This window comes from Haloarcula onubensis, from assembly GCF_031624605.1.
GTDB lineage: Archaea > Halobacteriota > Halobacteria > Halobacteriales > Haloarculaceae > Haloarcula > Haloarcula onubensis.
Window position 1 is genome coordinate 1 of sequence record NZ_JAMQOS010000010.1, and the last position, 45,637, is coordinate 45,637.

At 62.8% G+C, this 45,637-nt stretch carries 65 protein-coding genes and 1 pseudogene; 55 read left to right on the plus strand and 11 right to left on the minus strand.

The features are described 5' to 3' along the window. From NDI86_RS21520 to NDI86_RS21615, 20 genes and pseudogenes are all read left to right on the plus strand, one after another. Positions 1-195 (plus strand): annotated as a pseudogene (locus NDI86_RS21520) (hypothetical protein); the annotation flags it as partial. A 2-nt stretch (positions 196-197) separates the two neighbouring features. Next, positions 198-701: a hypothetical protein gene (locus NDI86_RS21525; protein WP_310902334.1), complete on the plus strand. Its 504-nt coding sequence runs from the start codon at positions 198-200 to the stop codon at positions 699-701. Positions 702-703: 2 nt separating this feature from the next. Further along, positions 704-1,750: a hypothetical protein gene (locus tag NDI86_RS21530; RefSeq protein WP_310902335.1), complete on the plus strand. Its 1,047-nt coding sequence runs from the start codon at positions 704-706 to the stop codon at positions 1,748-1,750. A gap of 13 nt (positions 1,751-1,763) precedes the next feature. Continuing rightward, positions 1,764-2,162 carry a hypothetical protein gene (locus tag NDI86_RS21535; protein ID WP_310902336.1) on the plus strand — a complete coding sequence of 133 codons (399 nt, stop codon included), beginning with the start codon at positions 1,764-1,766 and terminating at the stop codon, positions 2,160-2,162. A gap of 11 nt (positions 2,163-2,173) precedes the next feature. Next, positions 2,174-2,575 (plus strand): hypothetical protein, encoded by a 402-nt coding sequence (locus NDI86_RS21540; RefSeq protein WP_310902337.1) that lies wholly within the window; start codon positions 2,174-2,176, stop codon positions 2,573-2,575. A 1-nt stretch (position 2,576) separates the two neighbouring features. Continuing rightward, on the plus strand, positions 2,577-3,026 hold the full coding sequence (locus NDI86_RS21545) for an HK97-gp10 family putative phage morphogenesis protein (protein ID WP_310902338.1): 450 nt from the start codon (positions 2,577-2,579) through the stop codon (positions 3,024-3,026). A 28-nt stretch (positions 3,027-3,054) separates the two neighbouring features. Beyond that, positions 3,055-3,657, plus strand: coding sequence for a hypothetical protein (locus NDI86_RS21550; protein ID WP_310902339.1), 603 nt, complete (start codon positions 3,055-3,057; stop codon positions 3,655-3,657). A gap of 39 nt (positions 3,658-3,696) precedes the next feature. Then, the gene (locus NDI86_RS21555) at positions 3,697-5,058 is read left to right on the plus strand and encodes a hypothetical protein (protein WP_310902340.1); all 1,362 of its coding nucleotides are present in this window, start codon (positions 3,697-3,699) and stop codon (positions 5,056-5,058) included. Positions 5,059-5,066: 8 nt separating this feature from the next. Continuing rightward, complete coding sequence (locus tag NDI86_RS21560) at positions 5,067-5,444, plus strand: hypothetical protein (protein WP_310902341.1); 378 nt, start codon at positions 5,067-5,069, stop codon at positions 5,442-5,444. A gap of 28 nt (positions 5,445-5,472) precedes the next feature. Continuing rightward, positions 5,473-5,940, plus strand: a complete 468-nt coding sequence (locus NDI86_RS21565; protein ID WP_310902342.1) for a hypothetical protein — start codon at positions 5,473-5,475, stop codon at positions 5,938-5,940. A 151-nt stretch (positions 5,941-6,091) separates the two neighbouring features. Continuing rightward, positions 6,092-7,879 carry a phage tail tape measure protein gene (locus NDI86_RS21570; RefSeq protein WP_310902343.1) on the plus strand — a complete coding sequence of 596 codons (1,788 nt, stop codon included), beginning with the start codon at positions 6,092-6,094 and terminating at the stop codon, positions 7,877-7,879. Positions 7,880-7,882: 3 nt separating this feature from the next. Further along, a complete protein-coding gene (locus NDI86_RS21575; protein WP_310902344.1) occupies positions 7,883-8,257 on the plus strand; it encodes a hypothetical protein in 375 nt (124 codons plus the stop codon). Further along, on the plus strand, positions 8,258-9,241 hold the full coding sequence (locus NDI86_RS21580; RefSeq protein WP_310902345.1) for a hypothetical protein: 984 nt from the start codon (positions 8,258-8,260) through the stop codon (positions 9,239-9,241). Beyond that, complete coding sequence (locus NDI86_RS21585; protein WP_310902346.1) at positions 9,238-9,837, plus strand: hypothetical protein; 600 nt, start codon at positions 9,238-9,240, stop codon at positions 9,835-9,837. The genes NDI86_RS21580 and NDI86_RS21585 overlap by 4 nt, the downstream gene beginning before the upstream one ends. A gap of 12 nt (positions 9,838-9,849) precedes the next feature. After that, positions 9,850-10,209, plus strand: coding sequence for a hypothetical protein (locus NDI86_RS21590; protein ID WP_310902347.1), 360 nt, complete (start codon positions 9,850-9,852; stop codon positions 10,207-10,209). 38 nt (positions 10,210-10,247) lie between these two features. Next, entirely contained in the window at positions 10,248-11,639 is a 1,392-nt protein-coding gene (locus NDI86_RS21595) for a baseplate J/gp47 family protein (protein ID WP_310902348.1), read from the plus strand. A 1-nt stretch (position 11,640) separates the two neighbouring features. Beyond that, positions 11,641-12,417, plus strand: coding sequence for a hypothetical protein (locus NDI86_RS21600; RefSeq protein WP_310902349.1), 777 nt, complete (start codon positions 11,641-11,643; stop codon positions 12,415-12,417). Next, the gene (locus NDI86_RS21605; RefSeq protein ID WP_310902350.1) at positions 12,414-12,803 is read left to right on the plus strand and encodes a hypothetical protein; all 390 of its coding nucleotides are present in this window, start codon (positions 12,414-12,416) and stop codon (positions 12,801-12,803) included. Before NDI86_RS21600 ends, NDI86_RS21605 begins: the two co-directional genes overlap by 4 nt. Before the next feature lie 3 nt (positions 12,804-12,806). Beyond that, positions 12,807-13,775 (plus strand): hypothetical protein, encoded by a 969-nt coding sequence (locus tag NDI86_RS21610; RefSeq protein ID WP_310902351.1) that lies wholly within the window; start codon positions 12,807-12,809, stop codon positions 13,773-13,775. A 49-nt stretch (positions 13,776-13,824) separates the two neighbouring features. After that, positions 13,825-14,307 (plus strand): hypothetical protein, encoded by a 483-nt coding sequence (locus NDI86_RS21615; RefSeq protein ID WP_310902352.1) that lies wholly within the window; start codon positions 13,825-13,827, stop codon positions 14,305-14,307. 76 nt (positions 14,308-14,383) lie between these two features. On the opposite strand, the gene NDI86_RS21620 is transcribed toward NDI86_RS21615, so the two are convergent. Continuing rightward, positions 14,384-15,298 carry a tyrosine-type recombinase/integrase gene (locus NDI86_RS21620; protein ID WP_310902353.1) on the minus strand — a complete coding sequence of 305 codons (915 nt, stop codon included), beginning with the start codon at positions 15,296-15,298 and terminating at the stop codon, positions 14,384-14,386. After that, positions 15,288-15,992 carry a DUF7344 domain-containing protein gene (locus NDI86_RS21625; RefSeq protein WP_310902354.1) on the minus strand — a complete coding sequence of 235 codons (705 nt, stop codon included), beginning with the start codon at positions 15,990-15,992 and terminating at the stop codon, positions 15,288-15,290. The genes NDI86_RS21620 and NDI86_RS21625 overlap by 11 nt, the downstream gene beginning before the upstream one ends. Positions 15,993-16,214: 222 nt before the next feature. Here NDI86_RS21625 and NDI86_RS21630 point away from each other — a divergent pair, with 222 nt between their 5' ends. Next, positions 16,215-17,918, plus strand: coding sequence for a tyrosine-type recombinase/integrase (locus NDI86_RS21630; RefSeq protein ID WP_310902355.1), 1,704 nt, complete (start codon positions 16,215-16,217; stop codon positions 17,916-17,918). Between the two features lie 193 nt (positions 17,919-18,111). Here the strand turns inward: NDI86_RS21630 and NDI86_RS21635 are convergent, their stop codons facing one another. Both NDI86_RS21635 and NDI86_RS21640 read right to left on the minus strand, forming a co-directional pair. Beyond that, positions 18,112-18,483, minus strand: coding sequence for a DUF7970 domain-containing protein (locus NDI86_RS21635; protein WP_310902356.1), 372 nt, complete (start codon positions 18,481-18,483; stop codon positions 18,112-18,114). Further along, positions 18,480-19,298 (minus strand): ParA family protein, encoded by an 819-nt coding sequence (locus NDI86_RS21640; RefSeq protein WP_310902357.1) that lies wholly within the window; start codon positions 19,296-19,298, stop codon positions 18,480-18,482. The genes NDI86_RS21635 and NDI86_RS21640 overlap by 4 nt, the downstream gene beginning before the upstream one ends. Before the next feature lie 304 nt (positions 19,299-19,602). Between NDI86_RS21640 and NDI86_RS21645 the strand changes: the two genes are divergently transcribed. After that, positions 19,603-20,343 carry a restriction endonuclease gene (locus NDI86_RS21645; protein WP_310902358.1) on the plus strand — a complete coding sequence of 247 codons (741 nt, stop codon included), beginning with the start codon at positions 19,603-19,605 and terminating at the stop codon, positions 20,341-20,343. Between the two features lie 7 nt (positions 20,344-20,350). Here NDI86_RS21645 and NDI86_RS21650 read toward each other — a convergent pair whose 3' ends face one another. Genes NDI86_RS21650 through NDI86_RS21675 form a run of 6 tightly spaced genes read right to left on the minus strand, consistent with a single transcriptional unit; the run spans position 20,351 to position 24,764 of the window. Continuing rightward, positions 20,351-21,187, minus strand: coding sequence for a DUF6884 domain-containing protein (locus NDI86_RS21650; RefSeq protein ID WP_310902359.1), 837 nt, complete (start codon positions 21,185-21,187; stop codon positions 20,351-20,353). Next, on the minus strand, positions 21,184-21,981 hold the full coding sequence (locus NDI86_RS21655) for a DUF5131 family protein (protein ID WP_310902360.1): 798 nt from the start codon (positions 21,979-21,981) through the stop codon (positions 21,184-21,186). The genes NDI86_RS21650 and NDI86_RS21655 overlap by 4 nt, the downstream gene beginning before the upstream one ends. Then, positions 21,971-22,507: a hypothetical protein gene (locus tag NDI86_RS21660; protein ID WP_310902361.1), complete on the minus strand. Its 537-nt coding sequence runs from the start codon at positions 22,505-22,507 to the stop codon at positions 21,971-21,973. Before NDI86_RS21660 ends, NDI86_RS21655 begins: the two co-directional genes overlap by 11 nt. Beyond that, positions 22,497-22,766 carry a hypothetical protein gene (locus NDI86_RS21665; protein ID WP_310902362.1) on the minus strand — a complete coding sequence of 90 codons (270 nt, stop codon included), beginning with the start codon at positions 22,764-22,766 and terminating at the stop codon, positions 22,497-22,499. Before NDI86_RS21665 ends, NDI86_RS21660 begins: the two co-directional genes overlap by 11 nt. After that, positions 22,763-24,532, minus strand: a complete 1,770-nt coding sequence (locus tag NDI86_RS21670) for an ATP-binding protein (RefSeq protein WP_310902363.1) — start codon at positions 24,530-24,532, stop codon at positions 22,763-22,765. The genes NDI86_RS21665 and NDI86_RS21670 overlap by 4 nt, the downstream gene beginning before the upstream one ends. Then, complete coding sequence (locus tag NDI86_RS21675) at positions 24,510-24,764, minus strand: hypothetical protein (protein WP_310902364.1); 255 nt, start codon at positions 24,762-24,764, stop codon at positions 24,510-24,512. Before NDI86_RS21675 ends, NDI86_RS21670 begins: the two co-directional genes overlap by 23 nt. A gap of 125 nt (positions 24,765-24,889) precedes the next feature. Here NDI86_RS21675 and NDI86_RS21680 point away from each other — a divergent pair, with 125 nt between their 5' ends. The 5 genes from NDI86_RS21680 (at position 24,890) to NDI86_RS21700 (ending at position 27,173) form a co-directional block, all read left to right on the plus strand. After that, on the plus strand, positions 24,890-25,411 hold the full coding sequence (locus tag NDI86_RS21680; RefSeq protein ID WP_310902365.1) for a hypothetical protein: 522 nt from the start codon (positions 24,890-24,892) through the stop codon (positions 25,409-25,411). Further along, positions 25,411-25,830, plus strand: a complete 420-nt coding sequence (locus NDI86_RS21685; protein ID WP_310902366.1) for a hypothetical protein — start codon at positions 25,411-25,413, stop codon at positions 25,828-25,830. Before NDI86_RS21680 ends, NDI86_RS21685 begins: the two co-directional genes overlap by 1 nt. Next, a complete protein-coding gene (locus NDI86_RS21690) occupies positions 25,830-26,300 on the plus strand; it encodes a hypothetical protein (RefSeq protein ID WP_310902367.1) in 471 nt (156 codons plus the stop codon). The genes NDI86_RS21685 and NDI86_RS21690 overlap by 1 nt, the downstream gene beginning before the upstream one ends. Beyond that, the gene (locus tag NDI86_RS21695; protein WP_310902368.1) at positions 26,297-26,722 is read left to right on the plus strand and encodes a hypothetical protein; all 426 of its coding nucleotides are present in this window, start codon (positions 26,297-26,299) and stop codon (positions 26,720-26,722) included. Before NDI86_RS21690 ends, NDI86_RS21695 begins: the two co-directional genes overlap by 4 nt. Before the next feature lie 214 nt (positions 26,723-26,936). Beyond that, on the plus strand, positions 26,937-27,173 hold the full coding sequence (locus tag NDI86_RS21700; protein WP_310902369.1) for a hypothetical protein: 237 nt from the start codon (positions 26,937-26,939) through the stop codon (positions 27,171-27,173). A gap of 11 nt (positions 27,174-27,184) precedes the next feature. Here NDI86_RS21700 and NDI86_RS21705 read toward each other — a convergent pair whose 3' ends face one another. Continuing rightward, a complete protein-coding gene (locus NDI86_RS21705; protein WP_310902370.1) occupies positions 27,185-27,463 on the minus strand; it encodes a hypothetical protein in 279 nt (92 codons plus the stop codon). 492 nt (positions 27,464-27,955) lie between these two features. Here NDI86_RS21705 and NDI86_RS21710 point away from each other — a divergent pair, with 492 nt between their 5' ends. The 28 genes from NDI86_RS21710 to NDI86_RS21845 form a co-directional block, all read left to right on the plus strand. Further along, positions 27,956-28,744, plus strand: coding sequence for a hypothetical protein (locus NDI86_RS21710; protein ID WP_310902371.1), 789 nt, complete (start codon positions 27,956-27,958; stop codon positions 28,742-28,744). Next, positions 28,737-28,949, plus strand: coding sequence for a hypothetical protein (locus NDI86_RS21715; protein ID WP_310902372.1), 213 nt, complete (start codon positions 28,737-28,739; stop codon positions 28,947-28,949). Before NDI86_RS21710 ends, NDI86_RS21715 begins: the two co-directional genes overlap by 8 nt. A gap of 1 nt (position 28,950) precedes the next feature. Next, positions 28,951-29,184, plus strand: a complete 234-nt coding sequence (locus NDI86_RS21720) for a hypothetical protein (protein ID WP_310902373.1) — start codon at positions 28,951-28,953, stop codon at positions 29,182-29,184. Further along, positions 29,181-29,600 carry a hypothetical protein gene (locus tag NDI86_RS21725; RefSeq protein ID WP_310902374.1) on the plus strand — a complete coding sequence of 140 codons (420 nt, stop codon included), beginning with the start codon at positions 29,181-29,183 and terminating at the stop codon, positions 29,598-29,600. Before NDI86_RS21720 ends, NDI86_RS21725 begins: the two co-directional genes overlap by 4 nt. Continuing rightward, positions 29,597-30,865 (plus strand): hypothetical protein, encoded by a 1,269-nt coding sequence (locus tag NDI86_RS21730; protein WP_310902375.1) that lies wholly within the window; start codon positions 29,597-29,599, stop codon positions 30,863-30,865. Before NDI86_RS21725 ends, NDI86_RS21730 begins: the two co-directional genes overlap by 4 nt. Before the next feature lie 118 nt (positions 30,866-30,983). Continuing rightward, entirely contained in the window at positions 30,984-31,733 is a 750-nt protein-coding gene (locus tag NDI86_RS21735; protein ID WP_310902376.1) for a DNA polymerase sliding clamp, read from the plus strand. A 2-nt stretch (positions 31,734-31,735) separates the two neighbouring features. Continuing rightward, positions 31,736-32,254, plus strand: a complete 519-nt coding sequence (locus tag NDI86_RS21740; protein ID WP_310902377.1) for a hypothetical protein — start codon at positions 31,736-31,738, stop codon at positions 32,252-32,254. After that, entirely contained in the window at positions 32,247-32,555 is a 309-nt protein-coding gene (locus NDI86_RS21745) for a hypothetical protein (protein ID WP_310902378.1), read from the plus strand. The genes NDI86_RS21740 and NDI86_RS21745 overlap by 8 nt, the downstream gene beginning before the upstream one ends. A 170-nt stretch (positions 32,556-32,725) precedes the next feature. Further along, on the plus strand, positions 32,726-33,406 hold the full coding sequence (locus NDI86_RS21750) for a hypothetical protein (RefSeq protein ID WP_310902379.1): 681 nt from the start codon (positions 32,726-32,728) through the stop codon (positions 33,404-33,406). Continuing rightward, entirely contained in the window at positions 33,399-33,923 is a 525-nt protein-coding gene (locus NDI86_RS21755; protein WP_310902380.1) for a hypothetical protein, read from the plus strand. The genes NDI86_RS21750 and NDI86_RS21755 overlap by 8 nt, the downstream gene beginning before the upstream one ends. Positions 33,924-34,500: 577 nt before the next feature. Beyond that, a complete protein-coding gene (locus tag NDI86_RS21760) occupies positions 34,501-35,862 on the plus strand; it encodes a hypothetical protein (protein WP_310902381.1) in 1,362 nt (453 codons plus the stop codon). Between the two features lie 30 nt (positions 35,863-35,892). After that, on the plus strand, positions 35,893-36,186 hold the full coding sequence (locus tag NDI86_RS21765; protein ID WP_310902382.1) for a hypothetical protein: 294 nt from the start codon (positions 35,893-35,895) through the stop codon (positions 36,184-36,186). Between the two features lie 107 nt (positions 36,187-36,293). Continuing rightward, complete coding sequence (locus NDI86_RS21770) at positions 36,294-36,548, plus strand: helix-turn-helix domain-containing protein (protein ID WP_310902383.1); 255 nt, start codon at positions 36,294-36,296, stop codon at positions 36,546-36,548. A 163-nt stretch (positions 36,549-36,711) separates the two neighbouring features. Then, the gene (locus NDI86_RS21775; protein WP_310902384.1) at positions 36,712-37,368 is read left to right on the plus strand and encodes a hypothetical protein; all 657 of its coding nucleotides are present in this window, start codon (positions 36,712-36,714) and stop codon (positions 37,366-37,368) included. A 10-nt stretch (positions 37,369-37,378) separates the two neighbouring features. Further along, positions 37,379-37,738 (plus strand): hypothetical protein, encoded by a 360-nt coding sequence (locus tag NDI86_RS21780; RefSeq protein ID WP_310902385.1) that lies wholly within the window; start codon positions 37,379-37,381, stop codon positions 37,736-37,738. Positions 37,739-37,740: 2 nt separating this feature from the next. After that, entirely contained in the window at positions 37,741-37,944 is a 204-nt protein-coding gene (locus NDI86_RS21785) for a hypothetical protein (RefSeq protein ID WP_310902386.1), read from the plus strand. A gap of 266 nt (positions 37,945-38,210) precedes the next feature. After that, a complete protein-coding gene (locus NDI86_RS21790; RefSeq protein WP_310902387.1) occupies positions 38,211-38,438 on the plus strand; it encodes a hypothetical protein in 228 nt (75 codons plus the stop codon). Then, positions 38,425-38,721 carry a hypothetical protein gene (locus NDI86_RS21795; protein ID WP_310902388.1) on the plus strand — a complete coding sequence of 99 codons (297 nt, stop codon included), beginning with the start codon at positions 38,425-38,427 and terminating at the stop codon, positions 38,719-38,721. The genes NDI86_RS21790 and NDI86_RS21795 overlap by 14 nt, the downstream gene beginning before the upstream one ends. 131 nt (positions 38,722-38,852) lie before the next feature. Next, positions 38,853-39,122: a hypothetical protein gene (locus tag NDI86_RS21800; RefSeq protein ID WP_310902389.1), complete on the plus strand. Its 270-nt coding sequence runs from the start codon at positions 38,853-38,855 to the stop codon at positions 39,120-39,122. Next, positions 39,119-39,256, plus strand: coding sequence for a hypothetical protein (locus tag NDI86_RS21805; protein ID WP_310902390.1), 138 nt, complete (start codon positions 39,119-39,121; stop codon positions 39,254-39,256). The genes NDI86_RS21800 and NDI86_RS21805 overlap by 4 nt, the downstream gene beginning before the upstream one ends. After that, complete coding sequence (locus tag NDI86_RS21810; RefSeq protein WP_310902391.1) at positions 39,253-39,477, plus strand: DUF7557 family protein; 225 nt, start codon at positions 39,253-39,255, stop codon at positions 39,475-39,477. Before NDI86_RS21805 ends, NDI86_RS21810 begins: the two co-directional genes overlap by 4 nt. Before the next feature lie 17 nt (positions 39,478-39,494). Next, positions 39,495-39,683, plus strand: coding sequence for a hypothetical protein (locus tag NDI86_RS21815; protein ID WP_310902392.1), 189 nt, complete (start codon positions 39,495-39,497; stop codon positions 39,681-39,683). A gap of 1 nt (position 39,684) precedes the next feature. Beyond that, positions 39,685-39,990, plus strand: coding sequence for an HNH endonuclease (locus tag NDI86_RS21820; RefSeq protein ID WP_310902393.1), 306 nt, complete (start codon positions 39,685-39,687; stop codon positions 39,988-39,990). A gap of 37 nt (positions 39,991-40,027) precedes the next feature. Next, positions 40,028-40,570, plus strand: coding sequence for an ATP synthase subunit B family protein (locus NDI86_RS21825; RefSeq protein ID WP_310902394.1), 543 nt, complete (start codon positions 40,028-40,030; stop codon positions 40,568-40,570). Further along, complete coding sequence (locus tag NDI86_RS21830) at positions 40,563-42,128, plus strand: hypothetical protein (protein ID WP_310902395.1); 1,566 nt, start codon at positions 40,563-40,565, stop codon at positions 42,126-42,128. The genes NDI86_RS21825 and NDI86_RS21830 overlap by 8 nt, the downstream gene beginning before the upstream one ends. Positions 42,129-42,131: 3 nt before the next feature. Next, positions 42,132-43,556 carry an anti-CBASS protein Acb1 family protein gene (locus tag NDI86_RS21835; protein WP_310902396.1) on the plus strand — a complete coding sequence of 475 codons (1,425 nt, stop codon included), beginning with the start codon at positions 42,132-42,134 and terminating at the stop codon, positions 43,554-43,556. Then, positions 43,556-44,392, plus strand: a complete 837-nt coding sequence (locus NDI86_RS21840) for a minor capsid protein (protein ID WP_310902397.1) — start codon at positions 43,556-43,558, stop codon at positions 44,390-44,392. The genes NDI86_RS21835 and NDI86_RS21840 overlap by 1 nt, the downstream gene beginning before the upstream one ends. 74 nt (positions 44,393-44,466) lie before the next feature. Then, on the plus strand, positions 44,467-45,637 hold a 1,171-nt coding region (locus tag NDI86_RS21845; RefSeq protein WP_310902398.1), incomplete at its 3' end, for a hypothetical protein.

Sequence of the window (45,637 nt, forward strand, 5' to 3'; positions counted from 1 at the left end):
CGCGAGGACCTCATGGCCTCGTCCGAGTCCGTGCTCGAGCAGCTGCACGACCAGGCGACGACGACGTCGGCTGCACAGCTGCCCGGGTCGGTCGGTCGCCAGAGCGCGGTCGCCGGCGCCGGCGGGAACGAAGACGCCGACGAGTTCAAGGAGATCGTCGCGGAGCTCAGCGGCAACGACGAGGGAGGTGAGTGAGCATGACGAGTAACAAGATCGTGATGGGCGGTCCCGAAGCCGACGAGAAGGAAGGCGAGGCGACCGAGTCCATCACACCCGGCCACCTCATCGAGCCGGCCAACGGCGACTACGAACAGTTCAAGAAGCACGCGACAGCTGCGGGTCCAGCCGAGCCGCTGGTGGCGACGAAGGCCGCCTACTCCGGCGACCCGACGACGTCCGCCGAGGCAGTCGAAGACGCCTACGCGAACGGCGAGTACATGTTCGCCGCGGGGCTCAAGCGGTTCAACCGCTCTCTCGGCCTCGTCTTCGGTGGCTCGAACGCCGCCGGCGCCGGCGCGGACGTCGCAACGAACGCGAACATCAGCGAGGGCGACCTGCTCGTCTCCTACGGCAACGGCGCCCTCCGGAAGTACGACCCCGGCAACGGCGACTCGCCCGGCGCAGTCGTCGGCCGAGCTCGTGAAGACGTCGACAACTCCGGGTCTGCGACGCAGGCCCGCATCGTGTGGGAGGCCATCTAACAATGTCTGGAGCACAGCAGACCGGCAGCACGGAAGTCCAGAGCGCAAAGCAACTCTTCGCCGACGGGACTGGCGACCGCGGGTTCCAGTACCTCATGGCGTCGTCTGACGAGGAGCGAGCGGAGCTCATCGCCGACGGCGCACTCGAGTACGAGGAGTGGAAGCGGCTGAAGGACGTCGTCATCGAGAACCGCAACCAGCAGATCAACCTCGTCAACGACCTGCGTTCCGCAGGCCTCACGACCGAGGAGAGTCTCGCCACGTTCGTCTCCCGGTGGCAGACCATGGGCGACATCAGCGAGGACGCCGAGATCGGGATGAATCCCGAAGGCAGCAGCAACGAGGAAGACCCCGGCTACGGGCTGGACGGTGTCCCGCTGCCGTGTGTCTGGAAGGACTGGCGGATCGACCGCCGGCTTCTGATGGCCAGCCGTCAGGGCCCGGGCAACTCGCTCGACACGAAGGTCCCGAGCCAGGCGACGCGCTCGGTCAACTCCACGTTCGAGCAGTACTTCGTCAACGGCTGGAAGCGCCAGATCGACGGTCACGAGATGTTCGGCTTCACGAACCACCCCGACCGGAACCAGGTCACCGGCTCGAACTGGTACGACGGGACGACCGATGCCGAAGACATCCGCGGGGACTTCCTCACGGGAGTCGAGGCGCTCGAGGACGACGAGTTCGACGACGGCGGCTATTGGGCGTACGTCCACCGCAACGAGTACCAGCGCCTCCGCCGCATCATCGCAGACTTCGGCTCCGGCAACCCCGGAGACACGAACATGCGGGAGCGGATCCTCGAAGAGCTCGGCGAGGAGGTCGAGCAGATCCGTCCGACCAAGCACGTCCCGGAAGGCGAGGCGATCCTCTTCCAGCCGACGCGTGATGTCGTCGAGCTCGGTGTCGCCGAGGAAGTCATGCCGATCGAGTGGGAGAGCCCGTCGGGGTGGACCCTGCACATGAAGATCTTCGGTGGCATGAACCTCCAGCTCGCGTCGACGGAAGCCGGGCAGATGGGTGTCGCCCACATGACCGGGCTGGCGCCCTAACAGGTGATACTCGATGCCTGAACGCTACGAGTACACCGGCACCCTGCTGTATCGCTCGGACGGAAACGAGGTCGAGAAGGTCGAACGCGGTGATGTCATCGAACCGACCGAGTCCGAACTCGACTCTTTCGGGGACTCGCTGCGGCCGCTCGGGCAGGCCGAGACGGCAGACGAACCCGACACCGCCGATGAAACGGCCACTGAGGCGTCGACCGACGACGCAGAAGAGTCGGATGCGGAGACGTCGGAAGCGCCCATCGACCCCTCGGAGTACACCATCGACGAGCTCGACGAGGAGATCGCTGAAGGCGACTACTCGAAGGCTGCCATCAGCGCGATCCTCGAGGCAGAACAGGGTGGCGACGACCGTAACGGGGCCGTCGGCACGATCCAGGCTCACCTGGACGCCTGAGGTAGTGGCTGATGCCCTACCAAGATGAGTCGGACCTGAAGTACATCGATGAGCTCGCGGACATCCCGCTGACCGGCCCGGAGCCAGACTCCTGGACGACGGACGACAAGCTCGAAGCGGCCGAGTCGGCCGAAGAGAAGCTGGAAGCCGACGTCTACGACGGCAGAAAGATTCCCGGCGCCGGCGCACTCCACGCGACCGCTGCGAACGCGTGGGCGAGCTACTTGCTGGTCGTCGGTGCAGAACACCCGAAGGACGCCACGTCAGAGGTCTTCGCCGGCGGGTCTGGTGAGGATGTGATGGAGTTCGCACACGAACTCAAGAACATCTACCACGAGACGAAGGGTTCCATCCAGGTGTCCGACGCCGACGAAGGAACTGGTACGGCTCGCGTCAGCTCCGTGGACTTCTAACATGACCGAGTTCGATGGGTTCGAGCAGCTGGCCGCGAAGCTCCAGCTCCTTGCGACTCATCTGGACGAGGCGGCCAAGTTCATCGGCCCGGCTGTCGACGCCGGGGTGCAAACGACCGCGCTGCAAATCGAGCGGTCGGCTCGGGAGAAGGTCCCCGTTGATACGGGGAACCTCCGGAGAAAAATTGACACGCAGAAGGTCGGCGAGGGGGAGTACCTCGTCGGCACGAACGTTCCGTACGCGCCCGACGTCGAGTTCGGGCGGGGGCCCGTGGTAGCTGATGACGGGTACCTCCGGTTCAAGGTCGACGGAGAGGTGCTGTTCAGGAAATCGGTTGGGCCAGCAGAGGCCCAACCGTTCCTTCGGCCGGCACTCCAGGAGCACAAGAGCGACCTCGTCGAGAACATCGAAGAAGAGATTGACACCGTCCTCCGGGCGGCGTTCGAGTGATGCGTAGCAGCACGGAGAAGGTCCTCTCATGACTCCAACAGAAGCTCTCGAAGCTATCGGCCGGGCACTACAGAACTCCAACCAGTTCACCGGCGGGTCGTACATCAACCATCTCGGCGATTGGGAGCACGGCGATGCCGGGCTGAAACAGCCTGTGGTCGTCATCCAGCCAGTCGGCCGGATACGCTCCGACGCCCACGACTCCGACCTGGTCGGCTACACGACCGATGCAAACGGTGACCGGACTGGTCGGATCTTCCAGGCGGATTGGGAGATGGAGGTCCAGCTGGATATCTACGTCGCCGGCGGGAACCCCAACCTCGACGAGAAGCAACTCGGGCACGACCTCGAGACGGCGCTGCTCCCGTTCGACAGCAAGCGTCAACTGAGTAAGTTTCCGGATGGCGACGGCGGTGTCGTCGACGCCATCACTCACTTCCGCGTCGGGGAAGGTCGTCCGGAGCCCGACACTGGCGGCGAGATGACTGCTCGGCGCTGGCGACAGGACCTGATGGTGCACTTCCACGACCAGGCGACGACGACGGACGACCAGATCACGACGGTCGCCACGGCGAACTCCGACGAGATGGAGACTGGCGACTCGGACGATGAGCTCGTCTGGAACTACTGACCGAGGCGCACCGACTGACAACTATCACGACCACGACACATGACGGTAACATACGACGCGACGCCCGGGACGAAGGTCATCCTCGAAGCCGGTTCGATTCAAGGCATCGAGGTCGGCGCAGCTGAGAAGCTCGTCATCTTCGGACGGGGCGACACGAACAACGGCAACGCACAGACGAACGACCCGACGGCGGTGACGTCAACCGGCTCTGCTGAGAGCGAGTTCGGAGACGACTCCGAGCTCACTCGCGGGCTGCAAGACGCCATCGGAAACGGCGCGAACACCGGCTACCTCTACGGGGTCGGGGTCGCCCGGACGTCGGTCACCGACGAAGATATCACCGGCGGTGGTGACGCTGGTGACTCCTCGGCTGGCTCGGCTATCGGGAACGTCCCGCTCGTCGAGGACACCGCGGAGATCACGGTCGAAGACGACACGGCGACCGAGCTCGACGTCGAGTTCCACTACGTCACCGGGACCGACCTAACGAATCTGTCGCCGGCTGCGGACACGATCTACATCAACCCCTTCACGGGAGAGTGGGTCGCCGACGCAGCTGACAACTACAACATCGACTACAAGTACGAAGACTGGTCCAGCGCCTTCGACAGCGCCGACATGGTGCTGAACGAGGGCGAGTCTGGTGTCTACGTCGCCCTCACCGAAAGCGAAGACGTCGCGTCGACGCTGTTCTCGAAGGCAACTGCGCTGCGAGACCCGGACTACAAGATGGTGAAGGCCTTCGCTGGCGCTCAGCCGAACGCTGATTCCAGCGAGACGCCGCCGACGCCCATCTTCGACACGGCGAACTACAGCGACGCGCTCACATCGCTCGCCGGGTTCGCAATCGCACCGGCACGCCAGGATGACTCGACCGACACCGTCCTCGGCGCCGTCGGAGGTCTCGCTGCGGGCAACTCGCTTCAGAACCCGATCTACAACGAGCCGATTACTGGCGTCGACCTGGAGACGGGGAAGAACGACGAGGGTCGGCTCACGCACGGAGAGCGCTCGAACCTTCGGAACGCGTACGTGATGCCCCTCAAGTACGAGGGCGCCATCACCGTCGACGGTACACTGTCGACCGACGAGACGGAGCTGTGGGAGGTCGACTTCCAGACGCTGCGTGTCATCGACCGCTGCGCTCTCATCGTGCGTGCCATCGGGCAGGCCATCCGCGGCCAGCTGGACAACTCGGGCACCGGAGAGATCGCCGCCGAAGAGGCGCAGGCACAGCTCGAAGACCTCGCCAGCGACGGTCTCCTGAAGCAGAACACGTCCGACGAAACGAACCTGTTCGTCCGCGAAGCGGATTCCAACCAGGGCACCATCGCCCTGGAGATGGGTGTCACGCCCATCCAGGCGGTCGAAACGTTCGAGGCGACGATCACAATCGCGTGAGGTGAACCATGAGTGCAAACCGTAACCAGATGGGAGACGACGTCGACCTCGTCATCGATGGGGATACTGTCCCTGTCACCGACAAGGGGTGGACGTGGACCCAAGAGACGGCCGAATCGAACTTCGACGACAGCAAGCACCCCGACCGTGGGGTCTCCTCGAGGTACCCGGAGGGGGACCTGGAGTACGACGGCACGAAGAAGGACCTCGAACAGAAGCTCATCGAGGCAGGAGAGGACAAGCACCGCCTCATCTTCCGCGAGACCGACGTCGGCGGCGGCTACCGGATGATGGGCGTGCTCATCACGTCGATCGAGAAGTCCCACCCCGACGGGAAGTCGAACGTGAGCATCAGTTGGGAAGGCGAGCGGATGGTGCCGTTCTGAGCTGGAGTAGCTGGAGACTCATTCACACATGACAGATTCAGACGTCGAAGTCCTGAACAAGGTACTGGAGGAGGAATCGGGCGGCAAACCGTACATCGTCGAAACACGCCACGGCACCATCACCTACGAGATGCGCCGGGCGGCTCGCCAGCGCCGTCACGAGTTCATCGACTCGCTGCCGGACGAGCTCGTCGACTACATGCAGAGCCAGGCCGACGAGAAGCGTGATCAAATCGATGCGTCCGAGATATCGTCTCTCGACGACATCAGCGAGGTCGAGCCGGACGACGCACCCACGGATGCAGCGATGACAGCGGACGCCGTGGCGGCGATGGAGGAGTTCATCGTCGAGCATCTGAACCACTCGAAGATCACCGACGGAGAGACTCGGGACCTCCTGGAGTACTGGCCAGACAAGCAGTTCTTCGCAACCTCGTTCCTGATCCTCGCCATCTCCGGCGAGACTGAAGGGATCGAAGGGTTTCGCACGGAGTGACGAAGGGCTCGCACTCCTGGAAGACATCGAGATGTTCGGGATGAAAGGCGTCAGCGGCGCTGGCGACCTGACTCTCCCGCAGCACCTTTTCCTTCACACTGCCCGCGAAGAGCGCCGGCGCCGGCGTAAAAACAACTCAGGTTAGTTAGGTATGTTCGAAGCACTGAACGTGTCGCTCCTGGCGAGCGACACGATATCCAGTTCACTCAGAGGTATCGCTGGAGCTGCAGACTCCGCCGGCGCCGCAGCGGCAGCGTCCAGTGTGGAGTTCGGCGCGTTCGGCGAAGCGCTCGACGCCGTCGACGACGATGCGATGGAACTCGCCGTCGGTGCCCACACTGCAAAAGGAGCGGTCGACGAGCTCGGCGACGAGTCGCTGGAGTCGGCTGCTGAGCTCCAAACCCTCAGCGGATCGATGGGGGCGGCGTCGGCATCGTCTGCCGGACTCGCCGCTTCCCTCGGCCCGCTGCGCGGAAGCATCAGTTCCCTCGGCCCGATAGCTGCCGGGGTCGTGCCGCCACTCATCGGACTCGGGGGCGCACTCGGCGGCCTCGCCACTGCAGGTGGTGGAGCCGCGGCCGGGATCGCCGCGATCGCCGGCGCCGGCCTCCAACGGAAAGCCGAGAACATGGCCGCTGCATCCTCGGAGTTCGCGGACTCCGGGGAAGCGATGCAGGCCATCATGGACGAGTTGAAGGCGTCGATGAGCGAGGCCATCGCCCCGCTGAAGACGATGGCGTCGACGGAGTTCGCGATGGCCGGGCTGGAAGGCCTGGTCGAACTCACCGGGATTGCGGCTACGAGCATCGCCGAGCTCCAGGACACACTGATGCCGCTCGGCTCCGCTCTCGGTGCGGACGTCCTCGAGGCCGCCCCGGTCATCTTCGACGAAATCGGGATGACCGTTGAAGCACTCAGCGGACAGCTCGAAGGGCTCGGTGGCGTGATTCAGGATATCCCCGAGATGATAGCCTGGTTCAGGGAGCAGGCGGTCGCGCTAACTCCCGAGCTCGGGAACTTCGCTGGCAGCCTCATCGGAGCGACCGCAGCGATTGGGAGCTTCGGTACGTCGATACTCGAACTGATCCTTCCACCACTGTCGGTGGCTCTCGACCTCATCGGGTACTTCGCTGGTCTACTCGCAGCTATCCCGAAGCCACTGCTCGCAGCGGCCGGTGCCTTCGCCATCTACACCGCAGCAGTCGCGGTGTACGGTGGGGTTGCAGGCGTAGCAGCCGCCGCGAGTACTGTGCTTGCTGGCACGATAGGGGCGCTGACAGCTCCTATCTCAGGCACGGCACTCGCTATCGCGGCAGTGATCGGTGCAGTCGTCGGCATCATCACGTACTTCGGCTGGTGGGAGGACATCATCAACGTCGTCACCGCAGCCTGGAACGGCTTCGTCGAGATCGTGGAGTTCGGAATTGAGATCACGTACGCCATGATCAAGGCGATAGGCGATATCCTCGGCCCCATCGCCCTGGTCTTGGGCCCGCTCGGTGTGTTGATCTGGACCATCGACAACCTCGGCCGCATCATCGATTGGGCCGGGCAGATGTTCCGGTGGTTCTCCGGGCTGGTCAACGATGTCGTCTCCAACGTTCTCGGGTGGGTAGACACGGCAGTAAGTGCTATCAGAGACCTCATGGATTGGGCGATGAACGTCGTCAACGCCATCCCCGGGGTCAACATCGACTTCGGGAACATCCAGGAGAACATCGAACTCGACGCGCTCAAGTCGGGCGGCGGTGATGAGGGCGGCGAGCAGGAGGAGAAGACAGAGAGCGAGCAGACGAAGAACGAAGCGAAGAACCACTACGACTTCCGTGGTGCTGACTTCGGTGGCGCCAGCGCGACCGACGTCGAGCGCACGGTCTCGGAAGCAATCCGCAAAGCGAACCGCGACTCACGAGCGCGGGAGGACGCTCAGGGCTTCTAATCCATGAGTCTCAGCAACGATGACCGGGCCACCGCACGGCTCGGCGACATCACGTTCGCCTTCGAGCATCCGCAGCTCGAAAGCAGCGGCTCAGGACAAGCAGCCAAACACGAAATCCTGCCGGTCGATGAGAACGACGATGCGACGACAGTCATCCAGCCGATGGGCCGCAAAGCCCGGGACTGGACACTCCGAGGCGACTGCTACAAGGAGACTGCGGATGCACTCGACAACCTGAACGGAGAGGTCGTGGAGCTCCGCCACTCCCGGCACTCCGGGGACGTCTACGTCGACGACGTTCGGACGAACCCCGAAGGTGCTCTGGACGAGAACGGGTGGCGCTACAGCTACAATATCTCACTGACAGAGGTGGTGTGAGTGCCGGTCGCCACCGAGAAGGTCTACGGTCACGTCTCTGTACAGGGCCGAGACTACCCGATCGTCACTGGTGGCTCAGGCACTCGAAACCGCGGGACAGAGATAGAAACCGGCCTGACGTACAACACCGACCGATACAACACGGCAGCGAAGATGGCCGTGACTGTCCTCTCCGAGGAGGAGATCGGTGAGTCGATACCGGTTGATGTGTCGATCCGCGGCACCACGATGTTCTCCGGGACGATACGGAACTCGAAGGAGGGGATCAGCGACCGAGTCCGCATCGAGGCCTACGACGCCGTCGCTGACCTGAAGCGAAACACCATCACCGCGAGCTACGACCGAGCCGACATCGGCAGCATCGCCCAAGATGCGCTGGACGAAGCCGGCGTCGCCGGGGCTATCGACCTGCCGACCGTCCGAGTTTCTCCGGAGTTCGATGGGCTCCGCTGCGACAAGGTACTGAAGAAGGTCGCTCGGTGGGGTGATGCAGCGTGGTGGACGACCGCCGAGAACGTGGTCGTCGTGACAGAAACCATCGCCAGCGAAACTGAGTCGCACGACCTCCAGTTCATCCGTGATGCGTCACCAGGGAAGCGCACGCCGGCGTACCAGTCCGTGCGCGTCATCGGGTCCTCGGCGGTGTCCCGGCGCGGGTTGGGCTACCGGTACCTCCTGTCCAGCCAACCGATCATCGCGACGGCCGGGTCTGGACAGCCCGTCTTCGAGTTCCGAGACAACGACATCCAGAGCCAACAGCAGGCCGAGAATGTCGCCAAGGCGCTGAAGAAGCGCCTCGACGAACAGCAGAAGTCCGGGTGGGTCGAGGTTGTTGGCCGCGAAGACATACGTCCATTCGACGATGTCTCGGTTCCACCGGCCCTCGGCGGCGAGACCTACCTTGTCCGTGCGGTCGAGCAGACTATCGACGACCGGAGCGGCTTCGTGACGCGACTTACACTCGGCGGCCTCATCTCACCATGACCGAAGAACTCGAAGACACGGAACGTGCTCGTATCCTCTCCATCGTCCGGGAAGAGATCAACCTCCCACAGCGGGGAGAGGTCACCGACGTTTACACACACTCGTCGAGTGACGACTCGTCGAACCACGAGGTGGACGTCCAGATCCCACCGGGGAACAACGCCGTTCGGGAGCATCACCGTGTACCGGTCGGCGTCCCGGCAGACGGCTCCATCGTCGTTCCGCGCGAAGGCGACCACGTGCTCGTCCAGTATGAGGCCGGAGACGGCGAACGCCCACTCGTCACGAAAGTGTTCTACGGCGACGCTGACAGCGACCGGGCCCTTCTCGGTGACGAGGGTGACGTCCGCGTCCGTCGCGGCGACGTCGAGGTCGAGCTCGCCGGCGACGGCTCGTTCGGACGGTTGGCGTTGACGCCGAGTGATGGTGGTTCGCCCGACCTGGTCGTCGAGGTCGACAGCAGCGGAACCATCCGGCTCGGCGACCCGGACGGGACGCTGGAACCAATCGCTCGTAACGGCGACGCCGTCGAGGACGGCTCCGGCACGCAGGTCGGAACAGTCGTTGCGAGCAGCACCGACGTCGAATCGAGCTGACCACACTAACCCATGCCAGAACCCACAACTGCCGAAGCTCTCGGCACCGGCATCGCCTTCGAGGACCTTTGGGACTTCCACGTCCAGGCAGGCTCTATCGGGGTCATCGACGGCTTCGATGTACTCGGCCGCGACCTCGCGTTCGGTACCATCCAGGAGCTCGACGAAAAGCGCGGCCAGCCGTTGACACCGAACCTCGCCGAAGAGGTGAAGATAGCACTACGCCGCGTTGCGAACCGCGATGGCCGCGTAGGACGGATCGTCCCACCCATCGAGGTGACCGAGTCCGACGACCAGGAGGCGACCGCCGAGGTCTCCATGACGCTGGTCGCCAACACCGGCGAGCGCGGCGAGTACGTTCTGACCGTCTGACCGGTCTCGAGGACGACTGACCGAGACGAGAACCGACCATGACGCTCCAACCAGAAGACCAAACCTCAATCTACGACCGACTCAAGTCGGCAATCGCCTCGGCGAGTTCGATAACGAACTTCAGTCCGAACTCACCCGAGAAGGCGATCTCCGACGACGGCTTCGCTGCGGAGTTCCGGGAACGCCAGCACGAAGCCCTCAGTGTACAGCTGTCCGCACGGATCGACTACGCGGGCAAGACCATCACCGAGGAGGACCTCGAAGACCTTGACCTCGATCCGGACAAGGTCGACCTGGACCTCCTCAACTCGTTCCAGTCCGATAGCGACCTGGACGAGCTGGCGAAGCGAAACGGCGTCTTCCGAGATCCCGGTTCGTTCGCAACCGGGACCGTGACGTTCCAGACGACGTCGGACGCCGCGACCATCCCACAAGGGACGGTAGTCGGGACGCAGCCGGACGCTGACGGCGACTACATCCCCTTCGAGACTACCGAGGAGGTGTCGCCCGCAGCGGGTAACACACAAGTCGATGCCGAAATCCAGGCCATCAACCGTGGTCCTGAGTACAACGTCGGCTCGTCGACCATCACCTACATCCCATCCCCGCCCCCCGGTGTCGAGGGTGACCCTCCGGTCAACAACGCGACCGCGACGACCGGCGGCGAGGCCGAGGAGTCTAACAGCGAGCTCCGTGAGCGAGCGAAGGACTTCCTCATCACCACCAGCGGTGGCGGGACGAAAGGCGGACTCGAGGGCGCACTTGTCGCCGAGTACGCCGGCCTTGACGAGGGTGACGTCATCGTCGACGAGTTCCCCAACGCCGACCCGATCTACGCCGACGTCATCATCGACGGTGGACCGTCCGATGGCGACGCGCAGTCATCTATCGACGACTTCCGGCCAGTCGCGGTCTCGCACAACCTGGTCAGGCCGACACAGGTCACGATCAACCTGGACGTCACCGTCGACGGGACGGACGTTGACGCCGCCGAGGTCGAAAGTGACCTGAACGACTACCTGACCGGACTCGGAATCAGCGAGGATGTTGTCCGCGACCAGCTGGTCGCAACGACGATGACTGCCGATCGGGATATCGACGGTATCGATTCGCTGACCGTCACCGTTGTCGATGAGGTCCACACCTACCAGACCGGGACATCTGTCTATACGCTGGAGAAGACACCTATCGTGTCCGACTCGGTCGCCAACGTCGACGACGCGAGCGGCGATGCGTACGTGAACGGCACGGACTACGATGAGGTCGACGACTCGGGTGACGGAAAGCAGGATGCTATCGACTGGTCGGTCGGTGGGTCGACACCTGATGATGGCGAGGACTTCGAGGTCGACTACGAAGTCCCGGACGATATCGCGGTCGGCGACCGGGAGAAAGCCGAGCCCGGCGCGGTGACCGTCACGGTGAACTAAGATGCCAGACCGAACTCTTGAGGAACGGCTCCCGTCAGCGTTCCCCTCGTACGACGATGATACTGACTTCGGTGCCTGGCTGGACGCTCACCAGGACGAGGTCGATGGGCTGGATGCAGACCTCGACTCAGTCCAGCAATCGCATCAGGTCGCCCACGCGACCGGGAACGAGCTTGACCTCATCGGCGCAGACTTCGGGATTCTCGGCCGACGTCGTGGACGTGATGACGACTCCTATCGGCAGTTTCTCCAGTCGCTGATCCCGGCTTACTCCGGTCGCGGTACACCGCCCGGGCTGCGCACAGCGGTCGCTGCGGGTGTACTCACAACCAAAGACGATATCGGCCTCGTCGAGGACTTCGATGCGAACCGGTACGAAGTCGAGTTGTACGATTGGGAACCTCACAAGACGGGAACGGTGCACACGCTGGCGAACGTCGCTGACCCATCAGTGGTCCAGCGCCGTGACCCACTCCACTACTACAGCGAGGCAACCAGTCTCGCCGTCAGGACCGACTCGACAATCGCGCTCGGCATCCACAACCTTGCTCCATCTGCATCGGTTTCGATGACCGGTGAGAGCACACTGGTTCAGGATATCCGGAACACGCTGGCAGCAGCTGCGTTCGTCGCTGCTGGTGGCGACACGACGACGGACCTGATCAGTGCGCCGTTGGGGAACGCGACGCTCGGGGATATCACACTCGGGCTGCCGTCTGCGAACGGCACGTCCTGGACGAACCTCGGAAGCGGAACTCTCGGTAGTGAAACACTATGACGACAATCACCGACAACGGACTCGAATGGCTCAGTGACGCGGCGCTCGGCTTCAACTCCGAAGAGATCGACGCAATCGCCGTCGGGACAGGAGCTGGCAACGAGGGCACAGGGGCTACGAGTCTCACGGCAGAGGAGTATCGCGCAGACCAGACATCAGAAGACGTCGTGTTCATCGAGACGGACGCGACCGGTGCCTTCGAGGCGATCATCACGGTTACCGGCGATCAAGATGTTCCGGCCGGCACTGAAATCACGGAGATTGCAGTGTTCGCCGGCGAGACCGATGCGAATCCGACGATGATAGTCATCGACGAGTTCGCTGCTGTGACCATCGAGAACGGCCACACCGAGGAGTTCACCATCCCGATCGACATCACGAGGTAAACCATGGTTGACCACACTTTTCCACAGAACGACGATCCGAACGACGCAGAGAACTTCGGTGAATGGGGCGGCCGACAGAACATCAGCGACTACGTCGAGTACGGCCTGAACTTCCAGAACGTCGACTACGGAAACCTCGTTTTCGACGTGACGGAAGGGAAGTGCTACACGCTCGCTCCCGATGCAGCTGCGGCGACGACTGGCGAGCTGCGCCACCGAATCGACTACGGCATCCATCTCGATGCTCGAGGCGGGAAGACGCTGACGGACAACGCCGTCAACTACGTCTTCGTGAAACCAAACGTCGCGACGGACGATGCGCCGGAGATCGTGGTCAACACGACCGGGACTCCGCCGACCGACGCCTCGCTGAAGATCGGGGAACTGGACACGAACAACAACACTGCCACAGAGCTGAACCGGCGGCCGGACGTCACGCTCGGGGACGCAGATATCGAGCGGCTGGCGGCCGCCCTGGACGCGAATGGACAGGACATCTCGAACGTCGGTGCGTTCGACAGCGATTCGGTCAGTACAGTTGAAAACTCAATTACCGGGGAAACGGATGTCAAGCTATCGCGCTCATCAAGCCTAACCTCAGTCTCTGCCGGCAGCTATGTAAATGCCTTCGATACAGTTGACGAAGATAATAGAAATGAGGTCAACAGTAGCACAGAATTCGTACCGGACAAAAGTGGCAGGTACGAAATCTTGGCCATGGTGCGAATGGTTCCGGGGTCAAGTGGGGATAATTTGCGAGTGAGGCTGCAGAACGTAACGGACTCCACAACAATTGAGCCCAGATTCTTCGACCAAGCATCTGCTTCAGCTTTCCAAACTGTTTTTCTCTCGTTCTCTTTCGTTCTAACATCTGGGAAGGCATATGAGATCCAAGTGACTGACAACAACAGCAGTTTCGATGTCGACAATGCAGATACTGCTGTGTCTATTCGTTGGAGTCCTGTGCAGTAATGAGTCAGACCGCTCTCAGTCATCAGCCGTAATCTTCTGAAAGGAACCCATGTACTGGCCAGACCTCATCACACTGAGACGCATCGCTCTCCCTGTCCTCGAGCGCAACGAGCGCCGCCTGTTCGGACGGGATATCATGTTCAGCAAGCCACTCCAGACGCGGGGGTTCGCCGGCGTCGTCCTGGAGGCGACCGTCGACGACGTCCGCCGGCAGCTGCTTAACGTCGACAACGTCTACCCCGTCAACACGGCGACGCTCAAGTACCACGAGACCTCGGAGGGCCGGGCCTACGAAGCAGGCACGTACGCGCTACGTCCCGAGGGCTTCCTCGGCGAGATTCAGTACCACTTCAGGCTGTGGCCTCACGTCGACGGCGTCGGCATCTCAGCTCATCGTGAGTTGAATCCGTGGCGCCGGCCGCGTGATCACTACGCCGGCGTGGACTGGCATGTCGGTCCCGGCGTCGAGAAGGCGTACGAGCTGCTGGACATCGACCGGTCGAAGTCCGTCGACGGCATCCGACCCCGGTAGTTCCGCTGTTTCTTCGCGGTCAGAGCTACCGAGTGGTTCGCTCTTCAAAAAATTCAGCAGGTGACCAGCGGCAGCGCTACTGCGAGTAGATCTGGTGGAGCTGCCGTTGGGTATTCCGTGATGACGCTGCGACGTAGTTCCTGGCCGTACTGATATCGCTCCATCCGAACATCGCCTGTAGTGGGAGCGGTGAGAGGCCACGAGCCGACGCGTGCGTCGCTGCAGTGGCTCTCAGCCCATGGGGTGTCGTCTTGTCCACGGTCCAGCCATCGACCTGCTGTAGCACCGTGTCGACCCTGCGGTTGATGGTCGTTTGCGACTCGGGCCAGCGCTCGAACCTGTCGAAGAACCGCTCGACGACGAGTTCGGCTCTCGCGTCGAAATCGAACGGGACGTCCCGGGATGCGTTCGGGTTCTTCGGGCTCCATTCGAGCGCCTCGGCCTCGTCGAAGGTGATCACTTCGTCCTGCATGTACTCGTGGGCTGCGTTGTCGAGCGCATCGAGGACGGCGTCGCGGTTCCCGACAGCCTCAGCTGACTCCAGGAGGACGTCCAGCTGACGTTGGACGTCGTCTTCGGATAGGTCGCCCTCGACGGCAGCGAAGTGGACTCCCTGAATCTGGCTCCTCACGTGCCTCGGCAACTTGTCGCCGACGGCGTCGTCGAGGACTTCCATCCTCGCCTCAGCGAGATCCATCTTCGCGTAATCCACCTTCTGTCTCACGGCCTGCTTGCAGCTTCCACAGAGTCCGCCGTCTTTTCCCTTATCACACGGGTCGTGCGCCGGGATTTCGATCATTCGTCGCCGCCAGTTGATCCAGTCGGAGTGGATGTGGCAGAGCTCGCCTGGCCGCAACCCGAGGCGACCCAAGACAAACGCGACGAACACGGTCTCCTGGCTTCGGAGGTCACAGTCGAGGTTCTGCGCGGCCCTGACAAACAGTTCGAACTCGCGGTCGTCCAGGGCGAGTTCTTTGCTCTCAGTGACCATCGTCCTCCTCGGTGCCCCGTGCGTCAGCGTCGTACCACTCCTCGCCGTCACACAGTTCGGAGATCGTCGCCATGAGGTCCGCGACCTCGACGGCGTCCTCGGTCGACCGGAGCTTTTTGGGACGCTCGTAGTACTCGATGAGGCCGTAGTGATCGAGCAGCGGCAGGTGAACCTGCACGAGCGAGACGTAGTTGCGGTGGACGTCGTCGGTCACGAGGTCGCCGGCGTTCTCAGCTCCGGCGAGAGCTTCGGCGAGGGTCGACACCTCCACGAACGTCAGCTCGTCGCCGTCGTACAGCCCTGCGAGGAACCTGATAAGCCGCCGTCGACGCTGGTCGGCCAGGCACTCGTAGAGGTCCTGCTCGACCATGTCTATCGAGGGCTGGTCAGCTGACACGGCGCCGAGCAGCTTCCCGAACACGCCGCCGTCAGTGGCGACGCTGTCGTCGACGTCGTCGGTCGGCCGGACGTGGACTGCCCGCATACCCTGTTCGACCGTGATCAGGTCGCGCTGCTGGAGTTCGTCGAGCGTCCAGCGGAGTTCGTCTTTCGTGACGCCGGCCCGCTTGGCGAGGCCGTCGACGGTTACGTTCTGCTTCTGCCGGACGTAGTCCAGCACTGTCTGTGCGTCTAAGTCGCTTCGTGTGACACCAGAGTTATCACTCGCGGTGTCGTTTCTATCGTTTGCCGTCATCGTAGCGATGGCGCAGGGTTCGGTGCCTTCAACACCGGGCCCGTTTCTGATCTGGCCTACTGCGCCTACCAACTGGTATTGGATATTCCTACTTAAATGCTTGTGTTTCTAAGCAGTCCTTTATATAATCTATGTCCAAACCTCATGTCTAACGCTGTCTCAGGTTTAGATATTCTAAATCCCTCCCTAAACCTTTAACCGGAGTAGATATTACCACCTGGTATGGCACTCGATACCGACTACGCCAAAGCCCGGGTCCAAACGTTCCGGGAGTTGGTCGCCGGTCCCCCGGAGAAGCGGGACGACAGCCTCTCTCCCGAGGACCGAAACATTCTCATCCAGTACGATGAGCAGCTGACCCGAGACCGGAAGCACAACGACCGCTGCGGCTGGTACCATCACGCCAACACACTGTCCCGGCTGTTCGTGTACGCTCAAGAAACCGGACAACTGGCCGCCTGTCTGAAAGACGGGGACGAGGGCGAACAAGCGCTCGACCAGATCACCGACTGGATTCACTCACAGGACTACGGTGGCTACAGTCTCCAGGGTCACCTCTCGACGATTCGAGTGTTCGCCGAGACCATCCTCGGCGAGCTGCCGGAGCGCTTCGAGGAGATCGAGCCCGGCGCACACGTCGAAGAGGACCCGGCGCCACTCCCGAGCAACATCGTCGAGTACTCCGACGCCATCAAGATGGTCGTCGAGGTCGACTCATTCCGGGACAAAGCCCTGATTCTCACGCAGTGGTCGGCGGGTTTCCGCCCGATGAGCGAGCTGTACACGCTGCAGCGGAAGAACGTCGAGATATTCGACGACCACGCCGAGATCACGCTGGAGCCAGAAGGCAAAACGAACCGTCGGTCGGTCATCCTGGTCGTCGGGTCGGCGATGCTGCGGAAGTGGATTGAGGAAGAGCATCCAGTGCACGACGACCCCGAAGCGTCGATGGGGCCCGAGACGTTCATCTGGACGAAGCTGAACAAAAACAAGCACCTCTGCTACGGAGCGATGGCCGAGCGATTCACTGTCGCGGGCGACCGCGCCGAGCTCGAAAAGGACTACTCCGGTCAGCACCTTCGCCGGTCGGCGGCCTCGGTCTTAGCCGGTCAGCCGTACATCTCTGAGCGAGACCTCCGACAACGGTTCAACTGGTCGCCGAACTCCGATGCTCCGGAGCACTACATCGCTGCGAACAGCGCTGCGACCAAGGTGAACGTCGCCATGTGCCGCGGTCGTGACGTCGACGGCATCAAGGAGTCGCCCGACACGGCTCCGGTTCTCTGCCCGAGCTGTGGCGACTGGACGACTCGGGGACTCGACAGCTGCATTTGGTGTACGCACGACCTCGACGACGAGCAAGCGACCTTCCAGCAGACGATGCAGGACCCGCGGGACGCCGGCGAAAAAGACCTCGCACAGATGCTCCTGGACGGGGACGTCAGCGCATCGGAGCTGCGGACAATCAGGAAGCTGGAGGCGCAAATCAAGACCGAGCGTGACCTGTTCGAGCAGATTGACGATTACATCGTGAAGGCCGAGGCCCTCGAGGACGCTCACGAGACTGGCGGGGACAGCGTCTCCAGCCTGCTCGGTGTCACCGGGCTGGTCGGGTGGGCCTCGGCGACGGTAGGCGAGGCTGCGCAGCGTTGGACGTCGACGAAGCACGCTGCGATGACGATACACCCGGGGTTAGAGGACTATCCTCCGTCCCGCCCGCGGCTCGCTGGTGTCCTCCTCGGCTGGCTGGCCATCCTCAGTGTGGCGATACCGCTGCTGATCATGAACAGTATCTTCCAGGACGTGGTCGCCGGTGAGCCGACCGCAGTTCTGTCAGCGATTATCGCTGCGGGAATCGGCCTGTGGCTGGTTCATCGGGACATGCCGTCGCTCGACGAGGCCCTGGACGCTGCGGCGTCGGAGTAGGCCGTGGGCCCACGTGGCCAAATCACTGTTTTTATCTGGTAATCTGGCACTACTCTACCATCGAAAACCGTCGCTGTCCTGCGATTCCCGCAGTCGAAGCCAAGGGGTCGAAGTAACTCGGAACCCGGTGTCTCAGAGACTATAAACTATAGAGCGCTATATGGATTCCGCACTCAGCGATACCAGATGGTTATCACTCGTTGTCGTATCCCCACTCAGACATCTTCGCTTCGACCTCATCTAAGTGCTCCAGCGCCACGAGGTAGGCCGCCTCACGGAAGTCAGTGAGATACACGCGTTTGTTCTCCAGCCGGCCCTTGACGTCGTCGAACGCCTGCTCTTCAGCGTCGACGGTCGGCTGTCGCACGTGTAACTGTATGACCTCGGGCCGTTCGCCCTTCACTGACGACCGCTCGTAGATTCGTGGCAGGCCGTCGTCGTCGGCGTCCTTGGTGTCCGAGTCCAGGTCAACGTCCGTCGCCTTTTCCTCGTCGGTCGAAGCATCGTCCTCGTCGTCATCGTCGAAGTCCTCGAACGGGTCGTCTGCCCCACTTCCGGACTTCATGCCACAGCCTCCAGGCGGGCGGCGAGGTCGTCCAGCTTCTCGACCGTTTCCATCTCGTGGTCGCGCTGCGGCGAGCGGTGCTCCTCGACGAACTTGAACGCTGAGCACTCCTGGTCCCAACAGCCGCCGAACAGTGACTCCCGGTCGCGGATCACGACGGGGACGTCGTACCTCGACGCTTGTATCTCGTCCAAGTACCGCCGGTGCGCCGAGAGATTCGAAAGCCCGATCGGGACGACTGCCTCCGCGCCGACGTTGATGTCCAGCTGGTCCTCGAGGCCAGCGACGATATCGTCGAGACCCTCAATCGACCGGTCGCCCTTCCCCGAGAGTTCAAGCGGGACGACAAGCCGGCGGGTTGCGAACACAGCGTTGTAGACGTGCTGCCCGCTCGTCGCCGGCGGGTCGATGAGGATCACGTCGTAGTCCTGGTGGACGTCGTTCCGACCGAGTACATCGCGTAGCTGCTCGGCGGGCTCGAAGTCGCCGTCACGGATTTTCGCGCGTATCAACCACTCCGGAAGCTGTTCGAGCGTGTTGTGGCTCGGGATGATGTCGACGCCCTCCGCCGTTCGGATGAGGTCCCGGACAGGACCGTCGGCGTAGTCTTCGCTGACCATGTGCTTGGCGAGGGAGTCGATATCCTCGCCGCGCTCGTCGTCGACGCCGAAGAGCGCGCTGACCGATGCATCCTGCGGGTCGAGGTCGATGAGCAGGACGTCGAGACCGTGGCGACGGTGCGCGACCGCCAAGTTCCCCGCGAGCGTCGATTTTCCGACCCCGCCCGCCTCCGAGTACAGCGTGTACGTGAGCATGGGGGTACGTGGGGGTCTGTTTAGTCATAAAGCCTCGTCAGACAACACACTCAGGCTGTCTGAGTAACTGGCCTGAACAGTTTGTCTGGTCAGGTTGACTGGTCAGTCTGACTCAAGAGGTTAACTCACAAGAATACTGATATATTAGACACGCTTAACCAACATTGGGGCACCCCAAAGCCCGACTGTTGGTTAAACACTCGCAGGTGGGCGACAGTTTAAGTGATTAGTTTTCCAACCCATATACATGCCAGATATTAGCGCCACCTCCTCTCGTGATGACCTGAAACGGTGGCTCCAGGGGATGGGGAACGAAGACTTCGAGCACTTCGTCGCGGACCTGTGGGAGCGACAGGGCTGGTCGTGTGAGGTCAGCCAGAAATCCCGCGACAAGAGCCTGGACGTCCTCGCCGAGAAAGAGCAACCCTACCACCAGCGTCACGCCATCCAGGCGAAGCGATACAAGGCCGGGAACAACGTCGGTGGGCCGAAGATTTCCGAGTACGCCAGCCTTCGGGACCAGTTCGACGCCGACGCTGCCCTGGTCGTGGCTACCAGCGGGTACACACGCGACGCTCGTGAGCGAGCCGAGACACTGAACGTGAAGCTGATTGATGGTGACGACCTCGTCGACATGATCGAGGAGCACAACGCCCACGATCTCCTCCACAGGTACGTCGGTGATCAAGCGCCCGAGCTCGAGGCCGAAGTCAACGAGGCCGACCTCGCACTACAACGGATGAACGGCTACGTCCGGATGCCACCAGGAGACGCCGACAAAATCGGTGTGGGTGAGGGCATCACAGTCACCGGTGCTGAGACAGGTAGCGTAGAAGCTCTCCAAGAAGTAATTCAGCAAGCCGACGACGTCCACGTCGACTCTAAAGGACAGGTGTTCATCGCGGATATCACCGAGTACATCCCGGCCTCCGAGGTCGCCGGTGACGCCGAGCCGCCTATTGCCGGAATGCTCGACCCTGAAGCAGAATCGATGAACTGGCGGTCGAGAACACTACTCGGCACCGTGAAGAATCTACTCTCGTAAAACCGGGCTACGCTTCACCGGTGGAGAAGTCAGCGAGCGTCGGCTCACACTCCCATTCAGGGTCTTCGACTTCAGGGACTTCGGTGACGGGGACGGTCCAGCAGCGGTCGTCTTTCATCGCCGTCGCCGGTGAGTTCAGGTACCCTTCTTCCGGAGTCTCGTTCAGCACTTTGGCCTGTCGCTTCTCGCTGGTGGGCACCACCATGATGTTCCCCGAGTTGTGCCGAGTGTAGAAGACATCAGCGTCGCCAGTGTCGTCGATATCGAAGTCGATCGCGACAGCGGTTTCGTCTGTGATGTCGTCAAGGGACGGGTGTGCTTCGACCCACGTTTTTAGCCAGGAGTTCTGCACGCCGATTCCCATGCCTGAGAGTGGTGTGAAGACTGGCGCGGGGAACGTATGGTCAAAGAAGCCATCAAACGGATCGATGTACGCGGTGCCGGCGAGCAGCACGAGCTCGAAGTGTGGTGAGAAGTCGTCGTCGAGTTCGTCCCACGCCACATCGTTGCCTGCGGGCTTGCCTTCGTAGCTGTTCGAACGATACCAGAGCGTTTGCTCGACGTCGTCCGTCCACTCCTGGAGGGACTCGTCATCGAGGTCGCGCACAGAGGTGTCGTAGGGTTCCAGTCGTTTCTTCGGGTTGATGAGGCCGTGTTCGGCCGAGAGAATCAGCCAGTTGTCGCAGTAAAGTTCGGCCCATCGGCGTTTGTACTGGAAGTGCGTGGAAGTGTAAAGGTCGGCTGCAGGGACCTCTTCGTCGGCCTTCTTGCTCCCGCAGCTGACGATGGCGAACGTCTCGATACGCCGGTTCGTCTCCGGGTCTCGGTCGAGATTCATCTTCATGCTGGCAGTTCCTCCTGATACTGTTCCCGAGCTCGACGAACCGGGTCGGAGAGTTCCGGCATCTCTCGGAACCGGCGCCGGACACCGTTTGGACACCGTAGCGCTTGGCCCTGCTCTGGCCGGAACGCGGCCGACTGCTTGAAGAAGAACGCGACGTCCTGCTGCATGCAGGCTCGTCGGATCGGCCACACCCACTCGTGGGCCATGTCTCGCCAGTCCGGTCCCGACTCGCCGCCGACGATCGTCCAGTCGAAGCCCGTCAGGTCCAGCTGGTCAGCGTCGTCGACGACCGGCCCGATCAGTGGTTCGAAGGAAACGAACAGTGTCTCGGCGCCGCACCCACGAAGCAGGTCGATGCGTTCGACAACGCGGTCGTCCTCGACGCTGGTGCCCATCCAGACATTCGGCGGCCACTGGATATCCATGTGCGCAGCGCGGCCGGGTCGTTTCGTCAGCACCTGGAAGATATGTTCCGGGTAGTTGCGCATCTCCGCGAAGATGTCCTGGATGAACGCGTCCGGCACCTCGGTGTGGAAGACGTCGCTCATCGAGTTTACGAAGATGCGCTTCGGCTCGTCGTAGCCGGCCGGGTGACCATCGCCGCCGGGCTCGAGGCGGTCGGGCTTCAAGGAGATGTTCTCCTCGGCGTTCTCTGGCGTCCAGGGCTTCTCGGTCCAGCCGTGGCGCTCGTAGGACAGCTGCTCAGCGTAGCAGTTGTCACAGCCGGCCGAGACGCGGGAGCAACCGTGAATCGGGTTCCACGTCTCGTCGGTCCAGGCGATGTTAGTGGGCACCGTCGCCCTCCTGGTCAGTGGCCGGGTAACGACTTCCGGCCTTGCGTCGCTCTTGTTCGCGCTGCTCTTCGCGGCGCTGTCGGGCCTCCTGGATCTTCGGCGGGAGCGCTGACTCCCGCCCCTTGTCCTGACTGCTCTCGTCCACTGTCAACGCGTCGACCATGGCCGATTGTAATCCACCGGCGAAGGCCTCTGCCACCGCCTCGACGGCCTCCATCATCGGCTGCAGTGCCGAAGAGATACCGTCGATCATCACCTGGACCTGCGCGTCGGCGACCGTGACGATACTGACGACGTCACCAGGAGCCGAATCGAGATGGTCTTGCGCTGCCTCCGGAACGACAATCCGGTCGTGATAAGTCGTCGGCATGACTGCCCGGATCTCAGCCATCGCGTAGTGCTCGTCAGGCGTCAGCGGCATCTCGGGATACTCTCGACGGAGCATCCAGACGTCCCCGTGTTCTTCGATTCGGTACTGTAGGGCGTCCGATCTCGGATCGATATTGAGTTCTCTGTTAGTTCCCATCGTCCGCCTCCTGTTGGCCAGTAGCCGTGTCTACTGACCGATTGTAATCCGGCTCCTCCTCGCAGAACCGTTCAACGAGTCGCCGGTCGGTTTCCTTTGCGTCCTCCGAAAGCTCGCCGTAGGGAATCCAGAGGTCTTGCCACCGTTGAAGCCGCTCCTCACTGATGTCCTCCTCCTCGGCGATGTGCTGGCTCCAGTGAGTCCACAACCTGTGGGCCAGTGCATCGAGCGGGCGGTCGTACTGTTCAATAGCGCTCATAGATCACTCATAATCTCCTTGCGACGGTCGCGTCGCTGCGCTTCCTGCTTGATCGCCTCGATACCACCGGGGTTCAGGTCGACACGCTTCGGGCCATCATCTTCGTCGACGGAGACGACACGCCGCTCGGCGAGCGCGTTGACTGCGCGACCGACGTGGGTCTTGTTGCTTGCGTCCGGCATGTCCTGGACGTCGTCGTACGTGACGGGCCCGCCGGCGTCGAGGATGGCCGCGATCGTCGCACGGATGTACTTCTCCGAGGCCGAGCTGTTGGCCTTCGCATCGTTGATCTGCTCCTGGACGACGTCGTCCTCGAGGAAGTCCTCGTAGTTGGTTGGGACCGCGGGCTGGCCAGCGTCGGCCAGCTTGGCTTCGAGCTCCTGAATCCGCTCGTCTTTCCGGTCGAGTTGCTCACGGAGCTCATCATCACGGTCGCCGGCGTCCTCGAACATGGCCTCGGCAGCCTCAGCTGTGTCGCGGAGCGCCGGCGGCGCCGACGCGAACCAGGCTTCGACCTCCCGCAGGCGCTCTTCGATCTCTTCGGCCTGCTCCACGCGGTCGCGGTAACCACTCAGTCGGTCGACCTCGTCGGTCAGCTCGTCGACCTCCGCCGCCAGATCGTCTCGCTCAGTCTGTAGCGTCTCCACCTGCTCGCGCAGCTCGTGGATCTCGGCGTTCTTCTCTTCGAGTAGTTCCTGGTCGAGAGCCTCGCCGGCGCCGCTCCCGGACCCATCCTCTTTCGCGGCGCCGATAATCGCCTCACCGATACGTTGCAGGTCCTCGGCGGCTTCGAGGTCTTCCTCCAACTCGGCGATGCGTTCGTCCTTCTCCTCCAGGCGCTCTTCCAGCTCGGTGATGCGGTCCTGTCGGCGTTCGTGCTCGTCGGAGATCTCTTCCAACTCGCCGACGAGCTCCTCGCCGATTCCCTTCAGCTCCGGCCGCTCGACATCGTCGAGGCCAGGCGTCGCGCCGGCGTCGAAGGTGTGCTTTCGCCGGAACTGTACGGTCTCGACTTCTGTGTCGGACCAGTCGGCCTGGACGAAAGCCTGGCCGTCGTTGAGGTCCTCGATGGCGTCCGCGTGCTCGCGGTCGATGACACGGGTGACGACGTCGGTGTCGTTGTTCCAGGTCAGCCGATGCCAGACAAGCAGGTCACACTGCGTGATGAAGTCCTTCTTGACGTCGGCGGGTCGCTGGCTCATCCCGAGGATACCGAGGCCGTGCTTGCGGCCTCGCTTCCCGATTTTGATGAGCATCTGTCCGACCTCGCCCGGCGAGCCCTGCTGTGGGATGTACTCGTGGATCTCTTCCACGAGCATCACGAACGGCTGCCTGAGGTCCTGCTCTCGGACGAACAGTTCACGGGCGACCTCCTTGACGAGTTCGTCGGCGACGTCTTCGTCGAGGTAGCCCGAGACGTCGAGGATGATCGGGACGCCCTTCTCCAGGGCGAGCTCGGCAAGCTTCCCCGCGTGTTCGGGTCCGACCTGAAGGTCGCACTGCTCGGTCGCGCCGACCTGTAGCAGCTCGTACTCCTCTTTCAGGCCGTAGTACTCGCCGTCGATGTCGACGATGAGCAGCGGATGCCCGCGCTCGAGGAGCTCCTCGGCCACAACGCTACCGGTGTTGGACTTTCCGCTACCACTCTTCCCGGTCACGAACGTGCGACCAGTGAGGACGTCTTCGACAGGAAGCGTGTAGTCTTCGCCCGATTCGCTCTCTCCGACCGTGATAGTATGCTTTTCAGCTTGCGTTTGACTCGGCATCTCCATCCTCCCGCGGGTCACTGATAAGCCGATATTCGCCGGTCGGCTCGTACCGGCGCTCAGCGTAGTCACCCGCCATCAATGTCTTCAGGTTGTTTCTGACCGTCTCGCGCGAGCGGTCGATATCGTCCGAGATGTGGCCGATAGTTGCGCAGGAACACGGCTGTTCAGCGAACCAGTCGAGCATCTCCGTCATCGAGTCCGTATAGTCTATGGTCACAACTTCTGGCATCTTCGCCCATGCGCATGTACGTTGCGCATCGCCAAATAGGTTTGCGTTTCGCACGGCCGTATATACAAGCCGTACCCATTTGGCAGTACGCAAAATATAAGTGCATGGCCGTTGAACATGGTAGTATGAAGCGCGGGAACTCGGCTGAGAAATCGGCCGTCGGGCGTTGGAGCGCCCCCGACCGTGCTTCGGATCAACGAAGCATGTCAACTGACGCACGCACCGGACAAAAGACGTCCGGCACGAACCGAGAGTTTCAGTTTCGAGACCAGCACGACGAACCGGCCATCATTCCGGACACGTGGGCACAGCAGGCAGTCCACGAGAGCGGCGACGGCGAGCGATTCTACGCAGTCGAAGTTCGAGTCGGCCTCCGGCTTGAGTTCACCGTTGACCACACCGGCCAGCCCATCGAGGGGCCGCACACCGACGAGCCCGGGATTCAGACGCTGTACGTCTCAGCCGACGGTGGCCGCGCGGTCGTGATCGAGTCCACGGCCGTCCGGTCGGACGCCGATGGCGTCGTTCCGCGTGAGGATTGGGCAAGCGTCCTCGTCGAGCCGGCCGCCGAGGTCGGCACTGTCAAAGCAGAACGTCGCGATGCCTACCGAGCACTGGTCCGGGAGCTCTACGAGGTCGATAACTGATGTCGCGCCGCTCGCCGACGTCGACGAAGATGCAGTCCGGGTTCACCAGCATGGCCGAGGACTTCGACGAGCCGCCGCTTCACAACAAGGTCCACGACGACATCGCCGAGGACGAGGGACTGGCGCGGTTCTGCGACGCCGCCGCGGCGGCCGAGGCCGCTGGAGAGTACCGCGGCCAGGACGACAGGCTGACCGAGGCCGCCGACGAATCTTGGGGCCGGCTGCGTTGGGCAGCCCGACAGCGCGCACTCGGCGTCGTCGCCGAAGCGTGTGCGACGGTCATCACCGATGGCGACCAGTGGGTCAAGGAAGGCCATTGGGAGCAGCAAGCAATCGACGACGCGAAACACGAGGCGCGGGAGTGGCTGCAGGTCCACACGAACGAAGCCGAGCGGACCGGAGTTCTGGAGGCGCTGTGATGGTCGAGAATCGTCACGTCCAGACTGAGGCTCGAAGCATCGCCAGCGATGCCCGGTCGACCCGCGGACTCTCTGACACTGAATCGGAGATACTGCGCGATCTGCTGAAGCAGGACGAAGCGTTCGGGGCGCTCGTCACGGCGCAGTGGAACGCAGTCCTCGTCGACGCAGACGAGCACGACATCAACGACAGCGTCGAGAAGCTGGCGAGGGACGGGGCTGGCCACCTTTCGGAAGCGATCGACGATATCATCAACACCCGAATCGAGCAGGCGAAGGCTATCGACGAGCTCGCCTCGGAGATTCAAGAGCCATGGGGCCAGGCACTGGCGCTGTTCGACGCGGGCTTCGAGACTGCCGATGACCTCGCCGGCGTCGACCAGGAAAGGCTCTACACTACTGACGGCGTAACCCGGTCCGTGGCCGCCCGGATCACGGCGAAGCCATGGGGCCAGGAGTCCGACAAATGAGGGTCGAACTTGAACCGGTCGAGGGCACGCAGATACAGCGCCTTACTGTGGTAGATGCGGGTTCGGCCAACGTCCACGTCGGTGAGGTCGTCGGTTACCGCTGCCCCGAGTGCGACCAGGCCGACGAGTCGCTTCGGCAGATTTGGCACGAAGCAGACTGTTCACTCGCAGGCGAGCACGGCCGGGCACACTACGACGAGCTCGAGCCGACGCTGGACGCTGAGGAAACAACGCCGGAGCTGCGGCCGGAACACGAAATCACGATTGTGAAATACAACGACGGATGGGTAATCGGTTTCAAGTGCGACAGTTGCCACAACGCCGACGAGACTCTCGGCGAGATCGTCCACGACGAAGTGTGTGGGCTCGCGGGCAGGCACGGCCGTGCATCCAGTACGGCTATGTCGCGCTCTTCGAACTGACGGACCGCAGTAGACAGTATATAACGTTTTGCCGAATTAAAAACCGACTTGGCCAGCAACGGCTCCCGCGGCCTTAACCAACAGAAACTGGAAAATGCCCTGTTTTTGCAGGTTCTGTTGGTTAGCGATATGACGGCCGCGCTGTCTGTCACTTTCACTTCCACTCCGGCCGCCGCTAACCGTTTTTATACCCCGTCGCCATGATTGAGCCGGGATGCACCGGATCGAGACACACGATAAAACGCAGAAGTGGCAGTGGGCCTGTCCGACGCCGAGCCGTCACCGCGACTGGCGCGTCGTCGACGGGCTCTTCGAGTGTCGCAGCTGCGGGGAGACGTTCAAGGAACTCGTCCACCTGCCGACCGGCAACCGCGTCCGGAGGGAGAACGTCGAAGTAGTCGGCGCCGAGGCAGACCACAAGGGTGCATTTGGGAGGCCGACCGTCGAATGAAAGAGGCTGACCTATTCGTCACCAGCTGTGAGCGTGCTGGCATCAAGCTCTTCGTCAAGATAAGAGATTCCTTGATCGGTGATGCCATAGAGGCCTTTGTCGACCAGAGTAAGGAGTCCATAATCGACGAGTTTACGAGCACGAATCCCAGCGTATTTGCGGCCGATGTCCAGTCGCTCGACATGGCCCTCACGGGACAGTGCAAGCGGTGTCATGTTACCATCTTCTCGGATGGTTTCCAGGATTCGGTCATCGACAGACCGCATCCAGTCAGCTGGCTGGCGAACCACATCCGATTCTCCATTGGTACTGATGTTAATCCCTCCGGTGTGCTTACAAGTTTAACCCGACGGGTTATAGAGCCTTTGTCATCGGGTAACCTCTCGTTAACCGTTGGGTAAGAACTAAGGTAAGTGGCAACTAACCTGCTGCTGGAAGCCAAGCTGGTCGCTACGCAAAAGCGGCCCGGGTGCGCCAACACCCGAAGCCTTGGCCTCCGATCCCTGCAAGGGGCGATTTCGGAAACCATGAGAAAATCAAGCTACCGGGCTTATAAACTTAAGCCGAATGAGTTTGCAGCCGACAGTACAGGCGGTCGAACCACTCCCGAGACGAGCGGCCAGTCAAAAGCGGACTCGCGTGGGGGCGCGAGCGGACAGCAGAGGACTCAGATAGCCGGCGAGGCCTCCACCAGTACCGACGGCACGCGGGCCGATAACGATACTGACCGAAGCGGCGAAGTCGAGTGCTGTCCCGAGTGCGAGGACACGCACATCTTCCGCGTGTCGGGCTCCCACATCGGTGGGCCAGCCGAGCACGACAACGCCTTCCGGTGCAAGGAGTGTTCGGCCACGTTCGACGAGCCGGCAGTCCGGCCCCACGGTAACCGTGGCGGCAACATCAGCCACGGGCTCGCTGCGCAGCTGGACGAGATGGACGCCGACGACGTCGGCCGGCCAGTGACCGACGGCGGTCCGGGCGCCGGACCGAACGGCGAGGACCTCAACACGACGCAGGCCGTCTTCCGTGCGCTGGAGGATCTCGGCGGCGAGCGCGAAGAGGCCCCGGTCGGGAACGTCATCAACCGCGTCGTCGTCAACCACGAGCGACCACTCGGAGACGTCCTCGACGAGGTCAGCCGGCTGATGGCCAACGGCGAGATCTACGCACCCTCGGCCGCGACGATCCGGCGCACCGATGCCCCGGTCGCCACGGACGGCTCCGGCGCCATCGACTCGTCGTTCGAGGACGCCGAGCAGCAGACGGTCTTCGTGGGCGACCACGTCCGAGACCTCGAGGACGACGACACGACGATGCTGGTCGTCGGCGCCCCGGCTCAGACCGCTGAAGAGTACACCATCTCCGACAGCGGGATGGAGCCTGCCGAGACGGTCGCGGACTACAACCCGGAGTACCCGGCGACAGACGACGTCATCGAAACCGTCTACGCGCAGCGCACAGACAACGCCCTCGCTACAGGTAACACGTACGCGTTCCCGCGCTCCCGGCTGGAGCTGGTCGCATCGATCCACGATGTGGACAGTGACGAGGGAGGTGAGGACGATGCGTAAGCGACCCTACGACGCCGAGAATCTTCGCCGGCTATCGAAAGGCCTGACGCGCCAGCCGCCACTCGACTGCCTCGAAACCATCGGCGGCGCGTACGTGTTCGCGCCTGCCGAGACATCGGCCGTCGACGAAGACGACGAAGTCGTCGTCAGCACCGACCAGTGGTTGGTCACCGACACGACCGTCGACGTCGAGGAGGTGCGGTGAGATGGCACCGACGAAAAAGCAGTCGTTCATCCTCGACGCCGTCCAGAAAGACGGTGTTGCTGTGGTCGTTGATAACGACGATATCGCTGCATCACGCGACCTGTCTGATGATAAAACGGAGCTGAGCGACGTTCTTGACCTCGCTGACAAGCACGGTCTCGACGTCACTAACGTCGTTACGGATATGCAAAAGGGCGAGACTCGTGTCGTCTTCTCGGGAGGTGAGTCGGCGTGAGCACTGCAGACGCCGACACGGCCCGAGACGAGCTCGACCCCGACGACTTCGTCGGCAACGAACTGCTCGACGCCCACGACGAGACCGGGCACCCGGCGCTGATCCGCGTGCTGAACCACCACGGCAATTGGGCCGAGAGCGTCCCCTCTCACGAGGACATCCGCCGAACGCTCGACATCTGCGACGACGTCGTTGCTCGCTGGCCGTCTACCGACGCCCACGGCAGTGCGATACTCGTGACGGCCACCATCCACGTGGGCAGCTACAAGCGCAAGCTCGAGGCCGGCCGCGACGGCGACGGCGGCAAGATCGTCACCGGTCGCACTATCGAGGAACTGGTCGACCTGCGCGGCCTTCCGGAGCTGGTCGCGCTCGACGACGTCGCCGAACACTTCGATGGAGGTGCGTCAGAGTGAGCCTCCCCGAGCGCTTCACCGTCGCATCCTCGGACCGGCAGCGACAGTCCACGCCGAAAATGTCGGTGTACTCCACCGGTGGCGGCCACCTCAACGCAGCAGCAGTGCGCCAGCTGTGGGACGGCGACGTCGAGGCCTTCATCATCGGAAGCGACCCCGAGTCCTGTGAGATCGCGTTCGTTGAGGCCGACCCCGAGCACGACCGCAGTTACGCGTTCAGCAGCGACGAGAACGGCGCCGGTGGCGACGTGACCATCGCGCCGGCGCTGAAAGAACTCGGCATCGACAAGGACGATATCGAGGAGACGCAGCGTTTCGACCTGGAGCAGGACGGCGACGTCGTCCTGGCTGATATCTCGGCGTTGCTCGAGCAGACCGGCGATGAGAGCGTCAGTGATGATGACGTCGAAGACGACTCGGAATATGTTACCGAGGACGAAGTTCAGGAGACAGTCAGGGAAGGAATTGAAGAGGCAAATCGGCAGGCAAACAGACGTAGGGGCCAGCCAGCAGATGAGGGACAGTCGTCAGAAGGCGACGAATCCGAGAAGTCCGAGAAAGAAACGAACGACGCTACCGACTCGGTGGAGAGCGAAGTCGATATCGACGATGACCTGGAGCGTGACCAGAAGGTCCGCCAGTGGCTGGATTCGCAGCTGGAGACTGGCCAGACGCTGGAAACGGACGCCACGACCATCGCGGAAGCTATCGACGAGGACGGCCGCGGTATCCCGCCGTCACTGAAGCGCCTCGACGGCTACGTCGTGGAGTCCGAACAACGCGACCCGCCGACCCCGAACCTGTGGCGGATCCACCGTGAAGAGGAGGACGGCGAGGACGCCGACGACCTCGTCCTGGAAGACGTCGAACGAGCGTCGAAAGACGAGGCTCGGTTCTGGTGTGGCCGCTGCGGGAAGGGGCCGTTCCAGACCGACGGTCAGGTTGAGGGACACCACAACCGCAACGGTCACCAGGGTGACTACGTTGTGCGGGCTGTCCAGCCGACCGACAACGAACTCCTGGACGAGCCCGGGTCACCAGACACCGGTGACGGGCCCCTAAAGGAGCGCCTCATCGAGATGCTCGATTTGGAGACGCCCGAATCCCGCTGGTTCAAGACCGCCGACTTCGCCATCGGCCTGGACGAGCGCGGCAACGACGTCCAGGAGGTCCTCGAGGAGCTCACGCCAGAGGACGGCTACCGCGTCGAACGGCACGACCGTCTCTGGTGTATCGACCCTGTCGACACGGGAGGCGATGCGTGATGCCACGAGCAGTCAAGTGCCCGGCCTGCGGCCACATGAGCGACGTCATCTTCCGCTGCGCGGAGTGCGGTCACGACCTTGTGGAGGAAGAGCCGTCAACGGCCGGGGAGGTCCTCCGATGACCTTCTCGGCTATCGTGAGTGCGGACACGCTCCAGTCGGCTCTCGACTCAGTGAGCGTCCTGGTGGACGAGTGTAAGATCCACCTCGAACCCGAGGGCCTGGAGATCCGGGCGGTCGACCCGGCAAATGTCGGCATGGTCGACCTGGAGCTCGCCGCTTCGGGCTTCGAATCGTACGAAGCTGACGGCGGTCTCATCGGCCTCAACCTCACGATGTTTAAGAAGGTCATCGGGATGGCCGACAGTAGCCAGTTGATCCACCTCGAACTGAACGAGCAGATACGGAAGCTGGACATCAGGTTCGGCGAGGTTGACTATACGCTGGCACTTATCAACCCACAGTCGATCCGCCAGGAGCCCGACATCCCGAGTCTGGATGCACCAGTCACACTGACGGCGACCGGTAAGCAGCTGGACCGTGGCGTCACGGCTGCCGACCTGATTAGCGACCACGTCGTTCTGGAGACGACTGCCGACCACGAGCTCGTCATTGATGCAGAGGGCGACACCGACGACGTTCAGGTCACTTTCGACGAAGACGACCTCGTCGACGGGAGAATCAACGAGTCGGTCTCGTCACTGTTCTCGCTGGACTACGTCACCTCGATAGTCGGGGTGATGGACGCCGACCACGAGGTCGAGGTCCGTCTGGACGATGAGATGCCTTTTCGGATGTCTTACGACCACTCCGACGGTGCCGCCTCGGTGACCTACACCCTTTCACCGCGAATCGGAGGAGGTGACTGAGCGTGGTTCCGAACTTCGGCGAACCCGAAGCGGACTGGACCGACGAGTACGACTGGACCCGCTACCGCGGCTCGCAACCGTACCCGTGTCCTGGCGGGTGGGTCCTCGATATCATCGAAGGCGACGGTGGGATGTGGTACCTCTACGCCGAAATCGGCGAGGATCACGAGACAGACAGCGACGTCCACGACGCCTTCGAGCCAGACTACGAGGCGTACAACGACGCCCGCGAAGAGACGGCGTTCCTCAGCTCGAAGATCGTCGAGGACAACCTCGCCGAGCGGACGTCCACGACCGAGTACGAGATGAAGGTGGCCGGCGAGGTCGTCTTCCGACGGGTCGAACCAGACCGCGACGACCTCTGGTCGGCAGTCGCCGAGGCACTACAGGCCTACTGCGATGGCGAGAGCCTCGAGGACATCGCGCCGTCGACAGGCGAGCTGCCCGAGGACCTCAAGAAAGAACAGGAGACCGAGCAGCGGAAGGCCGAGAACAAAGGGCTCGGTGAGTTCGATGACTGACGGCGAGAAGATCGGCGTCGGGAAGGTGTACGAATCGAACGGCTCGAAGTACATCTACCTCAAGCGCGCCGCCGTCGAGGCGATCGAGGCCGAACCGGGCGAAGAGGTCGACGTGATCGCGGCCGACGGTCACCTGAAGGTCGTCCCGCAGCACGGCGAGGTCTCGGTGACCGTCCCGTGCATGTACTGCGAGCTCCCCATCCAGCGAGAAGAGATCGCACAACACCACGCTGACAAGCACCCGGGGAAGCGGTACGACCCGGCGTGGTACGTCGACGACCAGGAGGTGGCCGATGCGTAGTGCCGCCCGTGGTGCCCGCCGGCGAGTCGCCCAAGATGCTGCCTCGAGCGGACGGTCGTTGGCCGGCGTCGGGAACCAAGGCCGGTGTCCGCACGGTCGGGAGGACTGCCGGAACGGCGCCGGCGACACCGACGTCCCATGCTTCGACTGCGTCTTCGGAGGTGACGACAGTGGCGAGTAGCGAACAGCAGCATGGCATCGTCGGGAGTTGTGAGGACTGCGACGGTCAGATGGTCGAAGTGTCGAAGTTCATCCACGATGGCACCGGCACGCTGACACTGAAGTGTCAGGGGTGCGGTGCGAAAGGGAGAATCGACTACGCTGTCGGAGAAGAGCAGCCCTGGAAGGATCCGTCAGTCCAGGAGGGCGTGGTCGATGCGACTGTCAAGCAGATCCACTGGATCGACTGTCCGAGATGTGACGGTCACAAAATGATAGAGGACCCGCTGTGCGACCTGCGCCGAGCGATGAACGGGCGCGAGCACCCGTGTCCAAGATGCGATTTCACCGGGAAAATTCCGCGGGTCGTCGAGACCGACGGCGGGAACGGCGTTGACGACTACCGCTTCGGTCGTCTGCGGTTCGCACTCGGAAAGTTCACCGCGGCCGCCATCTGCCGCCCTCAGAGGTGGATCGGCCGGCGCCGCCACGACAATCACTGCGACAAGTGCGGAGACTGGTGCGGAAATATCGCGATGGAGAAGATGGACTTCCCGTTTGACACCGGCCTCGACGGCGTCTCTGACCGCTCGAAGGTGGAGAACATCCTCGGGATGTTCAGTGCCGATTACCGTCGGTTCTGCCTCTCTTGTGGTCACGAAGCTGAACAGGCAGGTGATGGCGATGACTGACCTCACCTACCACGTCGCTCGTGCTGTCCGTCGTGTCGAGCAGTTCGGTGAGGATCCGCGAATGGCAGTCGCTACGGGCGCCGCTGGCCTGGACAGGGAGCACCGCAAGCTCATCCTGGAACGTGTTCGTGAGCAAGCCACCCGTACGGTTACCGACGGCGGTGACCGTGACGGCCCCAACGTCGACGGCGACCTCCTCGACGACCTGGAGGAACTGCTGCTCGATCATGTCGGCAGCGACAACAAAATCACGTCGGGCGAAGTCGCCGACGAGCTGGACATCGACGATTCGGAAGCGAACCCGAAGACGCGGGAGGCTATCCGCATCCTCCTGGAAGAACGCCAGTTCCCGGTCATCGGCAGCTCCCACGGCTACCACGTTCCCGAGTCTCGTGAACAGGTAGACGAACAGGTCGAGTCGCTCCAGTCTCGGGCGGCGTCGATACAGGAACGCTCGCAGCTGATCAAGGAGGCGTGGGAACAGCGCGGACCGGCTCCAGGAGCTGGTGAGTCATGACTGTCCAGAGCGCGTCAGACGTGCGGACAGATGTGGCGATGCCACAAACCCTTATTACAGCACAGACTGAAGCGTGGAAGCAAGAAGCACAGGCACAGCTCAGAACGAAACTGAGGAAGAATCCTCACCCAACCGAGCGCCGACCAGCCAAGTCTTACGCTCGGGCGGGTGTCCGTACAGGGTTCTTCTTCGGACGACGTATTAAGCGTTTGGCCTTCAGCAGCGGCTGCGCTATTCGTCGCGGCGTCTTCGGGCGCCGGTGTGACACTACGCAGAACCAGATGAGAGCACACACGGAAAGAGAACCCACGAACGGAGACTGCGAAACCGCAGTCACGAGTACCGACGAAAAACTGTTTTTTTCGCGGCGGGAGCACACTACTGAGTCTGCACCCCTACACGAGAACAGTAAAAACACCATACAGCGGCGCGGTAGCGTTGCTGTATGCAACCGCGGAGCGGGTGGGGTGGCGTGCCACCCCACCCACCCAACCCACCGGACCGGTGGAAGTGGTGTAGGTGGGCTTACACCCGCCCCACTGGTCCGGTGGGGCGGGTGGTCGTGGAGGTGTCCCACGTGAGCTCCCGCACCCGTCTCGACTGGCTCGTGTTCGACAGGATCTGGACGAACCTCCAGAACTACGTCGAGTACGAGTACGGTCAAATCGACGGCTACCTATCCCGAGCGGTGGAAACGGCGATGCGCGAAGCCATCGACGAACACCGTTACTCTCCGGTAGAGGAGAAGGTCCGGACGCTCGTCGATGCCGTCGACGCGAAAAAAACTGGTGAGGACAGTTCGTCTTTCGACCCCACCGAGTACTGCGGGAAGACGAGAGCAACGGTCTACGTAGACAAGTCGCTCCTCGCTCGGTTCAAGGAGTACGCCGACAACTCGCAGTACAGTTACGGCGTAAAGCTCTCGCAGACGCTGCTCTACCACCTGGAAGGTGGGCGACCGGGCTCACTCGCTGGTCAGCTGGACCGTGCCATCGAGGAGATCGAACGTGAGCAGGACGACTCGATGACGACGGCGGAGAAGATAGCCGACCGTCTCGACGAGGAGTTCCGACTGAACGATTTCCTCGAGGCCGCCGAGGCTTCGGGCGTCGGTACCGACAAGTACGCTCTGGAGCAGTACCTGCCGAAGGTCCTCGACGAGCTGGACGTCTACCCGCACCCCGTCAAAACGGAGCTGTTCGTGCCGGCGGACTCGGCGACGATTCCCGAGACGCCAGACCCGGGGACGCTCCCGTACCAGGCGATGGACGACGCCGACAAGCGACTCGCGCTGAAGGCGGCGGCACTCCGGAAGGTCGGCGAGACCTCGTGGGGGACAATGGCGAAGTTCTCGGCAAACGACGCCGTCGACGCCCTCGGCGGTCGCCCACGGCACAGCACGGTCCGTCCGCTGCTCGAGGACATCGCTCTCGACTCGGACGGCTTCGTCTACGATGACGACATCCCGGGCCTGCGCGTTGATCGTGCCGACGCGGTCCGGGCGGACTACGACAACGAGGCCGCACTGGCTATCGTCGGCTGGCTCGACGAGGATCCATCTGACGCCGAACCGGCCGACGACACGGATGAGTGGATCACGGAAGCAGCCGACGCCACTGCTGAATCGTTCGACGAAGGCGGCGAGGACTTGGCTCAGCTTCCAGACCATGTCGTCGATAACGTCGTCACGAACAGAATCGCATACGCCCGCTACTCGGACGAGGTTGACGAGGTCGAGGGGCCATCGGACGATGTCCTGGAGCGTATCACTGACCGCGAACGCGAGCTCGTGAAAGACGAACTCGGCTGTTCTGAAGACACAAGCCGTTCGTTCGATGCTGAACTCTCCAGCTTTGCGGCCAGTAGCATCGACGCGGGGCAGAGTTGGGAGGAGGCCGGAATCGGAATAGGACAGCAGGAGGCTGGTGCAGATGACTGAGCAACATACGGACGGGATGTGGTCGCCGTGATGGACCCGGAACAGTCTGTTCGCATCAAGTACGTTAGTGACGAGCAAATCGAAGCGAGAGCGACTGGCGGTGTGGTTCCGAGAACCGGCGAGAAGATCTGTCTCGTGTCCGACGCCGAACCACCGGGCGTCTTCAATCGGGATTGGTATCACGTCGAGGATGTCTGGTGGACTGTCCACGCTGACTCGGCTGAGCGGAAGCCTGACGTTGTCGAAGTTCGGCTGGTTCCAGCGGATCCAGACGAAAATGACCGTCCTGTAGACACGGATATAGAAGATGGCAAGAACATATGACGGGGCAGAGCCCCCACCGTGCCCTGAGTGCGGCACAGAGCTGTACGTCGGTCGGAGCAAAGCCGACAACAAGGACTGGACCTGCCAGTCGTGCGGGAGGGTCTGGAGTGAGTGAGTCGCTCCCGGAAGAGCTGGCAGACGCCACGCCGGCGACGAAACTCGTCTATCGTGAGCTGTGCTTCGCCGAAGAAGCGCTGACCTACGACGATCTGGTCGCCCGGACAGAGCTCGGTCGCAGCACTGTCCGACGGGCGACGACTCGCCTCCAGGAGGACGGCCTCGCCGAGCGCCGGTGGCACTCGCCCCAAACTGTCTGCTATCTGTCACAGGGTGGTCAGACTGACCGGCAAAACCGAGGTTGATGGTCCTTGCACAGTCATGTTGACGAAAGGGACACTCGGCCAGTTGGTGGCTCGCCGTTGACAGCGGCGGGCCGAGTAGCCCTGCGTCTTCTCACCTATGTCCACAACCCAACAGCCAGAGACAACCACGTACACGTGTACTCGGGACGGCTGCGAGACTGATGTGGAAGAGCACGACCTCGTTCACGGGTCGTACTGTTCCCAACAGTGCTACGACAAGCACCGCGGTACGAAGCAGCTGCGGAACATCAAGCACGACCACCGCTGGTGTCACGGGTGCTTCCGTCGGCTCAAAGACATCGAACGCCCCGGAGACAGCAAGTCCGTCGTAATCGGGCCGGTTGACCACGACTCGGTCGCCGATACCGCCCGGGACGTCCTCGTCGGATTCCAACATCTCACCGAGCACGCCCGCCACGGCGAGAAGACAGGCCGCGGTGTCGTCCAAAACAACGACGTCGGCAAGAGTGAACCGAGGAGCCTGGTCCTCGTTGATGACTCCGATGTCGTCAAACACGAGCCGACGAGTCCCGCCAGCGACCGAGCTCCAGCGCCGGCGGACACGCTCGTCCTGACCGGAACAATCTGCGAGTGCGGCACGACCGATCATCGCGACGACTACCTCCGGTCGGAACAGGTCACGTCAGTCCGGGAGGCGACTAAGCGCCTCTGCCGGGCACTCCTGTTCACGGGCCGCGAAGGGCAGCACGACAAGCAGTTCGACGTCCGTGTTCTGGCTCGCACTCTGAAAGAGTCCCTTGAGGAGACGGGCGAGTACGATTGGGAGCTCGCGGTCGGTCGTTCGATCAAACCGTCCTGACAACGTCATCATGGCTACGTCCACCAGTCCGCCCCGAGAGCCCTCGGCGTACCGACCGACGAACCACTTCGGCGAACGGTTCAACGACAGGTACGACGACGACCGTCCACCGCGACACCTCGATGGCGATATCGTCTCGGGCTGCATCGAGGACGGCGCCGCAACGTCGCAGGGTGGCGGAACCGTCTGGTTTCGAGAGACCTTCGCCGGCGCCACGTACCGGCTGGTCGTCAACGTCGACGAGGGCACGGTGCTCACGGGCTACCCGATCTCGATCAACACGGTCGCCGCCCGAAACTCGGGTCGGTGGACGTCGGACCAGATCGAGGACATCCGGAAGTTCATCGCGACGGATCCACGGAGTGACTGACCATGGCCAGACACGACTACGACCTTCCAGCAGACTACGAGCAACGAATCGAAGACGGGACGATGAGCGAGTGGTACACGCAGGAGCGAACCAAGCGGCAGGCCCTCCAGCAGGACACGAACTTCGAGGAGGAGTTCCTCGGGCTTCGTGAGAAACTGGAGCGGCTCATCGAGGCCGCCAGCGAGACTGTCGAGATTCGCCGGTGATGATACTCCCGATGACCCACTGAGCGGTAGGCGAGGGACGGCCGACGCTGGCCGCGATATCGGCACACGAGCGGCTGCATCTCGGGACACCCACCGACGTCGATCGTGTGAACTCAGCATCCTCTGCTTCAGCATCAAATCACGCAGCCGCATCTGTCGCCACTGGTAGGCGTCGCGATGCTCTATGGGCCTCGGGTAACGGGGTACGGGCCGCTCCGGCGTGTCGGGGTTCGATTCCCCGACGGCGACGTTCAGGGACGCCATGAATGAATTTGAGAAAACGCGCCAAGGCCGTTGCAGGCCTGCTGGCAGTAATCGTGCTGTTGGGGCTGATCGCCGCCGACACCATGGACGCGTCGATCACGCTGACACTCGAAGACAAGATCCTGCTGCTATCGCTCATCGCCAGCTTGCTCGGTCTGGACAAACTGGCCGACGCCTTTCCGGTTCCCGGAGTGACGCAATCCCCGGAGGAACGTGATGATTCCGAGTAGCGAGCTCGTCGATACGCTCGGCCTGGTTGCCGGCTCGATTTGGGTGCTGGCAGCGCTGTACTTCCAGATGATTCGGCCCGAGCATATCGACTTTCAGTACACCATCGGGCTGTTCCTGGTCGGCGCCAGCATCATCATGGGCTCGAGCGCGATTGCGCTGTCGACTCGGCCACAGCTGGTCCAGGCGTTGGGGCTGGTCGCCAACGCGGTCTTCCTCGGCCTCGGCGTCGCCGTCTGGTACTGGTTCGACACTCACGACATGCGTCCAGAGACCCCGACCTAACGACTGATGACGGTGTTCCGCCGCCGGTCCGACGGCTTGCCGCGCCCGCCGGACCGACGCCGGTTCGTCCCATCCTGCAGCTCACCTGAGCATCGTACTGCCAGACACCCTCCCCACTACCCACATCAACTATGAGCAAGAAGACTCGCGGAGCCCGTGACGCCGTCATGGGCCTGATGATCGCACTCGCATCGTTCGCATACCAGCAGTTCGTGAATGGCAACACCGAGGTCGCGGCCGTAACGGCGGTCGTCGTCGTCCTCCTGTTCGGTGTCTTCCGCGAAGCCGACGCTCGGACCATCGAGTACTTCGCTGGCCCCGACGCTGAGGAGTTGAAGCCACTCCTCCGTCGCCTCGGCCGGTGGCTCCGGCGCATCATCGTCCGGTACAGAGCCCGATGACTGACGACCTCGACGAGGACGACGTCCGCGCAGCGCTGTCGGCCGTCGAGTCCGAGGCCGCCGACCACGGCGGGGACTACCGCGCCGGGATGCGTAACGCTCGGTCCATCCTGGAGTCGGAACTGCTCGGATGAGCCGCAAGACTGTCACCTTCCCCAAGGACGTCTTCGACCGACTCGATGGCCTCAAACACGACGACGAGTCGTGGCCTGAGTTCGGTGAGCGCGTCGCTGACGTCCTCGAAGCGCAAGACGGCGACGTGAACACGGAAACGAACACGGTGGTGGTCGAGAACGTCGAAGAAATCGCTCGCGCTTCTGCTGGTGAAGTCGAGAACCGCATGACGAGACGCTGAACACGGTGTGAACACACATGGGATACAAAACTGAGTGCGAGAACTGTGGAGACCTCGTCGATGAGCCGTTCCTGATGGGGCAGTTCCACGAGGACGAGTTCCTCTCGAACGAGCTCGGGGACCGGCTGAAGGAAGCCGGCTACGACCTCACCGACACCATCACGTTCTGCGACGAGTGCACGTTCAAGATACTCGTTCGAGCCTGACATGACCGAAGACCAGGACGACCGGGACGCTCGGGAGCAAGCTCGACGCGAGTACTGGAAGCGTCGGTCGGCGAAGGGCTGGCGCTGCCCGAGCTGCCGTCGCTCCCGCAGCGAGGTCGACCGCGTCGACGTTCACCACCGCGACGGGAACCCGAACAACAACGACCCCGACAACCTGGTCGCGCTCTGCCGGCGCTGTCACCTCTCCGGTCGCCACGACCGCGACGTCGACCAGGAGGCCCTCGCCCCGCCACAACCCCGCTACACATCCCCGCCTTCGCCGCGGAACCTCGGTCCCGGCCCGTGAACATCCTGATGACGCTTTTGATACGCCGAACAACCCCATGACCAACAACATCCACCCGGATGCACCGACCGATAGCGACGGCCACCCGGTCCATCCCGAGAAGGGTCACCGTATCTGTGGCCGGGGGAAGTCCGACCGGACCACGCCGACCGACCACGGTCGGGAGCGAGACGATATCCCGTTCTGCACACTCACCGCCGGGTGGGGCGTCGACGGGAAGGACACCGGCGCTTGCGACCACCACGGTGGCTCAGGTGGCGCTCCACCCGGCGAGGACAACGGGAACTACAAGCACGGTGCCTACTCGGAGCACTTCCAGTCCGACCTCTCCGACCGAGAGCAGGAAGCGTACGACGACCTCGTCAAGGCTTTCGATGACCAGGAGCGAGCGAAGCAGGTCGTCGACGAGCTGACCGCCGAGGCCCTCCTGAAGTACAAGCGCTCGGGGGACCACCGCTTCCTCCGCGAAGCCCGACAGCTCATGTCCGAGTTCAACATCGCCGACGCGACTGACCACCTGGACGTCGACGGCGTCGATGGGATGCTGATGAAGGACCTCCGGGAGGCTCACGATGAGTAGCTCGGCCGATGGAGGGCAGCGGACAGTGCGGCCGCGGCGGCCGAGTCACTACGCCGAGCGAGCAAAGGCGGGGGACGAGACGTGGCTCGAGGACTGTGTCCAAGAAATCGTTGGGCTCCAGGTGTCCGACGCGCAGCGAACCATCTGCCGATCGGTCGCCGGGCAGAAGAAAACGATTGTGCAGACCGCGAACGGCCTCGGGAAATCCTACATTCTGGCAGCTATCGTCAACGCATGGCTGTACGCGCTCTACCCGGCGACGGTCCTGACGACGTCCGGGACCGAGAAGAAAATGAAGCGGACGTTCTGCAAGCCGGTCGAGAACCTCCACGACTCCGCGCTTGACGGCGCCGGCCTCCCCGGCGACTACAAGCACCGGCCCGAGCGCATCGACTTTCCTGACGACCCCGAGCACTGGTTCGAGGCAACGTCTCCACAAGACGCCGGCGAACTCGAAGGGGTCCACTCGAAGTATCATCTTTCCATCATCGAGGAGGCCGACAAGGACGACGTCGATGCGAAGACGCTGGACTCGATGGACTCGCTCGTGACTGACGAACGCGACCGGATGATCGTCATCGCCAACCCTCCAGAAGACGAGACAAACATCGTCGCCGACCTGCTTGACAAGCCGACCTGGAACGAGGTCACCTTTTCATCGTTCGCATCGCACAACGTCCAGGTCGAGCTCGGCGAAGCCGACGGCGAGCAGATCGACGGCCTCGCCACGCTCTGGAAGATCAAGGAGGACTGGCAGGAGTTCAACGAGGAGCCGTGGCCTGGCGTCGACGAGGCGCTGCGGATGTCCGACCCCGATTCACCGGAGTTCCGGAAGGACCTCGACAAGCGGTGGTACCGACGCCGCGCCGGCGTGATCCCGCCGGAGGGGGCAAGCGCTCACCGCCCCATCGAGAAGGACGCCGTCGACGCGGCGTGGGAGCGGGAGACGACGTCCACCCGAGTCACCCCCCACGGGACCGGTATCGACGTCGCACGGAGTGGCGACAACACCGTCGTCGTCTCCGCCCACGCGAATCAGCTGAAGGTGCACTACTCGGAGACTGGCACTGACCACCCCACGCAAGAAGCCCGGATTCGCCGTGGGACCGACTCGTTCCCCGGCCTCGACGAGTGGCCGGATCACCCGGTGGCTATCGACGCCGTCGGCGAGGGCTCCGGGCTGGCAGACGATATCGTCCAGGCCTACCCCAAGGCGTCCCGGTTCGATGCAGGTGCCACTGCCAACGAGGAGCAGGAGTACAAAAACTGCTGGACCGAGGGACTGGCTGTCCTCGGCCAGTGGATCGAGAACGGGGGCGTCATCAACGACCGGAAGCTCCGTGAAGAGCTCCTGGTCGCCGCCCGCGTCGTGGAGTACGAGGAGAACTTCTACGCCAGCCGTGGGACGGAGGTCCTCAAGGCTTCGCCGAAAGCCGTGATCAAAGAGGTCCTCGGCCGCTCGCCTGACCACCTCGACGGTGCGCTGATGGCAGTGTTCGCCAGCGAGGGCAAGCGAGCGGGCTCGAAGGCATCCGGAACCGGAGTTTGGGGGACATAACACATGAGCGACAACACTACCGACGACGAGGCGTACGAGCTGACAGCTGAAGACCTGGCCGGCATCCAGCTCCGCACGATGCTCGCCGATAGCCTCGGCAAGCAGTACGGCGGTGACCGTGACCTGTACGACGCCTTCGGCTGGATCAAAGACCCGGACATCGAGGACTTCTATGCGATGTACCTCCGGAACCCGTACGGGCGGGCCGTGGTCGACATGCCGGCAGCGACCACGTGGCGGGACGGCCCCGATCTCTCCGATGAGGAAGCGAGCGGTGCCGACGAGTCCACGGAGTTCGAGGACGACGTCGCGACGTTCGTCGAGGAGCAGCGCGCATGGCACTACTGCAAGCGCGCCGACAAGCTGGCTGGCATCGGCGAGTTCGGCCTCCTGGTCATCGGCTTCGCTGACGGGAAGGACCTCGTCCAACCCGTTGACGAGGCAAAGCTCGACGGCGACCCGGAGAAGGACGTCGACTGGCTACGCCCGTTCAGTCAGAAGAGCGTGGACACACTCCGGACCGGCGACGCGACGTCCGGTCGGTGGGGTGAACCGATCTACTACAAGCTCGACCTCGGCGACGAGGACGACCAAACCGCCGAGGCCAGCACACAGGTGTGGGTTCACCACTCTCGTGTTGTCCACATCGCCGAGAACCTGCTCGATGACGAGGTTCGAGGAACGCCCCGGCAAGAGCCAGTCCTGAACCCACTGTTCGATATCGAGAAGACGATGGGGGCAGCTGCTGAGATGGCCTACCGCGGCGCCGACTACGGCCTGGCGGTGAACGTCGACAAGGACTACGACCTCCAGGACGGCGGCGAGAAGATGGAGAAGGAGATGCAGAACTTCATCCACGGGTTCTCGAAGACGTTGCAGCTGGAGGCCGCCGACGTCGAGCAGATCGGTGGCAACGATATCGACCCGACGCCCATCATCAACCCGGAGATCGAAGCACTCTCGGCCTACACTGGCATCCCGCAGTCGGTCCTGAAAGGGAACGAGACTGGTGAGCGAGCGACGAGCGAGGACCTCAAGGAGTGGTACGGGAAGATCACCGAGCGCCGGACGCAGTTCGCTGGTCCGACCATCGTCCGAGAGCTCATCGACCGACTACGCAAGTTCGACGTCGTCGCAGACCCGTCGGGCGACGGCTACGAACTCGACTGGCCGGCGCTTGCCGAACAGTCCGAGCTGGACGAGTCCGAAGTGATGGTCAACCGCGCACAGATCATCAAGTTCGTCCAGTCGATGCTGGCCGAGTACGGGACTGCTGAGGTGACGGAGTTCATCGAAGACGGCGAGTTCCCCGAGGTCGAGGCGGCCGGCGCTGTTCCCGAGCTCGACGAAGACGACGAGGAGGTCGAGGCGTACTTCCAGGAGCGCGTCGCCGAGTCGTCGGGGACCCCGGCGGGAGCTGATGACTGATGTCTGCGTGCGGCCACGATCACCACGAACTGGTCGCCAACGAGAAGCAGGACCTCACGAAGACGACGACGCTGCACCGTCGGGAGTTCGCACCGGCAGTCCGCAAGCGCTTCCGCCTCCTGAAGGGGCTGATACGGAAGACAGTCGGTTACACGTACGACGCACTCCGGCTCACCGCAGCGGAACCAAAGCGCCAGTTCGTGTTCGAGACTCGGGCCGAAGCAGTCGACCAGTTCCAGCAGTGGCTTGAGGACGCAGTCGACGAAGACGTCCTCGAAGTCATCGAACGCGAACGTATCCGGAACGGCGTCCACTACACGGCTCGGTACGTCCGGGCCGCCTACGGCAAGGGCCTCCGGCATGCTGGCGACCGCCTCGAGGACGCCGGCTTCGAGATCGGCGACCAGGCTGTGTCGGCGATGTTCAACATGCCGGTCCACGAGCGCGAACTGGAGACGATCTACACCAGGGCGTACGACAACCTGGACTGGATCACTCAGCAGATGCAGCAGAGCATCCGCTCGGAGCTGACCGAAGCGCTGGTCAAAGGGGAGAACCCCCGGAAGGTCGCCGGCCGCCTCACCGACGAGGTGGACGTCGGCATCAGCCAGGCAGAGACCTTCTCCAGGACGGAGATATCGAACGCGCACAACACGGCGTCGGCGAAACGCTACGAGGACGCCGGCGTCGACGAGGTCGTCATCCTGACGTCGGACCCGTGCACGGTCTGCGAGGCGCTCGCTGCGGGCGGGCCGTACCCGGTGGATGAGGCGGCGTCACTGATACCTGGTCGGACGCACCCGAACTGCGTCTGCACCATCGCACCGAACGTGTGAACACAGGCCGATGACCGTGGCGACGGCGCTCTCGTGAGCGCTCGAGCGCGAGGCCCTGGACTTCTGTTGCAACGATGACTGACGACAACGACATTCGCGTCCCTGTCCGGTACTTCAACCTCCAGGCGGGGACCAACGACGACTTCGATCCAGACGACGGTCCGTGGACGTTCAACGGCATCGCCGTCGGCATCGGAGACATCCTCCACATGGAGGACGGGACGCCCGTCCTCATGACCGAGGAGGAGCTCCGGAGGGCAGCGGCCACACAGGCCGGCGAGCCTGTGACGGCCGACCATCCCACCGACGAGTCGACTGGCCGACCGAAGTACCCGCCTGACACGGACGAGACCTTCGGCAAAGTGCCGAAGGCCGACTTCATCGAGGGCAAGGGCGTCGGCTACGAGATGACGGTCCACGACGAGGAGCTGGCACGCGGGCTGTACGCCGGCTCCTACGAGGTGTCGGTGCACCCTCGCTTCGGCGCTGAAGAGCGCGACCCTGCAACGGGCGCCCTCATCGCCGAGAACATCGAGTTCCTCGACCTCTCGGTCGTCTCGAAGGGCGACTCACCGTCGAACACGGTGAATTGGGGGGCATCGCAGGAGCTCGCGGCGTGGGCTCACGACAACGACATCTCGTCGGAGCTGACGGCGGGCGATGACGACGTCGATCTCGACATCGACGACGACAGCGCGAAGACGCTTCTTTCGAAGGCGGCCTCGATGGTCGGCCTCGATCTGGATCGATTCACAGTACAGGCAGACGACGAACCGGCGGAATCCGGCTCGGACTCAACCACAGACATGGACAACGGAAAGATCGAAACGCTCGTCGACGAGCACGATTTCAGCGAAGAGTCTCTGGAGGCGATGGAGGAAGACGACCTCGACCGACTCCACGAGAGCCTCGTCGACGGCGACGGCAAGCAGCAGAACCAGGGCGGGAACAACGACGACAGCAACACGGTCGAGGTCGACCTCGGTGACCACGACTCGTTCGACGACTACATCGACAGCCGTGTCGAGGACCAGGTGGCAGCGAGCAAGGCGGAAATCGAGACGGCGGAGATGGTCGAGGAGATCATCGCGCACTCCGACGACTTCGAGGAGGACGACCGCGAGGACCTCATGGCCTCGTCCGAGTCCGTGCTCGAGCAGCTGCACGACCAGGCGACGACGACGTCGGCTGCACAGCTGCCCGGGTCGGTCGGTCGCCAGAGCGCGGTCGCCGGCGCCGGCGGGA

Coding starts and splice junctions, on each gene's coding strand:
- NDI86_RS21525 (WP_310902334.1), top strand. CDS start 198: ATGACGAGTAACAAGATCGTGATGGGCGGTCCCGAAGCCGACGAGAAG.
- NDI86_RS21530 (WP_310902335.1), top strand. CDS start 704: ATGTCTGGAGCACAGCAGACCGGCAGCACGGAAGTCCAGAGCGCAAAG.
- NDI86_RS21535 (WP_310902336.1), top strand. CDS start 1,764: ATGCCTGAACGCTACGAGTACACCGGCACCCTGCTGTATCGCTCGGAC.
- NDI86_RS21540 (WP_310902337.1), top strand. CDS start 2,174: ATGCCCTACCAAGATGAGTCGGACCTGAAGTACATCGATGAGCTCGCG.
- NDI86_RS21545 (WP_310902338.1), top strand. CDS start 2,577: ATGACCGAGTTCGATGGGTTCGAGCAGCTGGCCGCGAAGCTCCAGCTC.
- NDI86_RS21550 (WP_310902339.1), top strand. CDS start 3,055: ATGACTCCAACAGAAGCTCTCGAAGCTATCGGCCGGGCACTACAGAAC.
- NDI86_RS21555 (WP_310902340.1), top strand. CDS start 3,697: ATGACGGTAACATACGACGCGACGCCCGGGACGAAGGTCATCCTCGAA.
- NDI86_RS21560 (WP_310902341.1), top strand. CDS start 5,067: ATGAGTGCAAACCGTAACCAGATGGGAGACGACGTCGACCTCGTCATC.
- NDI86_RS21565 (WP_310902342.1), top strand. CDS start 5,473: ATGACAGATTCAGACGTCGAAGTCCTGAACAAGGTACTGGAGGAGGAA.
- NDI86_RS21570 (WP_310902343.1), top strand. CDS start 6,092: ATGTTCGAAGCACTGAACGTGTCGCTCCTGGCGAGCGACACGATATCC.
- NDI86_RS21575 (WP_310902344.1), top strand. CDS start 7,883: ATGAGTCTCAGCAACGATGACCGGGCCACCGCACGGCTCGGCGACATC.
- NDI86_RS21585 (WP_310902346.1), top strand. CDS start 9,238: ATGACCGAAGAACTCGAAGACACGGAACGTGCTCGTATCCTCTCCATC.
- NDI86_RS21590 (WP_310902347.1), top strand. CDS start 9,850: ATGCCAGAACCCACAACTGCCGAAGCTCTCGGCACCGGCATCGCCTTC.
- NDI86_RS21595 (WP_310902348.1), top strand. CDS start 10,248: ATGACGCTCCAACCAGAAGACCAAACCTCAATCTACGACCGACTCAAG.
- NDI86_RS21600 (WP_310902349.1), top strand. CDS start 11,641: ATGCCAGACCGAACTCTTGAGGAACGGCTCCCGTCAGCGTTCCCCTCG.
- NDI86_RS21605 (WP_310902350.1), top strand. CDS start 12,414: ATGACGACAATCACCGACAACGGACTCGAATGGCTCAGTGACGCGGCG.
- NDI86_RS21610 (WP_310902351.1), top strand. CDS start 12,807: ATGGTTGACCACACTTTTCCACAGAACGACGATCCGAACGACGCAGAG.
- NDI86_RS21615 (WP_310902352.1), top strand. CDS start 13,825: ATGTACTGGCCAGACCTCATCACACTGAGACGCATCGCTCTCCCTGTC.
- NDI86_RS21620 (WP_310902353.1), bottom strand. CDS start 15,298: ATGGTCACTGAGAGCAAAGAACTCGCCCTGGACGACCGCGAGTTCGAA.
- NDI86_RS21625 (WP_310902354.1), bottom strand. CDS start 15,992: ATGACGGCAAACGATAGAAACGACACCGCGAGTGATAACTCTGGTGTC.
- NDI86_RS21630 (WP_310902355.1), top strand. CDS start 16,215: ATGGCACTCGATACCGACTACGCCAAAGCCCGGGTCCAAACGTTCCGG.
- NDI86_RS21635 (WP_310902356.1), bottom strand. CDS start 18,483: ATGAAGTCCGGAAGTGGGGCAGACGACCCGTTCGAGGACTTCGACGAT.
- NDI86_RS21640 (WP_310902357.1), bottom strand. CDS start 19,298: ATGCTCACGTACACGCTGTACTCGGAGGCGGGCGGGGTCGGAAAATCG.
- NDI86_RS21645 (WP_310902358.1), top strand. CDS start 19,603: ATGGGGAACGAAGACTTCGAGCACTTCGTCGCGGACCTGTGGGAGCGA.
- NDI86_RS21650 (WP_310902359.1), bottom strand. CDS start 21,187: ATGAAGATGAATCTCGACCGAGACCCGGAGACGAACCGGCGTATCGAG.
- NDI86_RS21660 (WP_310902361.1), bottom strand. CDS start 22,507: ATGGGAACTAACAGAGAACTCAATATCGATCCGAGATCGGACGCCCTA.
- NDI86_RS21665 (WP_310902362.1), bottom strand. CDS start 22,766: ATGAGCGCTATTGAACAGTACGACCGCCCGCTCGATGCACTGGCCCAC.
- NDI86_RS21670 (WP_310902363.1), bottom strand. CDS start 24,532: ATGCCGAGTCAAACGCAAGCTGAAAAGCATACTATCACGGTCGGAGAG.
- NDI86_RS21675 (WP_310902364.1), bottom strand. CDS start 24,764: ATGCCAGAAGTTGTGACCATAGACTATACGGACTCGATGACGGAGATG.
- NDI86_RS21680 (WP_310902365.1), top strand. CDS start 24,890: ATGAAGCGCGGGAACTCGGCTGAGAAATCGGCCGTCGGGCGTTGGAGC.
- NDI86_RS21685 (WP_310902366.1), top strand. CDS start 25,411: ATGTCGCGCCGCTCGCCGACGTCGACGAAGATGCAGTCCGGGTTCACC.
- NDI86_RS21690 (WP_310902367.1), top strand. CDS start 25,830: ATGGTCGAGAATCGTCACGTCCAGACTGAGGCTCGAAGCATCGCCAGC.
- NDI86_RS21695 (WP_310902368.1), top strand. CDS start 26,297: ATGAGGGTCGAACTTGAACCGGTCGAGGGCACGCAGATACAGCGCCTT.
- NDI86_RS21700 (WP_310902369.1), top strand. CDS start 26,937: ATGCACCGGATCGAGACACACGATAAAACGCAGAAGTGGCAGTGGGCC.
- NDI86_RS21715 (WP_310902372.1), top strand. CDS start 28,737: ATGCGTAAGCGACCCTACGACGCCGAGAATCTTCGCCGGCTATCGAAA.
- NDI86_RS21720 (WP_310902373.1), top strand. CDS start 28,951: ATGGCACCGACGAAAAAGCAGTCGTTCATCCTCGACGCCGTCCAGAAA.
- NDI86_RS21735 (WP_310902376.1), top strand. CDS start 30,984: ATGACCTTCTCGGCTATCGTGAGTGCGGACACGCTCCAGTCGGCTCTC.
- NDI86_RS21745 (WP_310902378.1), top strand. CDS start 32,247: ATGACTGACGGCGAGAAGATCGGCGTCGGGAAGGTGTACGAATCGAAC.
- NDI86_RS21755 (WP_310902380.1), top strand. CDS start 33,399: ATGACTGACCTCACCTACCACGTCGCTCGTGCTGTCCGTCGTGTCGAG.
- NDI86_RS21765 (WP_310902382.1), top strand. CDS start 35,893: ATGGACCCGGAACAGTCTGTTCGCATCAAGTACGTTAGTGACGAGCAA.
- NDI86_RS21780 (WP_310902385.1), top strand. CDS start 37,379: ATGGCTACGTCCACCAGTCCGCCCCGAGAGCCCTCGGCGTACCGACCG.
- NDI86_RS21785 (WP_310902386.1), top strand. CDS start 37,741: ATGGCCAGACACGACTACGACCTTCCAGCAGACTACGAGCAACGAATC.
- NDI86_RS21790 (WP_310902387.1), top strand. CDS start 38,211: ATGAATTTGAGAAAACGCGCCAAGGCCGTTGCAGGCCTGCTGGCAGTA.
- NDI86_RS21795 (WP_310902388.1), top strand. CDS start 38,425: ATGATTCCGAGTAGCGAGCTCGTCGATACGCTCGGCCTGGTTGCCGGC.
- NDI86_RS21800 (WP_310902389.1), top strand. CDS start 38,853: ATGAGCAAGAAGACTCGCGGAGCCCGTGACGCCGTCATGGGCCTGATG.
- NDI86_RS21805 (WP_310902390.1), top strand. CDS start 39,119: ATGACTGACGACCTCGACGAGGACGACGTCCGCGCAGCGCTGTCGGCC.
- NDI86_RS21810 (WP_310902391.1), top strand. CDS start 39,253: ATGAGCCGCAAGACTGTCACCTTCCCCAAGGACGTCTTCGACCGACTC.
- NDI86_RS21815 (WP_310902392.1), top strand. CDS start 39,495: ATGGGATACAAAACTGAGTGCGAGAACTGTGGAGACCTCGTCGATGAG.
- NDI86_RS21820 (WP_310902393.1), top strand. CDS start 39,685: ATGACCGAAGACCAGGACGACCGGGACGCTCGGGAGCAAGCTCGACGC.
- NDI86_RS21825 (WP_310902394.1), top strand. CDS start 40,028: ATGACCAACAACATCCACCCGGATGCACCGACCGATAGCGACGGCCAC.
- NDI86_RS21830 (WP_310902395.1), top strand. CDS start 40,563: ATGAGTAGCTCGGCCGATGGAGGGCAGCGGACAGTGCGGCCGCGGCGG.
- NDI86_RS21835 (WP_310902396.1), top strand. CDS start 42,132: ATGAGCGACAACACTACCGACGACGAGGCGTACGAGCTGACAGCTGAA.
- NDI86_RS21840 (WP_310902397.1), top strand. CDS start 43,556: ATGTCTGCGTGCGGCCACGATCACCACGAACTGGTCGCCAACGAGAAG.